The sequence below is a fragment of the Streptomyces sp. NPDC030840 genome (genome assembly GCF_055572015.1).
This window is the reverse complement of sequence record NZ_JBVIEE010000035.1, coordinates 1-57,671: the sequence shown is the minus strand read 5'-3', so window position 1 is coordinate 57,671 and position 57,671 is coordinate 1. Positions and strand designations below refer to the sequence as shown.

General features: G+C 70.9%; 45 protein-coding genes and 1 pseudogene (1 of these 46 running past the window's edge). 19 read left to right on the top strand and 27 right to left on the bottom strand.

Features of this window, described 5'->3' with window-relative positions; translation table 11 throughout:
• The 6 genes from ACZ49J_RS42630 to ACZ49J_RS42605 all read right to left on the bottom strand — a co-directional run.
• Window positions 1–712 carry the 5' portion of an SCO2278 family lipoprotein gene (locus ACZ49J_RS42630; protein ID WP_467456577.1) on the bottom strand. It extends 371 nt beyond the left edge of the window, so the window shows 712 of its 1,083 coding nt (coding positions 1–712); it begins with the start codon at window positions 710–712; the stop codon falls past the left edge of the window.
• Window positions 669–1,544 (bottom strand): iron uptake transporter permease EfeU, encoded by an 876-nt coding sequence (gene efeU, locus ACZ49J_RS42625; RefSeq protein WP_467456576.1) that lies wholly within the window; start codon window positions 1,542–1,544, stop codon window positions 669–671. The genes ACZ49J_RS42630 and efeU overlap by 44 nt, the downstream gene beginning before the upstream one ends.
• Window positions 1,545–1,548: 4 nt before the next feature.
• Window positions 1,549–2,856: an iron uptake transporter deferrochelatase/peroxidase subunit gene (efeB, locus tag ACZ49J_RS42620; RefSeq protein ID WP_467456574.1), complete on the bottom strand. Its 1,308-nt coding sequence runs from the start codon at window positions 2,854–2,856 to the stop codon at window positions 1,549–1,551.
• 22 nt (window positions 2,857–2,878) lie between these two features.
• Complete coding sequence (efeO, locus tag ACZ49J_RS42615) at window positions 2,879–4,033, bottom strand: iron uptake system protein EfeO (protein WP_467456572.1); 1,155 nt, start codon at window positions 4,031–4,033, stop codon at window positions 2,879–2,881.
• A 194-nt stretch (window positions 4,034–4,227) separates the two neighbouring features.
• On the bottom strand, window positions 4,228–5,079 hold the full coding sequence (locus ACZ49J_RS42610; protein WP_467456571.1) for a heme ABC transporter ATP-binding protein: 852 nt from the start codon (window positions 5,077–5,079) through the stop codon (window positions 4,228–4,230).
• Window positions 5,076–6,248 carry a FecCD family ABC transporter permease gene (locus ACZ49J_RS42605; protein ID WP_467456615.1) on the bottom strand — a complete coding sequence of 391 codons (1,173 nt, stop codon included), beginning with the start codon at window positions 6,246–6,248 and terminating at the stop codon, window positions 5,076–5,078. Before ACZ49J_RS42605 ends, ACZ49J_RS42610 begins: the two co-directional genes overlap by 4 nt.
• A 105-nt stretch (window positions 6,249–6,353) precedes the next feature.
• Here ACZ49J_RS42605 and ACZ49J_RS42600 point away from each other — a divergent pair, with 105 nt between their 5' ends.
• Entirely contained in the window at window positions 6,354–6,998 is a 645-nt protein-coding gene (locus tag ACZ49J_RS42600; RefSeq protein ID WP_467456569.1) for a PhzF family phenazine biosynthesis protein, read from the top strand.
• A gap of 26 nt (window positions 6,999–7,024) precedes the next feature.
• Here ACZ49J_RS42600 and ACZ49J_RS42595 read toward each other — a convergent pair whose 3' ends face one another.
• Both ACZ49J_RS42595 and map read right to left on the bottom strand, forming a co-directional pair.
• A complete protein-coding gene (locus ACZ49J_RS42595) occupies window positions 7,025–7,672 on the bottom strand; it encodes a biliverdin-producing heme oxygenase (protein ID WP_467456567.1) in 648 nt (215 codons plus the stop codon).
• A 180-nt stretch (window positions 7,673–7,852) separates the two neighbouring features.
• A complete protein-coding gene (gene map / locus ACZ49J_RS42590) occupies window positions 7,853–8,710 on the bottom strand; it encodes a type I methionyl aminopeptidase (protein ID WP_467456565.1) in 858 nt (285 codons plus the stop codon).
• Between the two features lie 61 nt (window positions 8,711–8,771).
• On the opposite strand from map, the gene ACZ49J_RS42585 reads away from it, so the two are divergent.
• Window positions 8,772–9,002 (top strand): hypothetical protein, encoded by a 231-nt coding sequence (locus ACZ49J_RS42585; RefSeq protein WP_467456563.1) that lies wholly within the window; start codon window positions 8,772–8,774, stop codon window positions 9,000–9,002.
• Between the two features lie 213 nt (window positions 9,003–9,215).
• Here ACZ49J_RS42585 and ACZ49J_RS42580 read toward each other — a convergent pair whose 3' ends face one another.
• Window positions 9,216–9,824 carry a hypothetical protein gene (locus tag ACZ49J_RS42580; RefSeq protein ID WP_467456562.1) on the bottom strand — a complete coding sequence of 203 codons (609 nt, stop codon included), beginning with the start codon at window positions 9,822–9,824 and terminating at the stop codon, window positions 9,216–9,218.
• A 107-nt stretch (window positions 9,825–9,931) separates the two neighbouring features.
• On the opposite strand from ACZ49J_RS42580, the gene ACZ49J_RS42575 reads away from it, so the two are divergent.
• The 4 genes from ACZ49J_RS42575 to ACZ49J_RS42560 all read left to right on the top strand — a co-directional run bounded on the left by ACZ49J_RS42575 (window position 9,932) and on the right by ACZ49J_RS42560 (window position 12,722).
• Window positions 9,932–11,005, top strand: a complete 1,074-nt coding sequence (locus ACZ49J_RS42575; RefSeq protein WP_467456561.1) for a sialidase family protein — start codon at window positions 9,932–9,934, stop codon at window positions 11,003–11,005.
• Window positions 11,006–11,048: 43 nt separating this feature from the next.
• Entirely contained in the window at window positions 11,049–11,774 is a 726-nt protein-coding gene (gene npdG / locus ACZ49J_RS42570) for an NADPH-dependent F420 reductase (protein ID WP_467456558.1), read from the top strand.
• Window positions 11,775–11,787: 13 nt separating this feature from the next.
• Window positions 11,788–12,075, top strand: a complete 288-nt coding sequence (locus ACZ49J_RS42565; RefSeq protein ID WP_467456557.1) for a hypothetical protein — start codon at window positions 11,788–11,790, stop codon at window positions 12,073–12,075.
• 98 nt (window positions 12,076–12,173) lie between these two features.
• Window positions 12,174–12,722: a YciI family protein gene (locus tag ACZ49J_RS42560; RefSeq protein WP_467456555.1), complete on the top strand. Its 549-nt coding sequence runs from the start codon at window positions 12,174–12,176 to the stop codon at window positions 12,720–12,722.
• 30 nt (window positions 12,723–12,752) lie between these two features.
• On the opposite strand, the gene ACZ49J_RS42555 is transcribed toward ACZ49J_RS42560, so the two are convergent.
• Window positions 12,753–13,550: a site-2 protease family protein gene (locus ACZ49J_RS42555; protein ID WP_467456553.1), complete on the bottom strand. Its 798-nt coding sequence runs from the start codon at window positions 13,548–13,550 to the stop codon at window positions 12,753–12,755.
• A gap of 253 nt (window positions 13,551–13,803) precedes the next feature.
• Between ACZ49J_RS42555 and ACZ49J_RS42550 the strand changes: the two genes are divergently transcribed.
• Window positions 13,804–17,154 (top strand): AfsR/SARP family transcriptional regulator, encoded by a 3,351-nt coding sequence (locus tag ACZ49J_RS42550; protein WP_467456551.1) that lies wholly within the window; start codon window positions 13,804–13,806, stop codon window positions 17,152–17,154.
• A 51-nt stretch (window positions 17,155–17,205) separates the two neighbouring features.
• On the opposite strand, the gene ACZ49J_RS42545 is transcribed toward ACZ49J_RS42550, so the two are convergent.
• From ACZ49J_RS42545 to ACZ49J_RS42530, 4 genes are all read right to left on the bottom strand, one after another.
• A complete protein-coding gene (locus ACZ49J_RS42545; protein WP_467456550.1) occupies window positions 17,206–18,081 on the bottom strand; it encodes an ABC transporter permease in 876 nt (291 codons plus the stop codon).
• Window positions 18,078–19,103: an ATP-binding cassette domain-containing protein gene (locus tag ACZ49J_RS42540; RefSeq protein WP_467456548.1), complete on the bottom strand. Its 1,026-nt coding sequence runs from the start codon at window positions 19,101–19,103 to the stop codon at window positions 18,078–18,080. Before ACZ49J_RS42540 ends, ACZ49J_RS42545 begins: the two co-directional genes overlap by 4 nt.
• A gap of 163 nt (window positions 19,104–19,266) precedes the next feature.
• Complete coding sequence (locus tag ACZ49J_RS42535) at window positions 19,267–19,854, bottom strand: response regulator (protein ID WP_467456547.1); 588 nt, start codon at window positions 19,852–19,854, stop codon at window positions 19,267–19,269.
• On the bottom strand, window positions 19,851–24,197 hold the full coding sequence (locus tag ACZ49J_RS42530; RefSeq protein WP_467456545.1) for a HAMP domain-containing protein: 4,347 nt from the start codon (window positions 24,195–24,197) through the stop codon (window positions 19,851–19,853). The genes ACZ49J_RS42535 and ACZ49J_RS42530 overlap by 4 nt, the downstream gene beginning before the upstream one ends.
• Before the next feature lie 75 nt (window positions 24,198–24,272).
• Here ACZ49J_RS42530 and ACZ49J_RS42525 point away from each other — a divergent pair, with 75 nt between their 5' ends.
• A complete protein-coding gene (locus ACZ49J_RS42525) occupies window positions 24,273–26,189 on the top strand; it encodes a SpoIIE family protein phosphatase (protein ID WP_467456544.1) in 1,917 nt (638 codons plus the stop codon).
• Window positions 26,190–26,488: 299 nt separating this feature from the next.
• Here the strand turns inward: ACZ49J_RS42525 and ACZ49J_RS42520 are convergent, their stop codons facing one another.
• From ACZ49J_RS42520 to ACZ49J_RS42505, 4 genes and pseudogenes are all read right to left on the bottom strand, one after another.
• The gene (locus ACZ49J_RS42520) at window positions 26,489–27,721 is read right to left on the bottom strand and encodes an MFS transporter (protein WP_467456543.1); all 1,233 of its coding nucleotides are present in this window, start codon (window positions 27,719–27,721) and stop codon (window positions 26,489–26,491) included.
• A 110-nt stretch (window positions 27,722–27,831) separates the two neighbouring features.
• Window positions 27,832–28,792, bottom strand: a pseudogene (locus tag ACZ49J_RS42515) (endonuclease/exonuclease/phosphatase family protein).
• Between the two features lie 429 nt (window positions 28,793–29,221).
• Complete coding sequence (locus ACZ49J_RS42510; protein ID WP_467456541.1) at window positions 29,222–29,872, bottom strand: TetR/AcrR family transcriptional regulator; 651 nt, start codon at window positions 29,870–29,872, stop codon at window positions 29,222–29,224.
• A 119-nt stretch (window positions 29,873–29,991) separates the two neighbouring features.
• Window positions 29,992–31,575 (bottom strand): MFS transporter, encoded by a 1,584-nt coding sequence (locus ACZ49J_RS42505; RefSeq protein ID WP_467456540.1) that lies wholly within the window; start codon window positions 31,573–31,575, stop codon window positions 29,992–29,994.
• 722 nt (window positions 31,576–32,297) lie between these two features.
• Between ACZ49J_RS42505 and panB the strand changes: the two genes are divergently transcribed.
• Window positions 32,298–33,194, top strand: coding sequence for a 3-methyl-2-oxobutanoate hydroxymethyltransferase (panB, locus tag ACZ49J_RS42500; RefSeq protein ID WP_467456538.1), 897 nt, complete (start codon window positions 32,298–32,300; stop codon window positions 33,192–33,194).
• 459 nt (window positions 33,195–33,653) lie between these two features.
• Here panB and ACZ49J_RS42495 read toward each other — a convergent pair whose 3' ends face one another.
• From ACZ49J_RS42495 to ACZ49J_RS42485, 3 genes are all read right to left on the bottom strand, one after another.
• A complete protein-coding gene (locus ACZ49J_RS42495; protein ID WP_467456536.1) occupies window positions 33,654–35,588 on the bottom strand; it encodes a S53 family peptidase in 1,935 nt (644 codons plus the stop codon).
• A gap of 218 nt (window positions 35,589–35,806) precedes the next feature.
• Window positions 35,807–36,436: a DUF305 domain-containing protein gene (locus tag ACZ49J_RS42490; RefSeq protein WP_467456534.1), complete on the bottom strand. Its 630-nt coding sequence runs from the start codon at window positions 36,434–36,436 to the stop codon at window positions 35,807–35,809.
• A gap of 15 nt (window positions 36,437–36,451) precedes the next feature.
• Complete coding sequence (locus ACZ49J_RS42485) at window positions 36,452–37,111, bottom strand: DUF3105 domain-containing protein (protein WP_467456532.1); 660 nt, start codon at window positions 37,109–37,111, stop codon at window positions 36,452–36,454.
• A 166-nt stretch (window positions 37,112–37,277) separates the two neighbouring features.
• Between ACZ49J_RS42485 and ACZ49J_RS42480 the strand changes: the two genes are divergently transcribed.
• A complete protein-coding gene (locus ACZ49J_RS42480) occupies window positions 37,278–37,712 on the top strand; it encodes an RrF2 family transcriptional regulator (protein ID WP_467456530.1) in 435 nt (144 codons plus the stop codon).
• A gap of 7 nt (window positions 37,713–37,719) precedes the next feature.
• On the opposite strand, the gene ACZ49J_RS42475 is transcribed toward ACZ49J_RS42480, so the two are convergent.
• On the bottom strand, window positions 37,720–38,916 hold the full coding sequence (locus ACZ49J_RS42475; protein ID WP_467456529.1) for a globin domain-containing protein: 1,197 nt from the start codon (window positions 38,914–38,916) through the stop codon (window positions 37,720–37,722).
• A gap of 427 nt (window positions 38,917–39,343) precedes the next feature.
• On the opposite strand from ACZ49J_RS42475, the gene ACZ49J_RS42470 reads away from it, so the two are divergent.
• Both ACZ49J_RS42470 and ACZ49J_RS42465 read left to right on the top strand, forming a co-directional pair.
• Window positions 39,344–40,705 (top strand): glutamine synthetase family protein, encoded by a 1,362-nt coding sequence (locus ACZ49J_RS42470; protein ID WP_467456528.1) that lies wholly within the window; start codon window positions 39,344–39,346, stop codon window positions 40,703–40,705.
• 156 nt (window positions 40,706–40,861) lie between these two features.
• A complete protein-coding gene (locus ACZ49J_RS42465; RefSeq protein ID WP_467456526.1) occupies window positions 40,862–41,317 on the top strand; it encodes a hypothetical protein in 456 nt (151 codons plus the stop codon).
• Between the two features lie 19 nt (window positions 41,318–41,336).
• On the opposite strand, the gene ACZ49J_RS42460 is transcribed toward ACZ49J_RS42465, so the two are convergent.
• Complete coding sequence (locus ACZ49J_RS42460) at window positions 41,337–41,783, bottom strand: VOC family protein (protein ID WP_467456525.1); 447 nt, start codon at window positions 41,781–41,783, stop codon at window positions 41,337–41,339.
• Window positions 41,784–42,117: 334 nt separating this feature from the next.
• Here ACZ49J_RS42460 and ACZ49J_RS42455 point away from each other — a divergent pair, with 334 nt between their 5' ends.
• Complete coding sequence (locus ACZ49J_RS42455) at window positions 42,118–45,123, top strand: bifunctional [glutamine synthetase] adenylyltransferase/[glutamine synthetase]-adenylyl-L-tyrosine phosphorylase (protein ID WP_467456524.1); 3,006 nt, start codon at window positions 42,118–42,120, stop codon at window positions 45,121–45,123.
• Between the two features lie 161 nt (window positions 45,124–45,284).
• Here the strand turns inward: ACZ49J_RS42455 and ACZ49J_RS42450 are convergent, their stop codons facing one another.
• Both ACZ49J_RS42450 and ACZ49J_RS42445 read right to left on the bottom strand, forming a co-directional pair.
• Entirely contained in the window at window positions 45,285–46,394 is a 1,110-nt protein-coding gene (locus ACZ49J_RS42450; protein WP_467456522.1) for a phosphatase PAP2 family protein, read from the bottom strand.
• A 133-nt stretch (window positions 46,395–46,527) separates the two neighbouring features.
• Window positions 46,528–47,562, bottom strand: coding sequence for a LacI family DNA-binding transcriptional regulator (locus ACZ49J_RS42445; RefSeq protein WP_467456520.1), 1,035 nt, complete (start codon window positions 47,560–47,562; stop codon window positions 46,528–46,530).
• Window positions 47,563–47,966: 404 nt separating this feature from the next.
• Here ACZ49J_RS42445 and ACZ49J_RS42440 point away from each other — a divergent pair, with 404 nt between their 5' ends.
• The 4 genes from ACZ49J_RS42440 (at window position 47,967) to ACZ49J_RS42425 (ending at window position 53,114) form a co-directional block, all read left to right on the top strand.
• Window positions 47,967–49,238: an extracellular solute-binding protein gene (locus ACZ49J_RS42440; RefSeq protein WP_467456519.1), complete on the top strand. Its 1,272-nt coding sequence runs from the start codon at window positions 47,967–47,969 to the stop codon at window positions 49,236–49,238.
• Window positions 49,239–49,340: 102 nt separating this feature from the next.
• Window positions 49,341–50,345, top strand: a complete 1,005-nt coding sequence (locus ACZ49J_RS42435) for a carbohydrate ABC transporter permease (protein ID WP_467456517.1) — start codon at window positions 49,341–49,343, stop codon at window positions 50,343–50,345.
• Between the two features lie 13 nt (window positions 50,346–50,358).
• Entirely contained in the window at window positions 50,359–51,267 is a 909-nt protein-coding gene (locus ACZ49J_RS42430) for a sugar ABC transporter permease (RefSeq protein WP_467456516.1), read from the top strand.
• A 143-nt stretch (window positions 51,268–51,410) separates the two neighbouring features.
• Window positions 51,411–53,114 (top strand): glycoside hydrolase family 13 protein, encoded by a 1,704-nt coding sequence (locus ACZ49J_RS42425; protein ID WP_467456514.1) that lies wholly within the window; start codon window positions 51,411–51,413, stop codon window positions 53,112–53,114.
• Window positions 53,115–53,200: 86 nt separating this feature from the next.
• On the opposite strand, the gene ACZ49J_RS42420 is transcribed toward ACZ49J_RS42425, so the two are convergent.
• Both ACZ49J_RS42420 and ACZ49J_RS42415 read right to left on the bottom strand, forming a co-directional pair.
• Window positions 53,201–53,419 (bottom strand): hypothetical protein, encoded by a 219-nt coding sequence (locus ACZ49J_RS42420; RefSeq protein ID WP_467456512.1) that lies wholly within the window; start codon window positions 53,417–53,419, stop codon window positions 53,201–53,203.
• Window positions 53,420–53,650: 231 nt separating this feature from the next.
• Entirely contained in the window at window positions 53,651–54,709 is a 1,059-nt protein-coding gene (locus tag ACZ49J_RS42415; protein ID WP_467456510.1) for a M4 family metallopeptidase, read from the bottom strand.
• 291 nt (window positions 54,710–55,000) lie between these two features.
• Between ACZ49J_RS42415 and ACZ49J_RS42410 the strand changes: the two genes are divergently transcribed.
• Together ACZ49J_RS42410 and ACZ49J_RS42405 are read left to right on the top strand one after the other, a co-directional pair.
• Window positions 55,001–56,380: an alpha-amylase gene (locus ACZ49J_RS42410; protein WP_467456509.1), complete on the top strand. Its 1,380-nt coding sequence runs from the start codon at window positions 55,001–55,003 to the stop codon at window positions 56,378–56,380.
• A gap of 204 nt (window positions 56,381–56,584) precedes the next feature.
• Complete coding sequence (locus tag ACZ49J_RS42405; RefSeq protein WP_467456508.1) at window positions 56,585–57,331, top strand: SAM-dependent methyltransferase; 747 nt, start codon at window positions 56,585–56,587, stop codon at window positions 57,329–57,331.
• Window positions 57,332–57,671 lie beyond the last annotated feature (340 nt).

Sequence of the window (57,671 nt, the reverse complement as noted above, 5' to 3'; positions counted from 1 at the left end):
CGAAGGCCTCGCCGCCGGCGGCGGTGGAACTCCTCGCCTTCAGGTACGTCGCGTACTCCTCGCCCAGCTTGTCCGGGGCTATCGCCAGGCCCGCGTCATCGGCCGGGACGGGCTGCGCGTAGCCGTCCTTGTCCTTCTTGAACTCCGGTACGTCGTCGGCGGCGAGGATCGTCAGGTACGACACCGCCCACACGTCATTGGCGTCGGAGCGGGTGAACACCAGGAGCCAACGGGCGTTCCTCTGGCCTTTGTTGGAGGCCGTGTCGGCGACGAACCAGCGCGGCCAGCCCGCCTTCTCGGGGATCGTGAACTTCGGGTCGGTCAGCTTCAGCGGTGAGTACGACGGATTGCCGTCCGGGTTGGACTTGCGGCCCGCCGTCAGCTTGGCGCCGTCGATGTCGGCCAGCGCGCCCGTCACCCGATCCGCGTCCGCGGCCCGGTCGTACGTCCTGTCGGCCTTGTTGTACGCGGCGGTGAAGTCCTTGAGCGCGCGGGCGGCGTCGGCCCGTGTCGTCGCCGGAACGATCTCCCGCTCGCCGTGGACGACCACGCAGCCGCTCGCCGTCACCGACAGCACGGCCACCGACGCGGTCGCCAGTGCGAACCGGCCGCGCCCGCCCGGACGTCGAGGACGGTCGTACGTGCCGAGCTGCCGGCGGCCCGTGAACTCACTGAGCCCTCGACGGCTCCGAACCCCGCGATCCCTGCTCATCAGGTCCCTTCACCTTCCCCTTCCCGGAGGCGAACCCTACCGGGGCCAGGAACAGCGCGAGCGTCGGGACCAGGTACAGGAGCCATACCGTGACCTGGAGAACGGTCGGATCGGGCTGGAAGTTGAAGATTCCCTTCAGCAGCGTCCCGTACCAGCTGGACGGGTCCACGGTGTCGCTGATGTCGAAGGCCTTGTCCGTCAGACCAGGCAGGAAGTCCGCCTCCTGCAGATCGTGGAAGCCGTACGCGAGCACGCCCGCCGCCACCACGACCAGCATCCCGCCGGTCCACGTGAAGAACCTGGAGAGATTGATGCGCAGGGCTCCACGGTAGAAGAGCCAGCCGAGCACGACGGCCGTCGCGATGCCCAACAGCACGCCGACGAGCGGCCCTTGGGTGCCGTCGCTGGAGGCGCGCACGGACGCCCACACGAACAGCGCCGTCTCCAGACCCTCCCGGCCCACCGCCAGGAACGCGGTCGCCACCAGCGCGCCCGTGCCCATCCGCAGGGCCGCGTCCAGCTTGCCGTGCAGCTCGGACCTCAGGTGCCGGGCCGTACGGCGCATCCAGAAGACCATCCACGTCACCAGGCCCACCGCGATGATCGACAGCGAACCGCCGAGCGCCTCCTGCGCCTCGAACGTCAGCTCCTGCGAGCCGAATTCGAGGACGCAGCCGAAGCCGAGGGCGAGCCCGACGGCGACGCCGATGCCGATCCAGATGGGCCTCAGCGCGTCCCGGCGGTCGGTCTTGACCAGGTAGGCGATGAGGATGCAGACGACGAGGCTGGCCTCCAGGCCCTCGCGCAGACCGATCAGGTAGTTCGCGAACACGGCGTCAGCCCTCCGTCGCAGAGGTCGAAGAAGCGGAGAACAGTGCCCGGCCCCACCAGTCGCCGGAGTCCCGGACGCCCGGTGGCACCGCGAAGACCGCCGAACCCACGTGCTGGATGTACTCGTTGAGCGCGTCCGTGGCGAGGTTGCGCTGGATCGGGATGAAGCCCTCCCGCACGTCCCGCTGGTACGCGAGGAAGAACAGGCCCGCGTCGAGGCGGCCGAGGCCGTCCGTGCCGTCGGTGAAGGAGTAGCCGCGGCGCAGGATCCTCGCCCCGTCGTTGGAGTCCGGGTGCGCGAGCCGTACGTGCGCGTCCGGCTTCATCGCCTTGAGGAACGGCTCGTCGCGCTCCTTGGCCTTGCCGACGGGCGCGCCCTCGCCCTTGTCGCGGCCGAAGATGTCCTCCTGCTCCTGCAGCGAGGTGCGGTCCCAGGGCTCGATGTGCATGCGGATGCGCCGCGCCACCAGGTACGAGCCGCCGACCATCCACTCCGGGCCGTCGGACTTCGCCACCCACACGTGCTTGTCCAGCGCGGCCGTGTCCGTGCCCGCGATGTTGCGGGTGCCGTCCTTGAAGCCCATGAGGTTGCGCGGGGTCTGGGCCTCCGGAGTCGTCGAGGACGTCTTGCCGAAGCCGAGCTGGGACCAGCGGACGGAGACCTTGCCGAAGCCGATGCGGGCGAGGTTGCGGATCGCGTGCACCGCGACCTGCGGGTCGTCCGCGCACGCCTGGACGCACAGGTCGCCGCCGCTGCGGGCCCTGTCCAGGTTGTCGCCCGCGAACTGCGGCAGGTCCACCAGCGCCTCGGGACGCGCGTCCCGCAGGTCGAACTTCTCGAAGAGCGACGGCCCGAAGCCGATCGTGAGGGTCAGCCGCGACGGCTTCAGGCCCAGCGCCTCACCCGTGTCGTCCGGCGGCGCCTCCGCGAGCCCGCCGTAGGCGCCCTCGCCGACCGCCTTCCCGGCCGTCATCCGCCGCGCGGCCGCCGTCCAGTCCTTGAGCATCCGCACGAACGCGGCCCGGTCGTCCGTCTTCACGTCGAACGCGGCGAAGTGCAGCCGGTCCTGGACCGCGGTGGCGATACCGGCCTGGTGGACGCCGTGGAAGGCGACCGGGGCCCCGCTGTCGATACCGGCCGGTGCGGTGTCGTCGCCCGTCGTGGCCGCGGCCACCGCGCCGCCGGCCGCGGCGGCGCCGAGCGCGAGCCCGGCCCCGCCCCAGCCGATCAGTGAACGCCTCGACGGGGCACGGGAGTTGTCGTCCGCGGTGGTGCCGCCGGTGGTCTCGGTCGTCTTCCTGGTGTCCGTCATCTGTGCCGGCCCTCGTTCCCTGCTACTTGACGACGGCGGCGGCGAGCCGGGAGAGCGGCTCGGCGAGCGCGTTCACGGCGTCCGAGAGCTCCTTGCGCTGGTCGTCGCCGACCTTGTCGTACGAGACGAAGTCGTAGCCGTTCTTGTCCTCGCGGTACTTGTCCAGGAGCGTGTTCAACGCCGTGAACTGCTGGTCGAGTTCCTTCGTCAGCGCCGCGTCGTTCTCGGCGGCGACCGGCTTCAGCAGCTCGTACGACTCCTCGGCGCCCTCGACGTTGGCCTTGAAGTCGACGAGGTCGGTGTGCGAGTAGCGCTCCTCCTCGCCGGTGACCTTGCCGGTGGCGACCTCGTCGAGGAGCTCCTTGGCGCCGTTGGCCATCGAGGTCGGGGTGATCTCCGCCGTGCCGACCCGCTTCTGCCAGTCCTGAAGGTCCTTCACCAGCAGGTCGGCGAGTTCGGAGTCGCGGTCGGTGAGCTTGCCGTCCTTCCACAGCGAGCGCTCCAGACGGTGCCAGCCGGTCCAGTCCTTCTCCGGGTCCTGACCGTCCTCCAGGCCGTCCTCGCGCACGTCGACCTTCGGGTCGATGTCACCGAAGGACTCGGCGACGGGCTCGGTGCGCTCCCAGCCGATGCGGGAGGGCGCGTACGCCTTCTTCGCGGCCTCCACGTCGCCGGACTTGACGGCCTCGGCGAACACCTTGACCAGCGGGATGGTCGCGTCGGCCTGCTCCTGGGCGTACTTGCGGTAGGCGGCGACCGCCTTGTCCAGGCGCGGGTCGCGCTGGGCGGCCTTGCCGCCACCGGTGGCCGTGACCTTCTGCCGGATGCCGTCGCCCTTCATGCCCGGCTTGCAGGCGATCTGGTAGTCGCCGGCCTTCACTTCGGCGGTGACCTTCTGCTTGGTGCCGGGGCCTATGTTCTCCCGCTCGGTGACCACGCGGTCGTCGGGGAAGAGGATGTAGACCTCGGTGACCTTGGAACCCTTGTTCTCGATGGCGAGTTCGACGTGCCCGGCCGGGAACTCCTTCTTCGAGACCTCGCACGTGCTGTCGGTGGCGGTCACCTCGATGGCGCCGTCGCCGCCCTTGGCGCTGCTCTTCTCGGTGCAGCCGGTGACGGCGGTCAGGGCCGCCACGGTGGCGGCGGCGGTGACGACGGACAGTCTGAGGGGGCGCATTTCGGCTCCAGGGAAGACACAGGGGACGCACAGGTAAGGTGAGGCTGCCCCAAGTTATCTGAGGCTTACCTCACCACGACCTGCGCCTCCAGTGAATCTCCTCTCATCGCGGGCACACGAGCACGGCCTGGTCACGGTGGCCCAAAACAGCCCTGATGATCCGGTCAAGCGAGGGTCAAGAGCGTGAGTGTGGATCAAGAGTCCCGTTTCGGAGTGATCAGGACACCGCCGGTCCGGGGGTGCGGGAACACCTCCACCGGCTGCCGGTAGACGTCCGACAACAACGCGCCGGTGAAGATCTCCTCCGGGGCGCCCTCGGTCGCGATCCGCCCGGCACGCAGCACCGCGACCCGGTGCGCGTACGCCGCCGCGAGCCCCAGGTCGTGCAGCACCACGACCACCGCGTCACCGGCCCGCGCCCGCTCCCGGCACACCCGCAGCACCAGTTCCTGGTGGCGCAGGTCCAGCGCAGCGGTCGGCTCGTCGAGCAGCAGCAGCGGCGCCCGTTGCGCGAGCACCCGCGCCAGCGCCACCCGGGCGCGCTCGCCGCCGCTGAGCGCGGAGAAGGGACGCGCCGCGAACGCGCCGACCTCGGTCGCCGCCATGGCCTCGGCCACGGCTGTGTCGTCGTCACTCTCGCTGTCCGGCTGCCGTGCCCAGGGCGCCCGGCCCATCCGTACGACCTCCTCGACCGTGAACGGGAACGACAGCGCCGCCGACTGGGGCAGCACGGCACGCCGCAGGGCGAGGTCGGGTGCGGACCAGTCCCCGGCGGGGCGCCCGTGCACGCGTACGACGCCCGCTGTGGGCCTCAGATCGGCCGCCAGAGCCGCCAACAGGGTCGACTTCCCCGCCCCGTTGGGTCCGACGAGCGCGAGCACCTCGCCCGCGCGGGCGGCGACGCCGACATCGGTGAGGACCTCGCGAGAGCCGAGCCGCACATGAAGCCCCTCCGCCTCGGCGAGTACGTCACCGGGGGCGGCCGGAGGCGGGGGAGCGGGGCGTCCGCGCAGCCGCCCGGCGGAGAGTGCGCGCAAGGACCTCATGCCCAACCCCTCTGCCTGCGGCGGGTCCTGCGCAGCAGCCAGAAGAAGAACGGGCTGCCGATCAGGGCGGTCAGGACACCGAGGGGCAGCTCGGCGGGCTCGGCGACCGTACGGGCGGCGAGGTCGGCCGTGAGCAGGACGACCGCCCCTGCGAGCGCGCTGCCCGGCACCAGGAACCGGTGTCCGGGGCCTGCGGCCATGCGCAGCAGGTGCGGTACGACCAGTCCGACGAAGCCGATGACACCCGAGACGCTCACGGCGGCGGCGGTGAGCAGCGCGATGACGAGGATCAGGACGATCCGCAGCCGCTCCACGTCCACCCCGAGGTGTCGCGCCGGCCGTTCACCGAGGGACAGGAGGTCGAGCTTGCGCGCGTACAGCGGCGCCACGACCAGCCCGGCCGCCGCGCACGGCAGCACGGCCAGCACCTTCGGCCAGGTGGCCTGCGCCAGTGAGCCCAGCTGCCAGAAGGCGATCTGGTTCACTGCCGCGGTGTCCTCCGCCAGGAAGACGCACAGGCCGATCAGGGCGCCCGCGAAGGCGTTCACCGCGATGCCGGTGAGGAGGAGCGTCACCACCTCCGTACGGCCGCCGGAGCGGGACATCGCGTACACGACGAGGACGGTGCCGAGGCCGGCGACGAAGGCGAGGGCCGAGACCGTCCAGTTCCCGAGGAAGTCCAGCCCGAGCGAGATCGTCGCGACCGCGCCCACGGCCGCGCCCGACGAGACGCCGATGACGCCCGGCTCGGCCAGCGGGTTGCCGAACACGCCCTGCATCAGCGCCCCCGCGCACCCCAGCGAGGCCCCGATCAGCAGGGCGAGCACGATCCGCGGGAACCGCACGTTCCACAGCACCGACTCGGGCACCCGGTCGAGGGCCCCGCCGCCGACGCCCGCGCGGTGGGCCACGGAGGACAGGACGTCTCCGGTGGAGACGGGATACGCGCCGATCCCGGCGGCCACCGGGACGAGCGCGAGGAGGGCGGCGACGAGGCCGGCGGTGAGGAGGAGGGGGGTGGTGCGGCGCCCGGCTCGCCGCCCGGCGGCCCCGGGCCTCCCGCCCGGTGCCGCCTCTTCCGGTACGGCCTCTTCCGATGCCGCCTCCTTTGCTGTCGCCTCTTCCGGTGCCGCCTCTTCCGCTTCCGGGGGCCCGACCGGCTTGCCCAGTAAGGTCACGTGCTCTCTCCGTTCCGTGGCGGCCGTTCCCGGCCCCTCCCGGGCGGGGCCCCGCCCGGGACGACTCGGCCGCTCCTGTGATGTTTCAATGCCCTGGTGACTGACTACGACGTGCTGCGGGTCTTCTGTGGCCCCAGCGGGGGATACGGCAACGAACTGGGCGTCGTGCGCGACGGCTCGGTCATGCCGCAGCGGAGCGACCGGCAGGCCTTCGCGGCGAAACTCGGCTTCAGCGAGACCGTGTTCGTCGACGACCCCGAGCGCGGAGTCGTCGACATCTACACCCCCATGCTCCGCCTCCCCTTCGCCGGGCACCCCTGCGTGGGCACGGCCTGGCTCCTGGACGTGCCCGAACTGGTGACACCCGCGGGGGTCGTCGGCGCCCGTCTGGACGGGGAGTTCAGCTGGATCGAGGCCCGTCCGGAGTGGGCTCCGCCGCGCACCCTGCGGCAGTACGGTTCGGCCGCCGAGGTGGACGCCCTCCCCGTGCCGCCCGACGGCGAGTGGATCTACGCCTGGGCGTGGCAGGACGAGGCGGCGGGCCGGATCCGCGCCCGCGGCTTCCCCGGCCGCGGCGACGGCATCGACGAGGACGAGGCGACCGGGGCGGCCGCCCTGCTCCTCACGGACCGGCTGGGCCGCGCCCTGAACATCACGCAGGGCGCGGGTTCGCAGATCCTCACCGCACCGCAGCCAGGGGGCTGGGTGGAGGTCGGCGGGCGGGTGTTCCTGGAGCGCTAGAGGCCAGAACCGAGGCGCTCAGGAACTCAGGCGCTCAGGGGGAACTCCTCGCCCAGGGCGCCGAGCATCGCGATGTTCAGCGCGAACGCGCGCTTGCACTCCGCGATGATCCGCTGCTTCTCCAGGTCGTCCGCCCGCACCCGGTCGAGCAACTCGCGATACCCCCGCTTGAACGCGGCCGGGTTGGCGATGTCCTCGAACACGTAGAAGCGCACGCCGTCACCCTTCCTGGCGAAGCCCCACGTCTTCTCGGCCGTGTCGCGGACGACCTGGCCACCGGAGAGGTCGCCGAGGTAGCGGGTGTAGTGGTGGGCGACATACCCGCCCGGCCAGGTACGCGCGCACTCGGTGATCCGTCGTGTGTACTCCCGCGTCGACGGCAGGGCGGTGAGCGTCGACCGCCAGTCGGGGCCGCGCAGATGCGCCAGGTCCTTCTCCAGCGCGTCCAGGCGCATCAGCTCGGGCTGGATGAACGGTCCCGCCACCGGGTCGTCGGCCAGCTCCCGCGCGCAGCCCTCCAGCGCCTCGTACACGAACCACAGCTGCTCCGTGTACCGCGTGTACGCGTCGACGCCGAGCCGGCCGCCCAGCAGGTCGCTCATGAACGTCGCATGGTGCGCAGCCGTGTGCTGCTCGCGCGACGCGGTGCGGATGAGCGTCGAGAACGAGTCCATGAGGTCTCCGGTGTCGAGGGGACGAGGTTCGCCCAGGATCTTCTATGGTTAGGCTTACCTAAGTCAATAGGATGCCGACGGCCTGTCGGTAAACCTGTACCCAGGAACGTCACCACTCCCACACGAAAAGCCCGCCCTCCTGAGAGGGCGGGCTCACGGGCTGTGCGTGCGGGCGCGGCGCTAGGGCAGGGTGAGGATGTCGGCGCCCGAGTCCGTCACGACCAGCGTGTGCTCGAACTGGGCCGTCCGCTTCCGGTCCTTGGTCAGGACCGTCCAGCCGTCGTCCCACATGTCGTACTCGTGCGTCCCGAGCGTGAGCATCGGCTCGATCGTGAACGTCATCCCGGGCCGCATGACGGTCGTCGCGTGCGGGCTGTCGTAGTGCGGGATGATCAGCCCGGAGTGGAACGACGAGTTGATCCCGTGCCCGGTGAAGTCCCGCACGACGCCGTACCCGAACCTCTTGGCGTACGACTCGATGACCCGACCGATGATGTTGATCTGCCGTCCCGGCTTGACCGCCTTGATCGCCCGGTTGAGGGACTCGCGGGTGCGCTCCACGAGCAGCTTCGACTCCTCGTCGACGTCTCCGACGAGGTACGTGGCGTTGTTGTCGCCGTGGACGCCGCCGATGTACGCCGTCACGTCCAGGTTGACGATGTCACCGTCGCGCAGGACCGTCGAGTCGGGGATGCCGTGGCAGATGACCTCGTTGACAGAGGTGCACAGCGACTTGGGGAAGCCGCGGTAGCCGAGCGTGGAGGGGTAGGCGCCGTGGTCGCACATGTACTCGTGCGCGACGCGGTCCAGCTCGTCCGTCGTCACGCCGGGCGCGATGAGCTTCGCGGCCTCCTCCATCGCCCGCGCCGCGATCCGCCCGGCGACCCGCATCGCCTCGATCGTCTCGGGCGTCTGGATTTCCGGGCCGGTGTACGGGGTGGGGGCGGGCTTGCCCACGTACTCGGGCCGGCGGATGTGGCCCGGGACGGTACGGGTGGGGGAGAGCTTCCCCGGGGCGAGCAGCGACTGGGCAGACATGTCAGCGAGTTTAACCAGCGGGTGTGGGGGACCATGTCCTTGGCGAAAGGAGCCGTGAGCCATGGCCCTGTTCAAGAGGCGCAAGGCGGTCGGGAAGCCGGGCGAGTGGTACTACTGCCTGGAGCACAGGAAGGTCGAGGAGGGGCCCGAGTGTCCCGGCAAGGACCGTATGGGGCCGTACGCCTCACCGGACGAGGCGGCCCACGCGATGGAGACGGCCCGCGAGCGCAACGTCGAGTGGGAGGGCGACCCGCGCTGGCAGAACGGTCCATCGCGGGAGGCCGACGACTGAGGGTCCCCCCGGCCTGGTGAGCTTGCCCCTCCAGGGACCCGCACGTCCTTCACCTCGCCTGCCGGGTTGTCGTCGGCGGGCGGCTGCGGGTGCGTCCTTGAAAGCCTGGGCGCGCCCGAGTGCTTTCAGGGGCGCGGGGAACCGCGCGAGCGACCACGACGCACCCGCGGGGTACCCACCCCCCGCGGCCACCCACCCTCCCCGGCAGCGCGGCTACCACCGCACAGGCGGGGGAGCCGTCAGCTGGTCCGCCAGCCGGGCCAACCGGTCCCGCACCCGCCGTCGCCCCCGCCCCCGCGGCAGCGGCACCGCGTTCTCGCCGGCCGCCGCGCTCACCAGGTGCTGGACCGTGTCGAGATCGAGGTCGGTGTCCGGCGGCACGGACAGCGACTCGTGCGCCATCGCACCCAGCTCACGGTCCCCCGCGTCGAGCGCGAGCACCCGCGCCCCCGCACGCCGCGCGTCGTGCACCCGCTCCAGCAGCGCGTCGTCCGGCGCGGACGGGGACACCACGAGCAGCGTCTCGCCCCGCCGCGCCGCCGACACACGGCCCAGCCCCACCGCCAGATGCGCGGGGTCGCAGGGGCGCGCCCCGTGCCGTACGAGGGTGGGGGAGAGTTCCGGCGTGCCCGACCACGCCGCCTCGTCCACGAGGTGCGCGGCCAGATGCCACGGTTCGTACTCCGCCGTGCCCACCAGCAGCAGCCCGCCGCCGTACGACACGACCGACCCTCTGAGCGCCCCCGCGAACCGGCGCGTGGCGACCGGCCACTCGGTCCCGGCGAGCACTTCCCGCAACAACGCGACCCGTACGGCGTCCATGCGCACGCATCCTGCCGCAACCCCCCACTCGTGACGCGACGTTCACCACGAATTCGCCCGAGTGGGGCACAGGGTGGGTCCAGCCACCCCTCCCAAGGAGCCCGCCCATGGCCGAGAGCAGCATTCCCTTCCGCGCCGGCCAGGAGGGGTACGCCAGCTTCCGTATCCCGGCCGTCGTCGCCACCGCCGACGGGACCCTGCTGGCCTTCTGCGAGGGTCGGGTCGGCTCGCGGGACGACTTCGGGAACATCGACATCGTGCTGAAGCGGTCCACGGACGGCGGCCGCACCTGGGGCCCGCTGAAGGTGGCCGCGGAGAACGGCGACGACCTCGCGGGCAACCCGGCCCCCGTCGTCCTCGACACCGGCCGGATCCTGCTCGTCCACGTCCGCAACGCCGCCTCCGCCACCGAGGACGCCATCCGGCGCGGTGCGGTGAGCGCCGCGGACGGGCGGCGCGTCTGGGTGCGGCACAGCGACGACGACGGGGTCACCTGGTCCGCGGCGAAGGAGATCACCAGGGAGACCAAGAGAGCGACGTGGCGGTGGTACGCCACCACACCCGGGCACGCCCTCCAGCTGAGCACCGGTCGGGTCGTCGTCCCCGCCAACCACTCCCTGCCCCCGGCCGGCACGGACACCGGCACGGAGGGGAAGTACAACGGCGGCCACTGCCTGCTGAGCGACGACCGCGGTGCGACCTGGCGCATCGGATACGTCGACGACAACACCGACGCCTACATCAACGTCAACGAGACCACCGCCGCCGAACTCCCCGACGGCCGCGTCTACTTCAACACCCGCAACGACTCACCGGCCCCCGGCACCCGCGCCGACGCCCACTCCGCCGACGGCGGCGCCACCCTCGTCAAGCCCTTCCGCCCCCAGGCCGGCCTCGTCGCCCCCGTCTGCGAGGGCAGCGTCCTCCAGCTCCGCGACCCCGACCTGCTCCTCTACTCCGGCCCGGCCGACCCCGGCTTCCGCGCCCTGATGACCGTACGGGTCTCCGAGGACGGCGGGACGACGTGGCGGTCCGCCCACACCGTCGACGGGCTGCCCGCCGCGTACTCCGACCTCGTCCGCGTCGACGCGGACACCGTCGGGCTGCTGTACGAGACGGGCGACTTCAGCGCGTACGAGACGATCGCCTTCCACCGGATCCCCGTGACCGCGCTCACCTGAGCCGGGCCAGCGCCCGCGCGCACCCCGCACGTAAAGTCGGGCCATGACCTCTACTGACAGTGCACAGACGGCCCCCGCGGCCCCCGCCAAGGCCCCCGCGAAGGACCCGTGGGACCTGCCCGACGTGTCCGGGCTCGTGGTCGGCGTGCTCGGCGGCACCGGGCCGCAGGGCAAGGGCCTCGCGTACCGGCTCGCCAGGGCCGGGCAGAAGGTGATCATCGGCTCGCGGGCCGCCGACCGCGCGCAGGCCGCCGCCGACGAGCTCGGGCACGGAGTCGAGGGCGCCGACAACGCCGAGACCGCCCGCCGCAGCGACATCGTGATCGTCGCGGTGCCGTGGGACGGCCACGGCAAGACACTGGAGTCCCTGCGCGAGGAACTGGCCGGCAAGCTCGTCGTCGACTGCGTCAACCCGCTCGGCTTCGACAAGAAGGGCGCGTACGCCCTGAAGCCGGAGGAGGGCAGCGCCGCCGAGCAGGCCGCCGCCCTGCTGCCGGACTCGCGGGTCACCGCCGCCTTCCACCACCTCTCCGCCGTCCTCCTCCAGGACCCGGAGATCGAGGAGATCGACACCGACGTGATGGTGCTCGGCGAGGAGCGGGCCGACGTGGAGATCGTGCAGGCGCTCGCGAACCGCATCCCCGGCATGCGCGGCATCTTCTCGGGCCGCCTGCGCAACGCCCACCAGGTCGAGTCGCTGGTCGCCAACCTGATCTCCGTCAACCGGCGCTACAAGGCCCACGCGGGCCTCAGGCTGACCGACGTCTAGGGCGACCCCGGGCATGGGGGACACTGGACGCCGTACCACCGCCGGCGGCGCCACCGCCACCGGCGTCGCCACCATCGACGTCCGACCGTCCTGTCAGGAGCCGACCCCCATGCCCCGCCTCGCCCTGTACGCCCTCGCCGTCTGCCTGCTGTCCGTGGCCGCCGCCGTGGTCTCCTTCGTCCAGGGCAGCCTGCTGGGGATCGTATGGGTGCTGCTGGCCGGGCTCTCGTCCAACATGACCTGGTACTACGCGCGGCGCGCGAGGCCGGCGAGGACGGACCGCGGCTCCGTCACGGAGTGAGGCACGCGCCGGCAGGCGTCGGCGCCCCTCCTGCCGGAAGCGGCAGCGTGGCGAAAGTCTGTTGAGATGCCGCCGTATGTCCGGAAGGGTCGCGGGACATGGAGTACTTCTGCTACCACCGCGACCGGCCCGGCTCCCTCGCGCTGCGCGAGGAGCTGCTGGAAGAGCACTGGTCCTACATGGACCGGTACGCGAAGGAGCTGATCGCTCGCGGCCCGACCTTCGCGGCCGACGGCGAGACGCCGACCGGCAGCGTGCACATCGTCGACCTGCCGGATCCCGTCGCCGCTCGCGCGTTCGCCTTCGACGAGCCCAACTACCAGGCCGGCGCCTACCGGGACGTGCTGCTGCGCCGGTGGCGCAACGTGCTGGGGCGCACCATGTGGGATTTTCCCGGTGGCGCGAGCGGGGGCAACCGGTACCTGGTGCTCGGCCTGGGCTCGGGGCCGGCCGCCGACGTCGACGTGCCGCCCGACCGGGACGACCTGATCGCGTACGGGCCGCTGCTGTCCGACGACGGCGCCACCTGGCTGGGTACGGCGGTGCTGCTCAGGGCCCCGGATCCGGACACGGCACGCGCCGTCCTCACCGCGGGCCGGTATGCCGGCATCGACGTCCATGACTGGGAGTTCGGCGGGCGGCGATGACCCAAGGACGCGCCACGCAGGCCCCGTCCGTCAGGAGGCGGCGCACACGCCGCTGCCCTCCTGCCAGAAGCGGTACAGGTCCTGGCCGCAGTACGTCTCCAGCTCGCCGATGCCCAGACCACGCAGGACCGCGTCGACCGCGTCGAAGAACGCGCCGTTCACTTCCGGGATCCACAGCACGGCGAACACCAGCAGCAGTCCGAACGGCGCCAGCGGTTCCATCTGGCGGCGGGCCTTGTGCGAGAGCCAGGGCTCGATCACCCCGTAGCCGTCCAGGCCCGGCACCGGCAGGAAGTTCAGGATCGCGGCCGTGACCTGGAGCAGCGCCAGGAACGCGAGCGCGTACTGGAACGTCGCCGGGACGCCGTCCAGCGCGTCCAGCCAGAACGGCGCGGTGCAGACGACGGCGAACGCCACGTTGGTCAGCGGGCCCGCCGCCGAGATCAGGCTGTGCCGCCAGCGGCCCTTGATACGCCCGCGCTCGATGAACACCGCACCGCCCGGGAGACCGATCCCGCCCATGATCACGAAGATGACGGGCAGCACGATGCTGAGCAGCGCGTGGGTGTACTTGAGCGGGTTGAGGGTCAGGTAGCCCTTCGCGCCGATCGAGATGTCCCCGCTGTGCAGCGCGGTGCGCGCGTGCGCGTACTCGTGCAGACACAGGGAGACGATCCAGGCCGACGTCACGAAGAGGAAGACGGCGATCCCGGGCTGCTCGGCGAACCCGGTCCACGTGGCCCAGCCCGTGACCGCCATCACGGCCACGATGCCCAGGAAGACGGGGCTGATCCTCCGGTCGCTCCGGCGGGACGCGGCGATGGTCATGGGGCGGGCTCCTGGGTGGGCTGATGGTGTGATGTGTGGTGACGGTCGACCGTACCGGGTACGAGGGGAACGGGTACGGCGGGGATCGGGCACGGGCAGGGGACCGGTGCTGAGGGGGCAACGTCCTGGGGGCGGTCCCGGGTTCCTGGCCGTCGTCACGTCACCGAACGGCACCCGGCTCTCTCGGTTCATCCCGGTTCATGAGGGTCTAAAACCCGGAAGTGGTGCCGGGCCGACCGGAGACAATGGACCCGTGCGCTATCGCATCCTCGGCACCACCCAGGCGTTCCTCCCCGACGGCACCTCCGCTCCGGTCGGCGGAGCGCGGCTGCGCGCCCTGCTGGCCGTGCTCGCGCTGCGGCCCGGGCGCACGGTGCCCGTGCCCGCGCTGGTCGACGAGGTGTGGGACGGTGACCCGCCCGCGGACGCGTCCGGCGCGGTGCAGGCGCTGGTCGGGCGGCTGCGCAGGGCGCTCGGACCCGACGCGGTCGCCTCGGTGGACGGCGGCTACCGGCTGGTCGCGGGCGCCGACGACGTCGACCTCCACCGCTTCGAGCGGCTCGTCGGCGAGGGGACGCGCCTGCTGGCCGACGGGGACACGGCGAAGGCGGCCGTCGTGCTCGACGACGCCCTGGCCCTCTGGCGGGGGCCGGTCCTCGCCGACCTCCCCGACCGTACGGCTGTGACGGCCCGCCTGGAGGCGCGGCGGCTCGACGCCCGGCGGGCCAGGCTCACGGCGGCCCTCGCCCTGGGCCAGGCCGAGCAGTACCTTCCCGAGCTCACGGCGCTGTGCGACGCCCATCCGCTGGACGAGCCCCTGCAGGCGCTGCGGCTGCGGGCCCTGCGGGACGCCGGGCGTACGGCGGAGGCGCTGGCCGCGTACGAGGACGTGCGGCGGCTGCTGGCGGGCCGGCTGGGGGTTGATCCGGGGGCCGAGCTGAGGGCGTTGCACGGGGAGTTGCTGGGAGGCATCTCCTCGCCCCCGCCGGCTGGGGAATCAGCCCGTCCGGCGTTTGAGGGCGTGGCCGTCAGGCCGATACGGGGGTCCGGGGGCGGAGCCCCCGGGGACGGGACGGGCAGGGGCGGCGGGGGCGGAAACCCCAGGCCCGGCAACCTCCGCGCCCGTCTCACCTCCTTCGTCGGCCGGGAGGCCGACATCGACACCATCCGGGCCGATCTGACGGCGGCCCGGCTCGTGACGCTGCTGGGCGCCGGAGGCGCCGGCAAGACCCGCCTGTCGCAGGAGGCCGGCGAGGCCGTGGCCGAGGCCGTTCCCGACGGCGTCTGGCTGGCCGAGCTCGCCCGGGTCGACGACCCCGAGAACGTCCCCGAGGCCGTACTCACCGCCGTGGGCGCCCGCGAGACCGTGCTCCGGGGCGCCGGAGCCGAAGAGATGCGGGCGGTGGCCGACCGCCACGACGACGCGGTCAGCCGCCTCGTCGAACACTGCGGCAGGCGCCGCATGCTGCTCATCCTCGACAACTGCGAGCACCTGGTCGACGCGGCGGCACGCCTGACGGAGCGGCTGCTGGAGCGCTGCCCCGGACTGACCGTCCTGGCCACCAGCCGCGAACCCCTCGGCGTACCGGGGGAGTTGCTGCGTCCGGTGGAACCGCTGGCGCAGCCGGACGCGCTGCGGCTGCTCGCCGACCGCGGTGCCGCCGCCCGCCCCGGCTTCGACCCGGCGGACGAGCCGGAGGCGGCCGCCGAGATCTGCCGTCGTCTCGACGGCCTGCCGCTCGCCATCGAGCTGGCGGCGGCGAGGCTCCGGATGCTGACACTGAGTCAGATAGCGGTGCGGCTCGACGACCGGTTCCGGTTGCTCACGAGCGGCAGCCGGACCGTCCAGCCACGCCAGCAGACCCTGCGTGCCGTCGTCGACTGGTCCTGGGACCTGCTCGACGACGAGGAACGGGACGTCCTGCGGCGGCTGTCGGTGTTCGCGGGCGGCTGCGACCTCGCCGCCGCCGAGGCCGTCTGCGGTCCGGCCGCGCTGGAGGTACTCGGCTCGCTCGTCGACAAGTCCCTCGTGGTGGCGAGCCCCACCGACGACGGCGCGATGCGCTACCGGCTCCTGGAGACCGTCGCCGAGTACGCGCGCGAGCGGCTCGACGAGGCGGGTGCGCGGGCCGAGGCCGAGCGCGCCCACCTCACGTACTACCGCGAACTGGCCCGCACCACCGATCCGTTGCTGCGCGGCCCCGGCCAGCGCGCGGCGATCGCGCTGCTGGAGCTGGAGTACGACAACATTCGCAGCGCGCTGAAGCACGCCGTCGCCGAGCGCGACGAGCAGGAGGCCATCAGCCTGGTGCTGTCACTGTGCTGGTACTGGCAGATGCGCGATGTGCGCAGCGAGGCCCGCACCTGGTCCACCGAGGTCAAGGCACTCGGCCCCGACCCCTTCACCGCGCCCCCGCGCCCCGCCCCGGACCTGTTCGAGCGCCCCCTGGACTCTCCGCCGCCGATGCGCCCCGAGGTCCTCGACGAAGCCCGCCGCGGGGTGCACCTCGTCCACCTCGCCTGCATGGACCTGGACCTGGCCGCCTGGGAAACCCCCCAGGCCAAGGAGAAACTGCGCGTCATCAGCGAGAGCTACCGGCCGGGCCAGCCGCAGACCTGCCGTTTCCCCGGCGTCTTGTGGTTCTACGCAGTCCTGCTCAGCGCCGACCTGGAACGCACCCGCGCCATCGTCGACGAGACGGTGAACACCTGCCGCGAGCTCGGCTACTCCTGGGAGCTCGCCCAGGCCCTGCAGATGCGCGCCAACATCCTCGCCAACCGCGGCGACTGGGCGGGCGACGCCACCCGCGACGCCGAAGAGGCGCTGGAGCTGTTCACCCGGATCGGCGACGCCTGGGGCGCGGCGGAGGCACTCGCCGCGCGTGGAGAGGCCCAGGAGCGCAAGGGGGACTACCAGGGCGCCGCCGAGGACTTCCAACGGGCCCTGGAGTATGCCGAACGGCTCGGCGCGCGCGCCCAGTCGGGTGTCCTCAAAGCCCGCCTCGGCGGTGTGCTCGTCGAGGGCGGGGAGGCCGAGCGGGGCGAGAAGATGCTGTTCGAGGTGCTGGAGAACGCGCACGGAAGCACCAATGAGGCCCTGCCGGCCGCCCGGCTCTTCCTCGCCGTCTGGCTCGGCCGCTGCGGGCGCCTGGAGGAGGCGTGGGAGCAGGTCCAGCTCCTGAGGGAGGACTTCGACGCCGTCAACTTCGCGCTCTTCTCCAGTTTCGTCACCGGAGTGGAGGGCTGGCTGGACGCGTTGGCGGGCCGCTACGAGGCTTCCCTGGCCAGGATGCGTGAGGCGCTGCAGAGGGCCGGTGACCCGCTCATCCGCAACATCGCGCCGCACTTCGTCTCCGTGCAGCTCACCGGTGCGGCCATCGCGGTCGCCGCTGTGGACGGCGGCAGCCGGGCCCTGGACGCGGCCAGGCTGCTGGGCGCCGCCGACGCGCTGCTGCCGCCGGGCCACTTCCACAGCCCCATGGAGGTCGAGAACCGCAGCCGCGCCGAGTCCGCGACCAGGGCCGCGGTGGGGGACGCGGCGTACGAGACGGCGTACGCCGAGGGCGGTGCGCTCTCCGTGGAGGAGGCCACCGCCCTCGTGTGATCGCCGTGAACCGGCCCGTCCGGTTCGCGCCCGTGTGCGCGGGGGCCCACGTCAGCTCTTCGTACGGAACTTGTGGATCGCGACCGGTGCCATCACCGCCGTGATGGCCACCGCCCAGCCCAGCGTCACCCACAGGTCGTGCGCGACGGGGCCGCCCACCATCAGTCCGCGCGCCGCGTCCGCGAGCGTGGACAGCGGGTTGTAGTCGGTGAAGGCCCGCAGCCAGCCCGGCATCGAGTTCGTCGGTGCGAAGATCGACGAGCCGAACTGCAGGGGGAACAGCACCAGGAAGCCCATCGCCTGCACGGACTGCGCGTTCTTCAGGACCACGCCCAGGGTGAGGAACACCCACATGATCGACGTGGCGAACGCCGCGGACAGGCCCACGGTCGCGAACAGGCCGGGCCAGCTGGTGATGTCGAAACCGACCGCGACGGCGACGATCATCAGCACGGTCGTCGCGAACAGCATCCGCCCCAGCTCGACCGTGATCTTCGCGAACAGCACCGAACCGCGCCCGATCGGCAGGGACCGGAAGCGGTCCATGACCCCGCTGTTGAAGTCCTGGCTGAAGCCCGTGCCGACGCCCTGGGACAGCGTCATGCTCATCATCGCGATCATGCCGGGGATCACGTACTGCACATAGCCGTCCTGCCCGCCGCCGAGCGCCTGGCCGATCGAGCCGCCGAAGACGTACACGAACAGCAGCGTGAAGACGACCGGCATCAGCAGCGCGTCGAACATCGACTCGGGGTCCTGCCGGATCCACAGCAGGTTGCGCCGGATGAGGGCGCCGGTGTGCCGCAGGTGCCCGCGCAGCCCGATGCGGGCGTCGGCGGTCGTGGTGGGGGCGTTGGTGAGGGTATCCGAAGGGGTGGCGCGAGGCGCCTCGTTCAGGGTGGTGGCGGGCGACGGGTGGGCGGTCATGCGGCGACCTCCTCGCGGGTCTCGGTGGGCGTGGCGTCCTGCGGGGCACTGGCGCGGTGGCCGGTGAGGGACAGGAACACCTCGTCCAGACTGGGCAGTTCGGTGGAGATGGAGGCGAGCGTGATGCCGCGCGCGGTGACGGCGCCGACGATCGCGGTGAGCTGCTCGTCGCTGAGGACCGGGACGAGGAGGGTGCGGGACTCGGTGTCCACTGTGGTGGTCGCGAGTCCGGTGATGCCGAGGTCGTCGAGGTACTCGGCGAGGGGCCGCAGCTGCGACGGGTCGACCGGGCGCACCCGCAGCGTCCGCCCGCCGACCCTGGCCTTGAGCTCCTCGATCCCGCCCTCCGCGATGACCTTGCCCCGGTCGACGACGGTCAGTTCGGAGGCGAGTTGTTCGGCCTCCTCCATGTACTGGGTGGTCAGCAGCACGGTGACACCGTCGCCGACCATGGCCTTGACCTCGTCCCACACCTCGTTGCGGGTGCGCGGGTCAAGACCGGTGGTCGGCTCGTCGAGGAACAGGACGGCGGGCCGCCCGATCATGGAGGCGGCGAGGTCGAGCCGCCGCCGCATGCCGCCGGAGTAGGTGCTGGCGGGCCGCTTGGCGGCTTCGGTGAGCGAGAACCGCTCCAGCAGCTCGTCGGCACGCGCGCGTGCCTCCTTGCGGGGCAGGTCGAGCAGTCGCCCGATCATGTAGAGGTTCTCCCAGCCGGGGAGCTTCTCGTCCACCGACGCGTACTGCCCGGTGAGCCCGATCACCTTCCGCAACTGCCGGGGTTGCCGTACGGCGTCGTAGCCGGCGACGACGGCCTGTCCCGCGTCGGGCGCCAGCAGGGTGGACAGGATCCGTACGAGGGTGGTCTTGCCGGCGCCGTTCGGGCCGAGCACGCCGCGGACGGTGCCTTCCCGTACGTCCAGGTCGACGCCGTCGAGCGCCTTGGTCTCGCCGTAGTGCTTGACCAGTCCCCGGACGGTGACGGCGCTCTTCGGGCCGCCTGCGTTCTTGTCGGTTCGTGTCATGGGGACGACAGTGTCAGGCCCCACCGACAAACCACCGACAACCGGCCGACACCCACCGGCAGAGCACCGACAGATCACCGACAGACCACCGACAGGGGGTTCCCTGGACTCCTTCGGTTCCTTCGGTTCCGTGGGTTCCTTGGGTGTTCGTTCGCTTCCTTCGCTATTCGGTCCGGGCCCGACCTGGCAGCAGGGTCCCCACGGCGCGCTCCACCTCGGCGATGCGGTCGGCCAGCCCGGCCGTGTCGGCTTCCGGCCTGTCGCGCAGCAGCAGCTCGATCCGGGCGAGCCGTTCGGTGACCTCCGTGAGCCGGTCCGCGTCCCCCGTCACCGCGCGTATCGCCAACTGGCGGTTCTTGCGGTGCAGATCGAGAAAGATGTTGACCTTGGTGCGCAGCACCCAGGGGTCGATGGGCTTGGCGATGAAGTCGGCGGCTCCGATCGCGTATCCCCGGTAGGCGTGGTCCGCACTGCCCTCGGTCCCGGTCACCAGAATGATCGGCACGTCCTTGGTCTGGTCGAGACGCTTGATGTTGGCGGCGGTCTCGAAGCCGTCCATGCCGGGCATCCGGACGTCCAGGAGGACGACCGCGAACTCCTGGCGCAGCATCGCCTTCAGCGCCTGCTCCCCCGAGCGCGCGAGGACCAGGTGCTGGTGCAGCGGACTGAGCACGGCCTCGAACGCGATGAGGTTCTCCTCCATGTCGTCGACGATGAGGATGCTGCACGGGTCGGCCAGGTTGGTGGTCATGGCGGGTCCTCGGGTGGATCGTCGGCACTGGCGTCCGTGTCCGGCGGTTCTCCGGCGACGCCGGGGGCAGGCGCCGGGGAGTCGCTCTCCTGGTCGAGCAGGTCGCAGATGACCGACAGCAGGTGGTCGACGTTCACCGGCTTGGGCACGTAGCCGTTGGCGCCGCTGTCGATCGCCTTGTCGCGGTCGCCGGGCATCGCCTTGGCGGTGAGCGCGACGATCGGCAGGTGAGCGAGGCGAGGGGTGCCCCGGATGGTGCGTATGGTCTCGTAGCCGTCCATCTCGGGCATCATGATGTCCATCAGGACCAGGGACACGTCCGGATACCGCTCCAGGACCTCCAGGCCCTCCCGGCCGTTCTCCGCGTACCGCACGGTGATGCCGACCCGGCCGAGCGCGTGCGTGAGCGCGAAGACGTTGCGGATGTCGTCATCGACGATGAGGAGGCGGCGGCCGGCCAGGACACGGCCGGGGCGCCCGCTGAGCCATTCCTTGAGCCGCGTCGTCTCCGGCCAGGTGTCCTCGCGGCCGTTGACGGTCTCCTTGGCCTCCCTGCCCGTCGTGCTGCCTGTCGGACTACCCGTCGGGTCGTCCGTGCGGCGGTCCGCAGCCAGGACGCCGGCACTGAGCCCCCTCGCGGGAGCGAGCACGTCCTCGGGTGAGGTGTCCTCGGCGACGGCCGCCGCCGGCGCCGGGGTCTGCACGGGAAGCACGGGCGCGGCACCCGCGGCGCGCGGGTCCTCCGTGCCCTGCGCGGCGGTGACGCCGGGGTGGTGCGAGGGAATGTAGAGGGTGAACCGCGATCCCACGCCCGGCTCGCTCTCGGCGACGATCTTGCCGCCGAGCATCCCGGCGATCTCCCGGCTGATGGACAGGCCGAGGCCGGTGCCGCCGTACTTGCGGTTGGTGGTGCCCTCGGACTGCTGGAAGGCCTCGAAGATCATCGGCAGTTTGTCGGGGGCGATACCGATCCCCGTGTCCTTCACGGAGAACGCGATGACGGCTTCCGCGTCGCTGAGCGTCTCCTCGGCGAACCGGCTCCCCGGCACCCGGTCGACGCGCAGCTCCACGCTGCCGTGGTGGGTGAACTTCACCGCGTTGGACAGCAGGTTGCGCAGCACCTGCTGGAGGCGCTGCTCGTCGGAGTACAGCTCCGCCGGTACGTCCTTGTCGACCGCGATCTCGAAGCCCAGCCCCCGGTCGATGGTGAGCGGCCGGAACGTCGCGTGGACGTAGTCGAGCAGCTTGATCAGCGGGAGCGTCCTCGGGCGTACGTCCATCCGCCCGGCCTCGATCTTCGACAGGTCGAGGATGTCGCTGATCAGCTGGAGCAGGTCCGAACCCGAGCGGTGGATGGTGGTCGCGAACTGCACCTCCTGTTCGGCCAGGTGCCCGTCGGGGTTGTCGGCGAGCAACCGGGCCAGGATCAGCAGGGAGTTGAGCGGCGTGCGCAGCTCGTGCGACATGTTCGCGAGGAACTCCGACTTGTACTGCGAGGCGGTCGCGAGCAGGGCCGCCTTCTCCTCCAGCTCGGCGTTGGAGCGCTGGAGTTCGTCCGACCGTTCGCGCAACTCGGAGGTGAGCCGCTGTGACTCCGACAGCAGCGACTCCGTACGCGAGTTGGCGATGATCGTGTTGATCGACACGCCGATCGTGTTGGCGAACTGGTCGATGAACGCCAGGTGCACATCGCTGAACTTGCTCAGCGAGGCCAGCTCGATCACTCCGAGCACCTGGTCCTCGAAGCGGATGGGCAGGATGACGATGCTGGCCGGGCGGGCCGTGCCGAGCCCCGAGTTGATGGTGATGTAGTCGGGCGGGGCGTCCATGATGAGGATGCGCTGCTTCTCCTGCGCGGCCTGCGCGATCAGCCCGCGGCCCGGTGTGCCGGTGCCGGGCAGGGGGCTGCCCCCGCCGGCCTGGTCGGTGCCGTACCCGGCGATGAACTGGAGGCGCTCCCCGGGAGGCGCCCCTGCCTCCGCCAGGAAGAACGCGCCGAACTGCGCGTTCACCAGCGGGGTCAGCTCGCGCAGGATCAGGTCGGCGACCTCCACCAGGTCGCGGTGTCCCTGCATGAGCGCCGCCATGCGGGTGAGGTTGGACTCCAGCCAGTCCTTGGCCCGGGTGGTCTCGCGGAGGTTGGAGACCATGAGGTTGATGTTGTTCTTCAGCTCGGCGACCTCACCCTGTGCCTCGACCGTGATGGCGCGGGACATGTCGCCCTGGGTGACGGCGCTCGCCACCTCCGCGATCGCCCGGACCTGGGTGGTGAGGTTCAGGGCCAGCTCGTTGACGTTGGTGGTCAGCCGCTTCCACGTTCCGTAGACGCCCTCGACACGGGCCTGACCGCCCAGCTGCCCCTCACTGCCGACCTCCCGGGCGACGCGGGTGACCTCGGACGAGAACGACGAGAGCGTGTCGACCATCGTGTTGATGGTGGTCTTCAGCTCCAGGATCTCGCCGCGCGCGTCCACATCGATCTTCTTCGACAGGTCACCCTGCGCGACGGCCGTGGCGACCTGGGCGATGTTGCGGACCTGGGAGGTGAGGTTGTACGCCATGAAGTTCACGTTGTCCGTGAGGTCCTTCCACACCCCGGACGCCCCGTCGACCTGGGCCCGGCCGCCCAGCCGCCCCTCCGTGCCGACCTCGCGGGCGACCCGGGTGACCTCGTCGGCGAACGCGCGCAGCTGCTCGACCATGGTGTTCACGGTCTCCTTCAGCTGCAGGATCTCGCCGCGCGCGTCGACCGTGATCTTCTTCGACAGGTCGCCGTTGGCGACCGACGTGGTCACCTGCGCGATGTTGCGCACCTGCGAGGTCAGGTTGGACGCCATGAAGTTGACGTTGTCCGTCAGCTCCTTCCACACGCCCGACACCCCGCGGACCTGCGCCTGCCCGCCCAGGTTGCCCTCCGTGCCGACCTCGCGCGCGACCCGGGTGACCTCGTCGGCGAACGCGGAGAGCTGGTCGACCATCGTGTTGATCGTCGACTTCAGCTCCAGGATCTCGCCCTTCGCCTCCACCGTGATCGTCTTGCCGAGGTCCCCCTGGGCGACGGCCGTGGCGACCTGGGCGATGTTGCGGACCTGGGAGGTGAGGTTGTCCGCCATGAAGTTGACGTTGTCGGTGAGGTCCTTCCACACCCCCGAGACACCGCGGACCTGCGCCCGGCCGCCGAGCCGCCCCTCGGTGCCCACTTCTCGGGCCACGCGGGTGACCTCGCCCGCGAACGCCGACAGCTGGTCGACCATCGTGTTCACGGTGCTCTTGAGCTGCAGGATCTCACCGCGGGCGTCCACCGTGATCTTCTGGCTCAGATCCCCGTCGGCGACCGCCGTGGTCACCTGGGCGATGTTGCGGACCTGGGAGGTGAGGTTGGACGCCATGAAGTTGACGTTGTCGGTGAGGTCCTTCCACACCCCGGAGACCCCCGGCACCTGGGCCCGGCCGCCCAGCTGCCCCTCCGTGCCGACCTCGCGGGAGACCCGGGTGACCTCGTCGGCGAACGCGCGGAGCTGGTCGACCATCGTGTTCACGGTGAGCTTCAGCTCCAGCAGCTCGCCGGTCGCCTCCACCGTGACCTGCCGGGTCAGATCACCGCGGGCCACCGCCGTGGTCACCACCGCGATGTCGCGCACCTGCGCGGTCAGCCGGGAGGCCATCGTGTTGACGGCCTCGGTCACATAGCGCCAGTCGCCGGTCAGCCCCTGCACCGTGGCCCGCCCGCCGAGACGGCCCTCGGTGCCGACCTCCCGGGCGACGCGCGTCAGTTCGCCGGTGAACAGCGACAGCTGCTCCACCATGCGGTTCACCCCGCTGCCCAGGCGCCGCAGATCGCCGCGGAGCGGTCGTCTGCCGTCGTGCAACTCGGCGCGCTGCGTCAGATCACCGTCCGCGACGGCGTCCAGCACGCGGGTGGCGTTCATGATCGGGACGGCCAGCGCTTCCAGCAGCGTGTTGGCCGCGTCCACGCTCGTCGTCCACCCTCCCGGCCCGGGACTCGCCGTGAGCCGCTCGTCCAGCCGCCCCGGCCGTACCACCTCCCGCCGCACCCGCTCGAGCTCCGAGGCCAGATGCGCGTTCCGCGTGATGATCCGGTTGAAGACCCCCGCGATCTCGGCGAGGACCCCGTCGGGCGGATTTCCCATGCGGACGGTGAAATCGCCGTCACAAAGAGAATTCATGGCCGCGAGCAACGGGCGCAATTCGGCCACGCGCACCCACTCGCCGTCCTGTGCGGGGGCGGGGCCGCCTGCGGCCTCAGGCCTGGTATCCGTGGGCTCCGCCTCCTGGGATTCGGGCTCAGGAGAGGCGAGTTGAGGCTGGGTGGCAGGTTTCATGGCAATACATTTCTTGGGACAGACATACCATTACTTCCCATTTAGGCTACATTCGTCCTGTATTTGCCGTCAGTGATGTTTGCCAAGGTGTTGCCAGTGGGGTCGTCCTTTGAGCCACGTGCGGCCGAGGTGCGGATACGCCTCCCCGCCAATGAGCTCGCGGCCTCGGCGGCGCGCAGGTTCCTGCGTGCCGTGCTGACCGAGCGCGCCGCGCCGCGCCTCCCCGGCGCCCCGGCGTTCAGTGACCGGTCGGTCGATGACGCCGTGCTCCTGGTGAGCGAGCTGGTCACCAGCGCCGTCACGCATGCCGGCTTCGAGGTCGAGGTGGCCTGCCGGATCGAGACCGGCCCCGGCTTCCCGGCGGGTTACGCGCCCGCGCGGGCCGAGGCCGGGCGTGCGGGCGTCGTGGTCGAGGTGCTGGAGCGCGGCCCCTCCGGTGCCTTCGGTGCCTCTGGTGGAGGAAGCAGCGCACGGAGCCGCGTGCGCGGCCATGGGCGGCAGCTGATGCACACGCTGGCCGAGTCCTGGGGCGTGACCTACCGGCACACCGGGAAGGCCAGATGGTTCCGTCTGGAGTGCGCGATGCCGCCCCCGCTCGCCGTCCCGGAGCAGGCCGGCGCCGGCTCACTCGGCGAGGCCGTTCGCCGCGGGCGGCCCGCCCCCTCGCCCGGCACGCCGCGCGACCGCCCGGGCCGCGGGGCTGAGTGGGCCGAGCGCGAAGGACAGGCGTTCCTCGCCGAAGCCGGAGAGCTCCTCGCCGGGCAGCTGGACGAGGACATGGTCGCGGCGCTCGCCGGGCAGCTCCTGGTTCCCCGGCTCGCCGACTGGTGCGGCGTGTGGCTGACGACGGACAACGCGGAGATGAGGCTCTCCCACGTCTGGCACGTGGACGAGCGGCGGATCCGCACCCTCCGCCTGGCGCTGGCGAAGGACCGTCCGTCCGCAGGTCTGAGCACGACCGGTGTCCCCTGGCCCTGGCCCGAGTCCTCGGACGCCGGGATCACAGGCGGCTCGGCGCTGGCGTTCCCGCTCGTCGTGGGCGGCCGGTGCCACGGCACACTCCTGATCGGCCAGGCGGGACAGCCCCGGCTGACCGACGCCGTCGTACGGCTCGCGGAGGACGTGGCCCGGCGCATGGCCCAGGCCGTGGTCACCGCCCGCCACTACACGCGGCAGGCGAGGATCAGCCGGACGCTCCAGCGCAGGCAGCTCCCCACGTCACTCGCCGCCATTCCGGGCATCGACACGGCGCTCGTCTACGAGCCCTGGGGCGAGGGCCAGACCGTCGGCGGGGACTTCTACGACCTGTTCCCGATAGGGGACCGCCGGTGGTGCTTCCTGCTCGGGGACGTCGCCGGCCACGACGTGGAGGCGATGTCCGTCACCGGTCTGGCGCGGCACCTCGTACGGCTGCTGGCACGGGAGGGCCACGGCGTCGAGTCCCTGCTCAACCGGCTGAACCTCGCCATGGCGGAGGAGGCCGCCGAGGCCATGACGCTGCGCGGCGAGCGGGAGGGCTCCCGCTTCCTGAGCCTGTTGTACGGCGAGCTGGAGCCCGACCCGGTCGCCGGCGGAGCACGGTGCACGATAGCCAGCGCCGGGCACCCGCCGCCCTTGCGGCTGGCGGCGGACGGCTCGGTGACGCCGGCCGCGGAGCCGCAGATGCTGCTCGGCATCGAGGAGCACGCGGAGTTCCACGCCCACTCCTTCACCCTGGCGCCGGGGGAGACACTGCTGTGCGTGACCGACGGCGTGACCGAGCGCCGCAGAAACACCCGGCAGCTGGACGACGACGACGGGCTGGCGAAGGTACTCCGAGGATGCGTGGGACTCGGCGCGAAGGCCGTGGCGGAACGGGTCAGGCGAGCCGCCCACGACTTCAGCCCCGAGCCGATCGACGACGACCTCGCCGTGCTGGTACTGGAGGCGGTCCCGGTACTCAGAAGCGCGGCAACGGTGGTGACGGCTCTCCGGGAGAACCGGACCGGTTGAGCCGGCCACGCCCGCCCGAACAGCCCCTCCGGTGTTTCCTGACCTGACAGCCCCTCCGGCGTTTGAGGAGCGGGGGTCCGGGGGCCGGCCCCCGAACGGGGTCCGGGGGCCGGGGCGGAGCCCCGAAACGGACGGGGGTCGGGGGGCGGCCCAGAAGCGGGGTCCGGGGCGGAGCCCCGAGAAGGACGGGGGTCCAGGGGGCGCAGCCCCCTTGGCCGGGGTCGAAGGGGCGGAGCCCCTGGGGGATGGGACGGGTAGGGGCGGCGGGGGCGAGAAAACCCCCGGCCGCCGCCACGCCCTCAGCGGGACACCGACTCCGACTCCCGCGGCACGTACGACGCCACCAGCCGCCCCGGCCCACTGGGCCGTACAACGGCCCCCCGCCGGACATCGACGACGTACGCCACCACCGCGACACCGAGCCCCAGCACAGCCAGCCCGGCCCCCGCGACCGCGGGAGACGTCACCCCGAGACCGGCCGCGAGCGTCACCCCGCCGATCCACGCACCCCCGGCGTTGGCCAGGTTGAAGGCCGCCTGGTTGGCGGAGGAGGCGAGGGACGGAGCCGTGGACGCCTTCTCCATGACCATGAGCTGGAGGGGCGAGCCGGTGGCGAAGGCCGCCGTGCCGAGCAGCGTCACCGCGAGCGCGGCCGTCCACGCGGACTCCATCAGCAGTGGGAACAGCCCGAGCACCACCATCAGCGACACCAGACCGCCGAACAGCGTCCCCCGCAGCGAGTGGTCCGCCAGCCGGCCCCCCACGAGGTTGCCCACCGTCGCCCCGACACCGAACAGCGCCAGCAGCAGCGTCACGCTCGCCTCCGCGTACCCGGCGGCCTCGGTCAGCATGGGCGCGATGTAGCTGTACGCGGCGAAGAGGGCACCGAAGCCCGCGACCGTCGTCCCCAGGGCCAGCCAGACGGGCAGTGAGCGCAGAGCGGCCAGTTCACCCCGCAGGCCACCACCGGACGCCCCACCGTGGGCGTGGTCACGCGGCAGCAGCAGCGCCAGGGAGCCGATCGCCGCCAGTCCGATCAGGCTCACACCGAGGAACGCGGCACGCCAGCCGAGGTGTTGCCCGACCAGCGTCGCCACCGGTACCCCGGCGACGTTCGCGACGGTGAGGCCGAGGAACATCAGCGAGACCGAGCGGGCCTTGCGCTCGGGCGCCACCAGGTTCGTGGCGACGACGGCACCCACTCCGAAGAAGGCACCGTGCGGCAGTCCGCTCAGGAAACGGGCGGCCAGCAGCCAGTGCTCGTCGGGCGCGAAGGCCGACAGGGCGTTGCCGAACACGAACAGCGCCATCAGCGCGATCAGAACCGTACGGCGGGACATGCGGGCCGTCACCGCGGCGAGCAGGGGAGCACCGATCACCACGCCCAGCGCGTACGCCGAGACGAGATGTCCGGCGGTGGGGATGGAGACGCGCAGGTCGACCGCGACATCGGGCAGCAGGCCCATCATCACGAACTCGGTCGTACCGATCCCGAACGCGCCCACGGCGAGGGCGAGCAGGGCGAGGGGCATGGAGCAACCTTTCACAGAGGAGGGATTCGTTCCATCGTATGTTCATCTCCGGAACAAACTCTCCCCGGCCCACTATTCCAGTGGGTGAGGCCCGAGTTGCGGGCGGGTGCTCAGGACCCCGATGTGCCGAGCTCCACACGCGCCGCGATCGGCAGATGGTCGCTCCCCGTCGACGGCAGCGTCCACGACGCCTCCGGCTCGGCGTCCCGCACCATGATCTGGTCGATACGGGCCATCGGGAACGACGCCGGCCAGCTGAAGCCGAAGCCGCTGCCGGCCGCGCCCTGCGTCGAACGCATCTGCGCGGTGACCGCGTTGAGCGCGCGGTCGTTCATCGTGCCGTTGAGGTCACCGAGCAGGACGACCTGCTTGATGGGCTCGCGCGAGATGGCCTCGCCCAGGGCGTCGGCGCTCTTGTCGCGCTGGCGCGCGGTGAACCCCGCCTCCAGCTTCACCCGCACCGAGGGCAGATGGGCGACGTAGACGGCCACCTCTCCCGCGGGCGTCGTCACGGTCGAGCGCATCGCGCGCTCCCAGCCCAGCTTGATGTCGACGGCCCTGGTGTCCTTCATCGGGTACTTGCTCCACAGCCCGACGGTGCCGACCACCTTGTGGTACTTGTACGTCGGGTCCAGCGCCTTCTCGTAGACCGGCGCGGCCTCCTCGGTCAGCTCCTCCAGCGCCACCACGTCCGCTCCCGACGCGGCCACGTCGAGGGCGGTGCCGGACGGGTCCGGGTTGTCCGCGTTGACGTTGTGCGTGGCGACGGTCAGGTCACCGCCGGTGCCGGCCTTGTCGGTGACCAGCCCGCCGAAGAGGTTCAGCCAGACGATCGTGGGCAGCAGAACGGCGATGAGCGCGGTCGCCGAGCGGCGGATGAGCGCGACGGCCAGGAGCAGTGGGACGAACGCGCCGAGCCAGGGCAGAAACGTGTCAGTGAGGCTGCCGAGGTTGCCGATCGTGTTGGGGATGTGCGTGTGCAGCGCCATCACCAGCGCGAGGACCACGGCGACGGCGGCGGTCACGATGCCCCGGCGCCAGATCCCCCGGTCGCGCCGCCAGCCGTCCCACAGGCGTCGGAACCGGGCCCCCTCGCGGCCCGGCCCCGTGCCGCCGCTGCCCGTCTCCGTCATGTACGCCTGCGCCATACCGTCGCCTCACAACCCGCCGTGCACGTCGTCCCCCGCGTCTACGACCCTAGGGGATGATCGCGTTCGTTCCTGCCGTCCCGTGACGGCCGTACGGGCACGATGACGAGATCCCGGCGTTCGGAGTTCCGAACCGGAGGCCACGGAAGGCGCTCTGTGACGAATCCCGCACAATGCCAGGAAGATTTCAACGGTGTTCTCGCTGACGGTGCCTCAATCACCCGTCCTCATTTCAAAATTCAAGAAGTATTTCGACGGGTCCCGGGCGAACAGCCCTGCGAGAAATGTCACGCACGTGCGAGCACGGGTGAAGGGGCCGCGGCGTGAACCGCGGTGTGGGCCGTCACAAGGACTACGCACTGTCCGGCGGCCGCAGCCCCTCCAGGACCGTGTCGACGATGTGCTCGGCCAGACCCTCGTCGAGCGAGGCGTCCGGCCGCATGACGGTGCGTACGAGCATGGGGCCGACGAACAGGTCGCTGATCAGCTCGATGTCGAGGTCGGCGCGGAGTTCGCCGTTCTCCCGGCCCCGGCGCAGTACCTCGGAGGTGGTGCGGCGCCGGGGTTCGATCACGACGGCGTGGTACGCGGCCCAGATCTTCGGGCTGCTCTTCATCTGCGCGTGGACGTTGTGCAGGATCGCCGAGGAACGGCTCATCAGGCCGCGTTGGCGCAGCGACTCCAGGAGGGCGACCAGGTCGTCACGCATGGAGGTGCCGGGGAGCACGGCGTCCGGGGGTTCGGCCGCGCGCAGAACGTCGACGAAGAGCTCCTCCTTGCCGCTCCACCGGCGGTAGATGGTGGCCTTGCCGACGCCGGCCGTGCGCGCCACCCGCTCGATGGACAGCTCCGCGAGCGGCACGCCGTCCTCGAGGAGCTTCATCACCCCTTCGATGATGGAGCGTTCCACGGCCTCGCTGCGCGGCCGTCCCCGGACAGGGCTCACGGGGTTCTGCCGGTTCCCGTGGCTCCCTTCCCCGGCCCGGCTGTCGGCGAGGCTCACGATCGGCTCCGTCCCTGTGTCGTCGGCATCGGGCGATTCTCCCGTCTGAACGACCGTAAGAGGCACGCGGTGCCCGGACAGGCCCGCTTGATGTCCGCCAACCAGCATCACTGGCCGCCCTATTGATCCGTCGTCACCAGATCCGCCTCCCCGGGCTCCTGCTGCGGCCGGGGTGGCTTCCCCGGCAGGAACAGCGCCACCACGACCGCGCCGAACACGGCTACTCCCGCCCCGCACAGCGCGGTCACGTGCATGGCGTGCAGGAAGGCGTCGTGGGCCGGGGCGATCAGCGCCTCGCCCCTGGCGCCGAGCTTCCCGGCGAAGCCGAGGGTGGCCTCGATGGACTCGCCCGCCTCGTGCCGGGCGGCGGCCGGCAGATGGTCCTCGATGTCCGAGCGGTACACCGTCGACAGCACGGACCCGAGGACCGCGATACCGAGGGCGCCGCCGACCTGGCGGAAGGTGTTGCTGAGCGCGGACGCCGAGCCGGCCTTCTCGCGCGGCAGCGCCTGCATGATGACGACGCTCACCGGGGTCATGATGTGCGCCATGCCGGTCCCCATGCAGAAGAAGATCACTTCGAGGATCCAGATCGGCGTGTCCGCCTCCAGCGCGGCGAAGGCGGCCAGCATCGCCGCGATGAGCAGCAACCCGGCCGTGCACACCGCCTTGTTGCCGAACCGGTCCACGGCCAGCCGGGCGCGCGGCGCGAACACCATCTGCGCGACGGCCAGCGGCAGCATCAGCAGACCGGTCTGCAAAGGCGTGTAGCCGCGCACGCTCTGGGTGTAGAAGACCGAGAAGAAGGTCACACCCATGAGCGCGAAGAACACGAGCGCGATGGCGCATATGGCCGCCGAGAAGACCTTGTTCCTGAAGTACGTGACGTCGATGGACGGATGGTCGCTGCGCTTCTCGAACACGACGAAGGCGGCGAGCACCGCGAGTCCGGCCCCGATGGTCGCGAGCACGGTGACGTCCGTGAAGTCGGCGAGCTGACCGCCCTTGATGATGCCGTACACGAGCAGGACGAGGCCGACGACGGAGAGCACGACACCGACCGGGTCGACGCGCCCCGGTCGCGGATCCCGAGAGTCGGGCACCAGCCACAGCATCAGCGCCAGCGCGACGAGGACGATGGGCACGTTGATGAGGAAGACGGACCCCCACCAGAAGTGGTCGAGGAGGATCCCGCCGGTGATGGGCCCGATGGCGATGGCCAGTCCGACGCCCCCCGCCCAGATACCGATGGCCTTGGGCTGCTCGTCCCGCTCGAAGACGTTCATCAGGACGGCGAGGGTCGCGGGCATCACGAACGCGGCCCCGAGGCCCATCACGGCGCGGAACGCGATGAGCTCGCCGGGCGAACCCGACTGGGCGGCCAGCGCCGACCCGATGCCGAACACCACCAGCCCGGCGAGCAGGACCTTCTTCCGCCCGAGCCGGTCTCCCAGGAGCCCCGCGCTGAACAGCAGCCCGGCGAAGACGAGCGTGTAGGCGTTGATCGCCCACTCCAGCTCGCTCTGGGTGGCGCCGAGACCGGTCGGCGCGGGCGTGGAGATCGTCTTGATGGCGACGTTCAGGATCGAGTTGTCGAGCACGACGATCAACAGGCTCAGCATCAGCACGCCCAGGATCGCCCAGCGGCGCCTGTGCACGGCTTCCGGGACCCGCCGTTGGGCAGGGGCAGCAGGAGAGGTCATGTGTTCGACCCTAAGGGCCTTTCGATACGGAACCGTCTCGTATCGAAAGTCTTTACGGAGCCGTTAACCACGGGGTCGTTGACCGCGGGGCTGTTGACCGCGGGGTCGTTGTCTACGGGGCTGTTGACCACGGAGCCCTTGACCAGGGAGCCCTTGACCACACGGCCTTGACCAAGGAGCCCTTGACCAGGGCCTGACCCCGGGCACCGGGCCCTCACCCGGGACCGGGACCGGGCGTCCGCGCCCGCACCGGGACTGGGACCGGGACGGCGCCCGCACCGGCACCAGCGCCCGCGCCCGCACCGGGACTGGGACCGGGACGGCGCGCGCACCGGGATCGGCACCCGTACCGGCACCAGCACCAGCACCAGCGCCCGCGCCCGCACGGGACCGGCACGGCGCCCGCACCGGGACTGCGACCGGCACGGCGCGCGCACCGGGATCGGCACCCGTACCGGCACCAGCACCAGCACCAGAACCAGCGCCCGCACCCGCACCCGCACGGGACCGGCACGGCGCCCGTACCGGCACCAGCACCAGCACCAGCGCCCGCACCGGGACGGGCGGTCCGCGCCCGGCACTGGCCTGAATTGATCGCGGCACAGTCCCGCGTGGCACAGATCCTTCGCCCCGGTCTGGCAGCGCGTGGCACGAGGTGCCACCATGGAGACGGTCCGGGGACGCCGTGAGGGCGCCTCGAGATGACAGAAGGAGCCGTTGCGATGACGCAGCTTCCGGCTGCCCCGAAGCAGCCCGCGCAGTCCGCGCAGGGTGGGCTGGGGCCCTCCGACAGCAGCAAGGCGCTGTACGGGGGCAAGAGCACCCGGCGCATCACCGTGCGCGACATTGCCGCCGCCAAGGAACGCGGCGAGAAGTGGCCCATGCTCACCGCCTACGACGCGATGACCGCGTCCGTCTTCGACGAGGCCGGCATCCCGGTGATGCTCGTCGGCGACTCGGCGGGCAACTGCCACCTCGGGTACGAGACGACCGTGCCCGTCACCCTCGACGAGATGACGATGCTGTCCGCGGCGGTCGTCCGCGGCACCAGCCGAGCCCTGATCGTGGGCGATCTGCCCTTCGGGTCGTACCAGGAAGGTCCCGTCCAGGCCCTGCGCTCGGCGACACGCCTGATCAAGGAGGCGGGCGTCGGGGCGGTCAAACTGGAGGGCGGCGAACGCTCCCACCGGCAGATCGAGCTCCTCGTCGAGTCCGGCATCCCCGTCATGGCGCACATCGGCCTGACGCCGCAGTCGGTGAACGCGATGGGGTACCGCGTGCAGGGGCGCGGTGAGGAGGCGGCCGCGCAGCTGCTGCGCGACGCGAAGGCCGTGCAGGACGCCGGTGCCTTCGCCGTCGTCCTCGAACTGGTTCCGGCGGAGCTGGCGGCCGAGGTCACGCGGGTGCTCCACATCCCGACGGTCGGTATCGGGGCCGGGCCCGACACGGACGCGCAGGTCCTGGTGTGGACGGACATGCTGGGGCTGACGGGGGGCCGGGTACCGAAGTTCGTGAAGCAGTACGCCGATCTTCGCGGGGTCATGGCCGGGGCGGCCAAGGCCTTCGCCGAGGATGTCGTCGGAGGAACGTTCCCCCGGGAGGAGCACTCCGTCCACTGATCCACCGCGGCACCACCAGCAGCCCGCCGATCTTCCCCCGTCGGCGGGCTGCGCCGTTGTGTGAACAGGGGTTTGTTTCGCCCCCGCCGCCCCTACCCGTCCCGTCCCTGGGGGCTGCGCCCCCGGACCCCCGCGTATCGGCCTTGCGGCCTCGTCCTCAAACGCCGGAGGGGCTGAAACTTCAGCGCCTCCGGCGTTTTTCCCTGGGGGCTGCGCCCCCAGACCCCGCATCGGCCTGTCGGCCCCGCTCCTCAAACGCCGGACGGGCTGATATTTCAGCCCCTCCGGCGCTTGAGGAGCGGGGGCCCGGGGGCTGGCCCCCGAAACGGGGTCCGGGGCGGAGCCCCGCCGGGGTCGAAGGGGCGGAGCCCCTGGGGACGGGACGGGTAGGGGCGGCGGGGGCGAGAAAACACGTGGGGCGCCCCACGCCGGAGGCGCCCCACCCGTGCCCGAGAACCGTCAGCGACGCCACGACTCCACGTAACCCCCGGCGGGCGAGCCCACCCCGGTCACGTCGTCGTAACCGCGCACGGCCCGCAGCGAGCTGTCCTTGCCGAGGGTACGGACCGACGTGGTCAGCCCGTCCGTCGCGTCGTAGCCGTTGACGAAGTCGACGCGGGCCACGGCGAGACCACTGGCCGTGGGGTTGTCGGTCACGTCGTGGTACAGCTTCGACCCGTAGCGGGCGTAGATCGCCGGGTTGGCGAACCCGATCGCCTTGCCGCCCCGTGCCTCCTGGGCCAGCGCCTGCACGGCCGCGACGACCGGCGCGGCCAGCGAGGTGCCGCCGATGCGGTACTCGCTGTAAGCCTGCCCGCCCTCCGGGAGGCTCTGGGTCTGGCCCACCAGGAACCCGGTGTTGGGGTCGGCTATCGCCGCGATGTCAGGCACCGTACGCATGGCGGTGGCGCCGTTCGCCTTGGCGAGCGCGTCCGGGACCACGCCCTTCTGGTACGAGGGCTGCGACACGGTCGCGCTCGTGCCGCCGCCGGCGCCCGAGGTGAACGCGCCGGGGAAGCCCGTCCAGCTCCTGCCGTCGGCCGACAGCGTGGCCTTGAGCGTGCCCCAGCCGGTCTCCCACTGGTACGTGTCGCCCTTGCCGACCGCCAGCGACGTACCGCCGACGCCCGTCACCCACGCCGAGTTGGCCGGGGTGTCGACCTGCTTCGTGCCGGTGTTCGCGACCTCGTCGCCGTTGTCACCGGAGGAGAAGTAGAAGCCGATGCCCTCCACCGCGCCGAACTGGAACACCTGGTCGTAGGCGGCCGCCACGTCGGGCGTCTCGGCCGACTCGATGCTGCCCCAGGAGTTGGACACGATGTCGGCGAGGTGCCCGTCGACGATCTTGCCGAGCGAGTCGAGCAGGTCGTCGTCGTAGCAGGAGGCGGCCCCCACGTACGTGATGTCGGCGGCGGGCGCGACCGCGTGCACGGCCTCGACGTCGAGGGTCTCCTCGCCGTACCAGCCGGAGGCCGAGCACTCCTTGGTGTGGGCGTACTTGTGCGGCAGCACCTGGCGCAGCTGGTCACTGCGGTAGGCCGCGTCGCCGTGCTTCTTCGCGTAGGTGGCCGCGTCGTAGGCGATCGTCGGCGAGGCGTACGCGTCGGTGATGGCGACCCGCACCCCCTTGCCCGTGCGGGTGCCCGCGCCGTACGCGGCCCGCAACTGCTTGCCCGTGTAGCCCTTGACCGCGTACGGGATCTTCGTGCCGTACGCCTCCGGGAGCGTGCTCGCGATGTTCGAGCCGTAGTACGAGGAGAACGGCCCGGCGTTGCGGAACACGGTGTCCGGAGGCGGCAGTTGGTCGTCGTGGGTGGCCTTGTGGGGCGCGTTGTCCAGGCCGGTGACGGTCAAAACGGCACCGTTCAGACCGGCCGGGACCGAGGCCGTCGTCACGGGCGCGCGGTAGGTCCTGGCGCCCTTGGTGTAGTTGTGCAGCTGCGTGCCGAACGCCTTCTCCGCGGCGGCCACGTCACCGGTGACGGAGACGTAGTGCTTCGTGACGCCGGTGACCTTCAGACCGGCCGACGTCAGCCAGGACTTCACGGCCTTCACCTGCGCCGCGGTGGCGCCGAAGCGTGCCTGCGCCTGCCCCGCCGTGAGGTACTTGCCGTACGAGGCCGAGTCCGGGTCGGACACGGCCCTGGCGTACGCGGTCAGTCCGGCGGCGTCGCGGCCCGCGAGGTAGACCCGGGCGGAGACCCCGGACCCGTTCGAGGTGGCGCCCTGGTCGGCCCTGGTCGTGGCCCACGCGGGCTTCGTGCCCTTGAGCACGTCGCGGGCCGGGCCGTCCGCGGCGTGCGCGGTGGTGCCGAGCGCCAGCGCGCCGGCGAGCAGGGGCAGTGTCGCCGCCAAGCTCGCTCCGGCGCGCATCCTGGCGCGTTTCGATCTCATGGAACCCCCTGAGTGCGGTTCGTCGCGAGTGATCACTCGACGCTGGCCACTCTCGCGAGGAACCGTTCATCCCAGGGGAATGCCCGGGCATGGGCTGGGCCAAGAAGCCCTCAAGCAACCGTATGGGAGCCCAAAGAACCGTATGTTCAAGGGTTTTCCCCCTGCCCGGCACAGGGGGAACCACCGAGGGGTCGCCCTCCGGGGGTGCTCGGCACCCCCTAACGCGCCGCCGCGCCCCGCTCCTTGAGCATGCCGGCCATGAGCTGGATCTCCGACTCCTGGCCCTCGACCATCCCCTGCGCGAGCCTCTTCTCCACGCCCACCGAGCACTTGGAGACGCAGCCCTCCGCCATGTGGATGCCGCCCTTGTGGTGGTCGGTCATCAGCTGGAGGTAGAAGACCTCCGCCTGCTTGTCGTTCAGCTTGCCCAGCTTCTCCATCTCGGCGTTGGTCGCCATGCCGGGCATCAGCGAGCCGTCCTCGCCGGAGGCCATGTCGCCCATGCCCATCCACGACATGGGCGCCTGGGACGACACCTTCGGCAGTCCCCACAGGTCGAGCCAGCCGATCATCATCCCCCGCTGGTTGGCCTGCGTCTGCGCGATGTCGTACGCGAGCCGCCGCACCTCCACGTCGTCGGTGCGGTCGCGGACGATGTACGACATCTCGACGGCCTGCTGGTGGTGCACCGCCATGTCCCGGGCGAAGCCCGCGTCCGCGGAGTCCGCGGCGGGCACCTGGGTACCGGACTCGTCCCCGTCGGCGACCGCGTACGTGATCGCCCCGGCCGCGACGAGCACCGCCGCGGCCCCGGAGGCGATCCAGCCGATGTGCTTCCTCTTCCCCACGGTGTCAGACCGCCGCTACGAGACGCCGTTGGTGCAGGCCGCGCCCGGCTCGGGGGTCTGCTTGCCCTGCACGTACGTCTCGAAGAACTTGTCGACGTTGGGGTCGCTCGCGCTCGTCACCGTGCGCTGGAAGCCCCACGCGCTCAGCATGATCGGGTCCTTCTGGTCCTCGACCGGACTCATCAGCGTGTACGGGGTCTTCTTGACCTTCTCCGCCAGCGCCTTGACGTCGGCGTCGGAGGCCTTGCTGTTGTACGTCACCCAGACCGCGCCGTGCTCCAGCGAGTGCACGGCGTTCTCGTTCTTTATCGCCTTGTCGTAGACGTCGCCGTTGCAGTTCTGCCACACCGGGTTGTGGTCGCCGCCGACAGGGGGCTCCATCGGGTACTTCACGGACTTGGTCACGTGGTTCTGGGTCAGCTTCGTCGACCACTTCCTCACGCCGTCCTTCTCGGTGACGAACTTGCCCGAGGTGGCCTTCGCGTCGCTCGACGCGCTGCTGTCGTCGGACTGGGAACGTATGAGGACCGTGCCGCCGACGACGAGACCGGCGACTATGACCACGCTCGCGCCGATGGTGAGGATGCGGTTGCGGCGCTCGCGGGCGCGCTCGGCGCGCCGCATCTCCTCGATGCGCGCCTTGCGCGCCGCGGAGCTGCTCTTCTTGGCGGACATGTGGATGAGTCCTTATGGGGGATGGGACGGTCGGGTCCGCTGATCGTAATGTCAACAGAGGTGGGATTTGCAGGGTGGTCCCAGGAATGGCCGGGGGAGTGCCGGTGCCCGGCCTTCCCCCGACCAATAATTTGAACCCCCGATGCGCATTATCTACCCTTCCGGCATGCGGCTCCTGCGCTCCACCGACCTGGCCCTGCGCGTCCTGATGCGGCTCGCCGTGGAGGGTGAGCACACTCCGACGACCCGCCAGGTCGCCGCGGACATGGATGTGCCGTACACGCACGCCGCGAAGGTCGTCGCCGAGCTCCAGCACATGGGGCTGGTGTCCGCGCGGCGCGGCCGGGGCGGAGGCCTCGCGCTCACCGACAAGGGCCGCACCGCGTCGGTCGGCGCCGTCGTCCGCGCCTTCGAGGGGGACGATGACGTCGTCGACTGCGAGGGCGCCTCGCCGTGCCCGCTCCACTCCGCGTGCCGCCTGCGTGCCGCCCTGCGGCGGGCCCAGGAGGCCTTCTACGCCTCGCTGGACCCGGTGACGGTCGCGGACGTGGTGGCGTCGCCGACGGGGCCGCTGCTGCTGGGGATCTCGCGCGGGCCCTAGACCGGCCTCACGAGGACTGCGCGAGCCAGAGGTCCGGCCCGAACACCTCGTAGTGGATGTCGGCGGGCGCCACACCCTTGCCGATCAGCTGGGCCCGTACGGCACGCATGAAGGGCAGCGGCCCGCACAGGTACGCGCGCGTGCCGGAGGGGATGCCGAGCGAGGACAGGTCCGCCAGTCCCGTGCGGTCGGCCGGGTGGCCGGGCTCCGGCTGCTCGTACCAGAGGTGCAGGGAGGCGTCAGCGAGCTTCGCCGTGAACGCCTCGTGGTCGGCGCGCAGGGCGTGGTCGGCGGGGGAGCGGTCGGCGTGCACGACGGTGACCGGGGCCGCGTGCCCGCAGAGCGCGAGCTGCTCCAGCATGGCGACCATCGGGGTCACCCCGATGCCGGCCGAGGCGAGCAGCAGGGGCGCGTCCGTGTCCTGGTCGAGGACGAGATCGCCGTACGGGGCCGACACCCGCAGCCGGTCGCCGACCTCCACGCGCGCGTGGAGGTGGTTCGAGACCTCACCGTCCGGCGTGCCGCCGCCGTGGACCCGCTTCACGCCGATCCGGAGCGTGCCCGATCCGCAGGCGCCCACCACGCTGTACTGCCGTATCTGCCGGGCCCCGTCCGGGAGCGTGACCCGCACGGACACGTACTGCCCCGCACGGTGGGCGGGCACGGGCGAGCCGTCGGCCGGCCGGAGCTCGAACACGGCCACGTCCTCGGTCTCCCGCACGCGCCCGACGACCTCCCACTCGCGCCAGCCGCCCCCGGCGCCGCCCTCCTCGTACAGCCGCCGCTCGATCGCGATCAGCGCGTTGGCCATCAGCCAGTAGACCTCGTCCCAGGCGTCCGCGACCTCCTCCGTGACGGCCTCGCCCAGCACCTCGGCGATGGCGGCGAAGAGGTGCTCGTGCACGACGTCGTACTGCTCCGGGGCCACGCCCAGGGAGGCGTGCTTGTGGGCGATGCGCCGCAGCATCACGTCGGGCCGGTCGTCGGGGTGGGCCACGAGATGGGTGGCGAAGGCGGCGATGGAGCCCGCGAGGGCCTGGCGCTGGGTGCCCGCCGCCTGGTTGCCGCGGTTGAAGAGGTCGCGCAGCAGCTCGGGGTGGGCCGTGAACAGCCGGTCGTAGAAGCGCGCGCTGATCTCGCCGATGGCCGCGCCGACGGCGGGGAGGGTGGCACGCACGGTGGCGGCGGACTGTGCGGACAGCATCGGGACTCCTGGTGCTCGGCTGCTCCGTGAGCGCACGGAACGGCGTTAAAACTTGCATCTAAGATACAAATTAAGGAATCGGGGGGAGACGGTGGGGGAGGGAACGAAGGAGGGCCGGGCCGATCCCCAACGTGCCTGTCCCCTCTGTGCCTGTCTTCGCCGTGCCTGTCCCCGGAGGCGCCGACCCTCCGCCGTGCCGAACACCAGGGACGCAGGACCCGGGCATTACACATGGGCGGCCCAGCAGGCACTATGGGCTCAGAGCCGTACACCTGCCGTGCCCGAGGCGTTCACGCCGGGGACGGCCGGCCGATCAAGGTCCGCAACGCGCATGAAATGGTGTTGTGGTGGGATGCTCAGGAGCCGGACCGTTTCCCGTGGGTTGGGAGTAGGCGGCCTGACCAGCAAGGATGGGTGGAAGCTAGACATGGACAAGCAGCAGGAGTTCGTGCTCCGCACGTTGGAGGAGCGCGACATCCGGTTCGTACGCCTGTGGTTCACGGACGTGCTGGGCTTCCTCAAGTCCGTGGCCGTGGCCCCCGCCGAGCTGGAACAGGCCTTCGACGAGGGAATCGGCTTCGACGGCTCGGCCATCGAGGGCTTCGCCCGCGTCTACGAGTCCGACATGATCGCCAAGCCCGACCCCTCCACGTTCCAGATCCTGCCCTGGCGCGCGGAGGCCCCCGGCACGGCCCGCATGTTCTGCGACATCCTCATGCCGGACGGCTCCCCGTCCTTCGCGGACCCGCGCTACGTCCTCAAGCGCGCCCTGGCCCGCACCTCCGACCTGGGCTTCACCTTCTACACGCACCCGGAGATCGAGTTCTTCCTCCTGAAGGACCGCCCGCTCGACGGCACGCGCCCGACCCCGGCCGACAACTCCGGCTACTTCGACCACACCCCGCAGAACATCGGCATGGACTTCCGCCGCCAGGCGATCACCATGCTGGAGTCCATGGGCATCTCGGTCGAGTTCTCCCACCACGAGGGCGCCCCCGGCCAGCAGGAGATCGACCTGCGCTACGCCGACGCCCTCTCCACGGCCGACAACATCATGACGTTCCGCCTGGTCATGAAGCAGGTGGCGCTGGAGCAGGGCGTCCAGGCGACGTTCATGCCGAAGCCGTTCTCCGAGCACCCGGGCAGCGGCATGCACACGCACCTCTCGCTCTTCGAGGGCGACCGGAACGCGTTCTACGAGTCGGGCGCGGAGTACCAGCTCTCCAAGGTCGGCCGCTCCTTCATCGCCGGCCTGCTCCGGCACGCGGCGGAGACCTCGGCCGTCACGAACCAGTGGGTCAACTCCTACAAGCGCATCTGGGGCGGCGCCGAGCGCACCGCGGGCGCGGGCGGTGAGGCCCCCTCGTACATCTGCTGGGGCCACAACAACCGCTCCGCCCTGGTCCGCGTCCCCATGTACAAGCCCGGCAAGACCGGCTCGGCGAGGGTCGAGGTCCGCTCCCTGGACTCGGGCGCGAACCCGTACCTGGCCTACGCCGTCCTCCTCGCCGCCGGCCTCAAGGGCATCGAGGAGGGCTACGAGCTCCCGCCGGGCGCCGAGGACGACGTCTGGGCCCTGTCCAACTCCGAGCGCCGCGCGATGGGCATCGAGCCGCTGCCGCAGAACCTCGGTGAGGCCCTGTCCCTGATGGAGCACAGCGACCTCGTCGCCGAGACCCTCGGCGAGCACGTCTTCGACTTCTTCCTGCGCAACAAGCGGCAGGAGTGGGAGGAGTACCGCTCCGAGGTGACGGCGTTCGAGCTGCGGAAGAACCTGCCTGTGCTCTGACGCTCCGCTGAATGCCGGTTCGGGCGGTGGGGTCGTTGCCGCCGGTGTTCAGCCGCGGGTTCGTTGTGGTGGCTCGCGCAGTGCCCCGCGCCTCTCCAGGGCGCGGGGCCGTACGCGCTGGTCATGCGGCGTACATACGACATGAGGGGGGAACCGATGGGGTTCCAGGAGCGGTGGCAGAACCGTCAGGAGGAGCTCACGGCGCGGGACGAGGCCCGGGCGTCGGAGGGCGCGCGGCGGTGGAACGAGTACGTGGAGGAACTCCAGGCACCCATACTCGAACAGGCGCGCACCGCCTTCGAGCGCGGTGACGGCTGGTTCGAGACCGAGATCGAGCAGCGCGGCGTGGGCGGCCTGAACCCGTACGGAGGGACGGGACTGGACCTGGCCGGGACGGCCCTCGTCAGATCCAGGATCGACGAGCCCTCCGCGCCCGCCGCCCCGCGCAGCGATCTGCTGTCCCGGATCGAGGACGTGGGCTGGACGCTGCACACCGCCCAGTACGTCTACGTCCAGCTCGGTGAGGGGTCCCGGGACAAGTGGATGTCGTCGGGGCAGCGGGTGGCGATCAAGGGGAAGATCGTCGGCATCTACCTGTTCCGCAGGACCTGAGCGGGGCGGCGCCGACGTACTACTCCCGCGCCTCCGCCAGGTCCGCCAGCAGCTTGTGCAGGGGCTTCTCCACCCGCTCGCGGAACTCCTGGATGGCCCAGCCGTTGCCGTCCGGGTCCTGGAAGTACATGAACGTGGCGCCGTCGGCGGGGGCGTACTGGACCGGGTCGGACACCTGCAGGCCGCGCTCGACGAGTTCGGCGTGGGCGGCCTTGATGTCGGGGACGCACAGCTGGAGGCCCTGGTACGAGCCGGGCGCGGGGCGCGGGCCCTGCATCGTGTCCCAGATGGTGTCGCCCAGAGCGATCGAACAGCCCGAGCCCGGGGGCGTCAGCTGGACGATGCGCATCCCCGGCATGACCTCCTGGTCGATGTCGACGTGGAAGCCGACCCTGTCCCGGTAGAAGTCCCGGGCCCGGTCGATGTCGCTGACGGGCAGAGGGATCACTTCGAGTGTGTATTGCATCGTCGTCCTCCGGGTCGTGTCGGTCGAACCGCCAGTGGTCTGGCTGCAATGGCTCTCCCTTACCGAAGCCGAAAACCCGGCGGGGCGCCACCGAGATAACGACCACCCTTCCTCGGGCGGGAAGGACGCCCCTCCGGGAGGGGCGCCGGGCTGTGTCCGTGTGCGGCTCCGCCGCGATGGGGGTCCCCCCCGCTCGAGCGAAGCCGAGAGTGGGGGAGCGACCAGCCACCCACAGCCCACAGCCACCCGCAGCCACCCACAACCGCCACCCCGCCCGACCCGGCGGAGCGAGTTAGGCTCAGGGCCGTACGAGCTGATCCGAGGGGAGGCCTGGATGACGGTGCCGGGGCGCAGGAGCAGTACTTTCTCGCGGCTGCTGCGGCACGGCTTCACCGATCCGTCGGCCGCCGAGCGGCTCCTGGAGAGCATCGAGCTGACGGCCGTCAGGAACGACCCGGTCCTGCTCGACGCGCTCGGCGCCACCGCCGACCCCGATCTGGCGCTCCTCGGGTTCGTCCGGCTGCTGGAGGCGCAGCCCGACCACACCGCGCGGCGGGAACTGCTGGACACGGTGATCGCGGCGAAGCCGCTCAGGGACCGGCTCCTCGGAGTGCTCGGCGCGTCGGCCGCGCTCGGTGACCACCTCGCCCGGCACCCGCACGACTGGCAGGCCCTCGTCATGTACGAGCCGGAGGACCTGCACCCCGGGGTGGCGGAGTTCGAACGGGGGCTCGCCGAAGCCACCGACCCCGTGTCCCTGCGCGTCGCCTACCGCCGCTGCCTGCTGTCCATCGCCGCCCGCGACGTGTGCGGCACCACCGACGTCGCCCAGACCGCCGCCGAGCTCGCCGACCTCGCCACCGCCACCCTCCGCGCCGCCCTCGCCCTCGCCCGCGCGGCCGCGCCCGAGGACGCCGCCCTGTGCCGGCTCGCGGTCATCGCGATGGGCAAGTGTGGCGGCCACGAGCTGAACTACGTGTCCGACGTCGACGTCATCTTCGTAGGCGAGGCCACGGACGGCGCCGACGAGCAGAAGGCGCTGCGGGCCGCCACCCGGCTCGCCTCCCACCTGATGCGGATCTGCTCCGAGTCGACCGTCGAGGGGGCCATCTGGCCCGTCGACGCCAACCTGAGGCCCGAGGGGCGCAACGGGCCGCTCGTCCGCACCCTCAGCAGTCACCTCGCCTACTACCAGCGCTGGGCCAAGACCTGGGAGTTCCAGGCACTGCTGAAGGCCCGTCCCGTCGCGGGCGACATCGAGCTCGGTGAGGAGTACATCGCCGCGCTCGAACCCCTCGTCTGGCAGGCCGCCGAGCGTGAGAACTTCGTTCCCGACGTGCAGAAGATGCGGCGCAGGGTCGTAGAGAACATTCCCGCCGCCGAGATCGAGCGCGAGCTGAAGCTCGGCCCCGGCGGCCTGCGCGACGTCGAGTTCGCCGTGCAGCTCCTGCAGCTCGTGCACGGGCGCGGGGACACGTCCCTGCGCAGCGGCACCACCCTCGACGCGCTGCGGGCGCTCGCCGCGGGCGGGTACGTGGGGCGGGCCGACGCCGTGCAGCTCGACGAGGCGTACCGCTTCCTGCGCTCCATGGAGCACCGCATCCAGCTCTTCCGGCTGCGCCGCACCCACCTGGTCCCCGAGGCCGAGGAGGACCAGCGCCGCATCGGCCGGTCCCTGGGGCTGCGCACGGACCCGGTCGCCGAGCTGAACCGCGAGTGGAAACGGCACGCGGCCGTCGTACGGCGCCTGCACGAGAAGCTCTTCTACCGGCCGCTGCTGGACGCCGTCGCCCAGCTCGCCCCCGGCGAGAGCCGGCTGCGCCCCGACGCCGCCCGCGAACGGCTCGTGGCCCTCGGGTACGCGGACCCGGCGTCGGCGCTCAGGCACCTGGAGGCCCTCGCGTCCGGCGTCACCCGCAAGGCCGCGATCCAGCGCACCCTGCTGCCCGTGCTGCTGGGCTGGTTCGCGGACTCCGCCGACCCGGACGCGGGATTGCTGAACTTCCGCAAGGTGTCGGACGCGCTCGGCAAGACCCCCTGGTACCTGCGGCTCCTGCGGGACGAGGGAGCCGCCGCCGAGAACCTCGCCCGTGTGCTGTCGGCCGGCCGTCTCGCCCCCGACCTGCTGCTGCGCGCCCCCGAGGCCGTCGCCCTGCTCGGCGACGGCGACGGCGGCACCGGTGGCCTCGAACCGCGCGAACGCGAGCACCTGGAACAGGAGATCCTCGCCGCCGTCGGACGCTCCGAGGGCCCCGAACAGGCGGTCACCTTCGCCCGCGGGGTGCGCCGCCGCGAGCTGTTCCGCACGGCCGCCGCCGACATCGTCGCCTCCTACGGCACCGAGGAGGCGCCGTCGGGCGACGTCGACCAGGGCGCCCTGGTGGAGCTGGTGGGCGGCGCGGTCTCGGACCTCACCGCGGCCACCCTCGCCGGGACGCTGCGCGCGGTCGTGGGCGCCCGCTGGGGCGACACCCTGCCCACCCGGTTCGCCATCATCGGCATGGGCCGGTTCGGCGGGCACGAACTGGGCTACGGCTCCGACGCGGACGTCCTCTTCGTGCACGAGCCGCGCGACGGCGTCGAGGAGCAGGAGGCCGCGCGAGCCGCCACCACCGTCGTCGAGGAGATGCGGCGGCTGCTCCAGATCCCCAGCTCCGACCCGCCCCTCCTCATCGACGCCGACCTGCGGCCGGAGGGCAAGTCCGGGCCGCTCGTGCGGACCCTCACGTCGTACGAGGCGTACTACCGCCGCTGGTCGCTGGTGTGGGAGTCCCAGGCACTGCTGCGCGCGGAGCCCGTCGCGGGCGACGAGGACCTGGGCCGCCGCTTCATCGACCTCGTCGACCCGCTGCGGTACCCGGCCAAGGGGCTGGCCGACGACGCCGTACGGGAGATCCGGCGGCTCAAGGCCCGCATGGAGTCCGAGCGGCTCCCGCGTGGCGCCGACCCCACACTGCACACCAAGCTGGGGCGCGGCGGGCTGTCCGACGTCGAGTGGACCGTGCAACTCCTCCAGCTCCGCCACGGCTGGGCCGAGCCGGGCCTGCGCACCACGCGGACCCGACGCGCCCTGGCCGCCGCGTGCGCCGCCGGACTGATCTCCGAGGCGGACACGGCGACCCTGGACGAGGCGTGGGTGCTCGCGACGCGGGTACGGAACGCCGTGATGCTCGTCCGGGGGCGTGCCGGCGACACGTTCCCGTCGGGCGGCCGTGAACTCGCCGCGGTGGGGCGCTACCTGGGGTATGGCCCCGGTCATGTCGGCGACATGCTGGACGACTACCGGCGTACGACGCGGAGGGCGCGGGGTGTCGTGGAGCACCTCTTCTACGGGGCGTGAGCGCTCCGCTGGGCGGGCTGGGGCGCAGGAGGTGGGTGGGTGCGGCTTCGTCGTGGGCGTCCGCGGGTTCTTTGTGGCTGGTCGCGCAGTTCCCCGCGCCCCTTAGGGGCGCGAGGTCCCGCAGGTCCTCGGTTTCTGCGGCGCCGTCGTGGCTGGAGCGCCTACGCGTGGGAAGCGGGTCGGGGGCACGCCGGGGGGTCTCCGTCCTCGGTCCGGCGGTCCTCAGGGCCCGTGCGGGACCCGGCGGCGGACGCCGGCCGCTGCGGGCGGACACCCCCCGGCACGCCCCCTCGCGTACGTACGCGCCTGCGGGCCGGCGGGGGTGGCGGTGCCTTGTCCGCGTCGGGTGCGCCCGTGCTTTTCAGGGGCGCGGGGAACTGCGCGACCAGCCACGACGGGCCCGCAGCCGACGACCGACAGAACCCGGCAGACGAGACCTCGTTCGAAGCCGGAGGCACCCGCGGGAGCGAGTACGGCAACACCCCGTACCAGAGCCGGGCCACCGTGTAGCCGAACGCGAGGCAGACGAGCCCGCCCACCGCGTCGAGCCAGAAGTGGTTGGCCGTGGCCACGATGACGACGAGGGTGGCCGCCGGGTAGAGGAGCCCCAGGACGCGGGCCCAGGGAACCGAGGCGAGCGCGAAGATCGTCAGGCCGCACCACACGGACCAGCCGATGTGCATGGACGGCATCGCCGCGTACTGGTTCGACATGTGTTTCAGGTCCCCGGAGGCCATGGAACCCCAGGTCTGGTGGACCAGGACCGTGTCGACGAAGTCGCCGCCCGTCATCAGGCGGGGCGGGGCCAGCGGGTAGAAGTAGTAGCCCACCAGCGCCACGGCCGTCGTCGCGAAGAGCACCAGACGGGTCGCCGCGTAGCGGCCGGGGTGACGGCGGTAGAGCCAGACCAGGACGCCGAGGGTCACCACGAAGTGCAGGGTGGCGTAGTAGTAGTTCATGCCCACGACCAGCCACTTCACCGAGTTAACGGCGTGGTTCACCGAACCCTCGACCGCGATCCCGAGGTGCTGCTCCACCTTCCACAGCCAGTCGGCGTTGGCGAGGGCCTCGTGCTTCTGCTCCGGCACCGCGTTGCGGATCAGGGAGTACGTCCAGTAGCTGACCGCGATCAGCAGGATCTCGAACCAGAAGCGGGGGCGCCGAGGCGTGCGCAACCGGCGCAGGCGGGTGTGCCCCACCGCCTCGTCCGCGACGGGGAGTGGAGCGGCCGCATCACGGCCACCCGGCGTCGTCACGGTCGTGTCACCCATGGGCACAGAGTTTGCCAGAAAAGACTTCCCCTCCAGATCATCCCTCGGTCGGGTCCCTGACGCACCCTGTTCGTCGTAGACAGGGGTCGACGCATCATGCCCGCGTACCGGTGCGGACCGCCGGTTCTCCGACCTACGGACGAGACCGGTCCCCAGGGGCCGAAGCGGTCGAACCTCGCACCACCAGCTCCGGCATGAACACGAACTCACTGTGGGGTGCCGGTGTCCCGCCGATCTCCTCCAGGAGCGTACGGACGGCGGCCTGGCCCATGGCCGGGACCGGCTTGCGGATCGTGGTCAGGGGCGGGTCCGTGAAGGCGATCAGGGGGGAGTCGTCGAAGCCGACGACGGACACGTCCCGCGGCACGTCCAGGCCCTTCTGGCGGGCCGCCCTGATCGCGCCCAGCGCCATCATGTCGCTCGCGCACACCACCGCCGTGCAGTCCCGCTCGATGAGCGCCGTCGCCGCCGCCTGGCCGCCCTCCAGGGTGTACAGCGAGTGCTGGACGAGCTCCGTCTCGACGGCCTGGGCCGTCAGGCCCAGCTGGTCCTGCATCGTGCGCACGAAGCCCTCGATCTTGCGCTGCACCGGCACGAAACGCTTCGGGCCGAGGGCGAGGCCTACGCGGGTGTGACCGAGGGAGACGAGATGCGTCACCGCGAGGGTCATGGCCGCGCGGTCGTCCGGCGAGATGAAGGGGGCCTGGACCTTCGGTGAGAAACCGTCCACGAGGACGAAGGGCACGCCCTGGGCGCGCAGTTGCTCGTAGCGCTGCGTGTCGGCGGTGGTGTCCGCGTGCAGCCCCGAGACGTAGATGACGCCGGCGACCCCGCGGTCCACCAGCATCTCCGTCAGCTCGTCCTCGGTGGAGCCGCCGGGTGTCTGCGTGGCCAGCACCGGGGTGTAGCCCTGCCGGGTCAGCGCCTGGCCGATGACCTGGGCCAGGGCGGGGAATATCGGGTTCTCCAGCTCCGGGGTGATCAGGCCCACCAGACCGGCGCTGCGCTGCCTGAGGCGTACGGGCCGCTCGTAGCCCAGTACGTCGAGCGCGGCCAGTACGGACTGGCGGGTGGTCGCTGCGACGCCCGGCTTCCCGTTCAGGACGCGGCTGACAGTCGCCTCGCTGACCCCCGCCTGGGCCGCGATGTCGGCAAGCCGTGTGGTCACAGCACCGGACTGTACCGGCCGGGTCTCCGCTTGCCCACCGGCCTTGCGCCGGGTGCGGGCGGGGGTGCGGCCCGCTGCGGGCTGCTGCGTCATCGCGGTCCCTCGTGATTCTGGTCGGTGTCCGTCGGTGTCCGGTCCGCAACGGATGATCCCCGCCCATGAAACGTATGGCAAGTACTTGCAGAGCCTTGCATGAAGGTCATGAGGGGCCGCCGACCCCATGAAAGCCGATCTCACGGCGGCCGCGCGCAGGTCACGCACTGGTAACTCTCGCGATCCCTTGCACTTTTTTGCTGCAAGGTCTTTCGCAACGATTGCAACGCTGTTACGTTCACGTCGCCCGGCGGCCTCCCCCCAGTGCCGGCCTCGATCGAGCGGGGGGCCCTCACCCTCAAGGAGAACTCATGCGGCGTGGCATAGCGGCCACCGCGCTGGTGGCGTCCCTCGCCCTCGCGGCGACGGCCTGCGGCGGAAGCGACAGCGGCGACAGCGCCGGCGGTCCGGTCACCATCACCTGGTGGGACACCTCCAACGCCACCAACGAGGCGCCGACGTACCAGGCCCTGGTCAAGGACTTCGAGAAGGCCAACAAGGACATCAAGGTCAAGTACGTCAACGTCCCCTTCGACCAGGCGCAGAACAAGTTCGACACGGCCGCCGGTTCCAAGGGCGCCCCCGACGTGCTGCGCTCCGAGGTCGGCTGGACGCCCGCCTTCGCCAAGAAGAGCTACTTCCTGCCGCTGGACGGCACCGAGGCGCTCGCCGACCAGGACAAGTTCCAGGCGAGCCTCATCAAGCAGGCCCAGTACGAGGGCAAGACGTACGGCGTCCCGTTCACCACCGACACCCTCGCGCTCGTCTACAACAAGAAGCTCTTCGAGCAGGCCGGCATCAAGGAAGCCCCGAGGACCTGGGACGACCTGAAGAAGGCCGCCGCCACGATCAAGGACAAGACCGGCGTCGACGGCTACTGGGGCTCCACCCAGGCCTACTACGCCCAGACCTTCCTCTACGGCGAGGGCAGCGACACGGTCGACGCCGACGCCAAGAAGATCACGGTCACCTCGCCCGCCGCCAAGAAGGGCTACGAGACCTGGCTGGGCCTGTTCGACGGCAAGGGCCTGCACAAGGCCGACACCACCGCCGACGCCTACGCCCACATCCAGGAGGCGTTCGTCAGCGGCAAGGTCGCCGCGATCATCCAGGGCCCCTGGGAGATCACGAACTTCTACAAGGGTTCCGCCTTCAAGGACAAGGCCAACCTCGGCATCGCCACCGTCCCGGCCGGCTCCACCGGCAAGGCGGGCGCCCCGACCGGCGGCCACAACCTCTCCGTGTACGCGGGCTCGGACAAGGCCCACCAGGAGGCCGCGCTGAAGTTCGTGAAGTTCATGACCTCGGCGAAGTCCCAGGAGACCATCGCCTTGAAGAACTCCACGCTGCCGACGCGTGACGACGCCTACACCGCCGAAGTCAAGGCCGACCCGGGCATCGCCGGCTACCAGGGGGTGCTCTCCGCCGCCCAGCCGCGTCCGGCCCTGCCCGAGTACAGCTCCCTGTGGAGCCCGCTGGACACCGAGCTGAACCAGATCGCCGGCGGCAAGGAGTCCCTCGACAAGGGGCTGAGCAACGCCGAGACCGCGATCGCGAAGCTGGTCCCGGACTTCAGCAAGTGACTCCCAGTGGCCGCCGCATCAGCCTCACTTCGGGGGACGGATGCGGCGGTCACCGGCCTGTACACCGGCTCAGCCCCTTGACCTCCCAGAAGGTGTCGAACCATGACAGTCGCCATCGACCGCGCGACCGGCGAGCGCCGCGGTGAGCGGGCGCCGCGCCCCGGCCCGCTGACGCGTCTGAAGCACGCCTATCAGAAGTACTGGTACGCGTACGCCATGATCGCCCCCGTGGCCGTCGTGCTCGGCGTCCTCGTGCTCTACCCCCTGGTGTACGGCGTCTACCTGTCGCTCACCGACGCCGACAGCCTCAACTCGGCCCGCACCATCGGCGTCAACCACATCGAGGCCACCTACCAGTTCATCGGCCTCGACAACTACGCCGACATCCTGTGGGGCGACACCGCCTACGACCGCTTCTGGTCGCACTTCATCTGGACGTTTCTCTGGACGGCCGCCTGCGTGACGCTCCACTACTGCATCGGCCTCGGCCTCGCCCTGCTGCTCAACCAGAGGATCCGCGGGCGGACCCTCTACCGCCTGATCCTGGTCCTGCCGTGGGCCGTGCCCACCTTCGTCACCGTCTTCGGCTGGCGGTTCATGCTCGCCGACAGCGGCGTCATCAACTCGGCCCTCGACGCCCTGCACCTGCCCGCGCCGCAGTGGCTGGAGGAGACCTTCTGGCAGCGGTTCGCCGCGATCATGGTCAACACCTGGTGCGGTGTGCCGTTCATGATGGTCTCGCTGCTCGGCGGACTGCAGTCCATCGACGCGTCCCTCTACGAGGCCGCCGAGATGGACGGCGCGAGCGCCTGGCAGCGGTTCCGGTACGTCACCCTGCCGGGCCTGAGCTCGGTCAGCTCCACCGTCGTCCTGCTCGGCGTGATCTGGACCTTCAACCAGTTCACGATCATCTTCCTGCTGTTCGGCGGCACCGCACCCGACACCGACATCCTCGTCACCTGGGCGTACTACCTGGGCTTCGGGCAGCAGCCGCGTGACTTCGCGCAGTCGGCGGCCTACGGCATCCTGCTCCTCTCCATCCTGGTCGTCTTCACCGCCGGCTACCGCCGCTGGCTGAACCGCAACGATCCGCAGCTCGCGATCTGAGGCAGGAGTCCCCATGAGCACCCCAACCCTCACGACCTCCTCGGCGGCGGACCGGGCACCCTCCAGCGCCGCACCGCGCAAGGCACGCCGGCGCGGTGAGAAGAGCCCCGGCGCCCTGCTCGCCACGCACGCCGTCCTGGCCGTCGCGAGCCTCATCGCGCTCTTCCCGGTGGCCTGGCTGGTCTTCCTGTCCCTGGGCCCGGACAAGGACGACTACCTCCACCCCGGGCGCATCCTCGGGAAGATGACGTTCGACAACTACGTCTTCGTGCTGCGGGAGACGAGGTTCTTCGACTGGCTGTGGAGCACCCTCGTCGTCTCGCTCGGCACCACGGTCATCGGCGTCCTGGTCGCCGCGACGACCGGCTACGCGGTCTCCCGGATGCGCTTCCCTGGCTACAAGAAGTTCATGTGGGTGCTGCTGGTGACCCAGATGTTCCCGATAGCCGTACTGATCGTGCCGATGTACCAGATTCTGTCGGAACTCCAGCTCATCGACAGTTACCTTGGCCTCGTCCTCGTCTACTGCTCGACGGCCGTGCCGTACTGTGCCTGGCTCCTCAAGGGCTACTTCGACACGATCCCGTTCGAGATCGACGAGGCGGGACGCGTCGACGGGCTGACCCCCTTCGGCACGTTCGCGCGGCTGATCCTGCCGCTGGCCAAACCCGGCCTGGCGGTCGCCGCGTTCTACAGCTTCATCACCGCGTTCGGTGAGGTCGCCTTCGCCTCGACGTTCATGCTGTCCGACACGAAGTACACCTTCGCCGTCGGTCTGCAGAGCTTCGTCAGCGAGCACGACGCACAGCGCCAGTACATGGCCGCGACCGCCGTGCTGGTCGCCGTCCCCGTCTCGGTGTTCTTCTATCTCGTACAGAAGAACCTGGTGACCGGGCTGACGGCGGGCGGCACGAAGGGCTGACCCGACCCGGACTCCCGCGCGCCCCGCCGCGCGGGTGGCGGCCGTGGTGCCTCATCCGACCCCGTCGCACCACGGCCGCCCTCGTCACCCGACCCGAGACACCGATGACCCGAACCCGACCTTCCTTACGCACCAAGGACGCCATGAGCCAGCACTCCGCCGACCCGTCCCCGGCCCTGTCCCAGGCCCCCTCGTCGACGACGGCCCTCGCCACCGTTGCCGGACACCACGACTGGTGGCGCGACGCGGTGATCTACCAGGTGTACCCGCGCAGCTTCGCCGACAGCGACGGCGACGGCATGGGGGACCTTGAGGGCGTACGCTCGCGCCTGCCGTACCTGCGCGACCTGGGCGTGGACGCCGTCTGGCTGTCCCCCTTCTACTCCTCGCCGCAGGCCGACGCCGGCTACGACGTGGCCGACTACCGCGCCGTGGACCCCATGTTCGGCAACCTCCTCGACGCCGACGCCCTGATCCGCGACGCCCACGCGCTGGGGCTCCGCATCATCGTCGACCTCGTCCCCAACCACTCCTCCGACCAGCACGAGTGGTTCAAGCGGGCGGTGGCAGAGGGGCCCGGCTCCCCGCTCCGGGACCGCTACCACTTCCGCCCCGGCAAGGGCCCGACGGGCGACCTCCCGCCGAACGACTGGGAGTCCATCTTCGGCGGCCCGGCGTGGACGCGGGTCACCGAACCGGACGGCACGCCCGGCGAGTGGTACCTGCACCTCTTCGCGCCCGAGCAGCCCGACTTCGACTGGAACCACCCGGCGGTCGGCGACGAGTTCCGCTCGATCCTGCGCTTCTGGCTGGACATGGGCGTCGACGGCTTCCGCATCGACGTCGCCCACGGCCTGGTCAAGGCGGCCGGACTGCCCGACATCGGGTCCCACGACCAGGTGAAACTGCTGGGCAACGATGTCATGCCGTTCTTCGACCAGGACGGTGTGCACGAGATCTACCGCCAGTGGCGGCTGATCCTCGACGAGTACGCGGGCGACAGGATCTTCGTGGCGGAAGCCTGGACACCGACCATCGAGCGCACCGCGAACTACGTCCGCCCCGACGAACTGCACCAGGCGTTCAACTTCCAGTACCTGAGCACCCACTGGGACGCCGCCGAGCTCCGTACGGTCATCGACCGCACCCTCGACGCGATGCGCCCGGTCGGCGCCCCCGCCACGTGGGTGCTGTCGAACCACGACGTCACCCGCCACGCCACGCGCTTCGCCAACGAGGCGGGGCTCGGCACCCAGATCCGCTCGGCGGGCGACCGGGAGCTGGGCCTGCGCAGGGCGCGCGCGGCGACCCTGCTGATGCTGGCGCTGCCCGGCTCGGCGTACCTGTACCAGGGCGAGGAGCTCGGCCTGCCCGACGTGGTGGACCTGCCGGACGAGGTGCGCCAGGACCCCGCCTACTTCCGGGGCGCGGGCCAGGACGGCTTCCGTGACGGCTGCCGGGTGCCGATCCCGTGGACACGCGAGGGCTCGTCGTACGGCTTCGGAACGGGTGGTTCATGGCTCCCGCAGCCCGCGGACTGGGCGGAGCTGAGCGTGGAGGCGCAGACCGGCGTGCCCGGCTCCACCCTGGAGCTGTACCGCGCCGCGCTCGCCGTACGCCGTGCCCAGCCCGACCTGGGCGCGGGCGACGCGGTGGAGTGGCTGAAGGCCCCGGAGGGCGTCCTCGCCTTCCGGCGCGGCGAGTTCGTGTGTGTCGCGAACACGACGGGCGAGGCGGTGCGGATCCCGTCGTACGGCCGCGTGCTCGTCACCAGCGGTGAGGTGACGGTCGCGGACGACGAGGCGAAGCTGCCGGCGGACACGACCGTGTGGTGGACGACGAGCTGACGGTCCCGGGAGGGCAGGGTCTCCCAGCGGTCGGCGGCCGGCCTCCCCGGGCCGGCCGCACCCTGGGCGGGCCGCCCGCCCCCGCCTCAGATCCGGGCCGGGGAGCCGGGCCCTTCCCAGGTGACGTCGCAGGCGTCGCAGCTCCAGTGGAAGTGCTGATGAGTCCGGCTCCCGCGCGGCACGAGCTTTCTCACCGGGGTGCCGCACGACCAGCAGGCAGCCTGGATCCTGACGTGGTTGTTGTCGAGGGCGGCGGTCACGGGCCCGGAGACGGGCAGCGAATCCGGAGATGAGACGGGGGGCACGATCAGTTCCTCGGCGCGCGGGGGCTGTGAATCCTGCTATTGGACCACGTGCACCTGGCATTCCGGTCCGTGAATGCGCACCAAAGTTGAAAAGGTGACGGATCTCGCCCCTGAGCGCCGGCCGACTGCGGGAAAGGAGACAAAGAGCAGTCCGGCCCTTGCTGTGTGTGACGGAACCACGGGTGGGACGGGGCGCCCTTTCCCACCCGGATCCGTCGTCCGAACGGCCGGTCAGAGAATTCCGACGTCCCGGAAAGCCGAGCGCACCGTTTGCGCGGCATTCCTCGCCACCTTGCCCTCGCGGGCGAGAATGCGCGCCTGCGCGCTGAGCACCGTGGCCGCGTCGGCGAATTTCGCGGTCGCCCAGAGGTTCTGCAGCGCGGCGTACCAGATCATGCCGGCCTGAGTGGTTCCGATCTCCATCGCGACCAGGTAGAAGGCCCGGTTCGGAATGCCACTGTTGATGTGCACACCCTGGTTGTCCTCCGGCCCCGCGAAGTAGTCGTCCATGTGCGCGGGCTGCGGGTCCTTCCCCATGACGGGGTTGTCGAATGCCGTGCCGGGGTGGGCCATCGACCTGAGGGCCTCGCCGTACAGGTCCTCGGCCATGATCTCGTCGCCGATGAGCCAGTTGGCCGTCCCCGCGTCCTCCTTCCGCATGTGCTGCTCCATCAAGCTCCCGAACACGTCCGCGAAGTGCTCGTTGAGGGCTCCGGACTGACCCTGGTACTCGAGTTTGGCGGTGTACTGGACGACGCCGTGCGTCAGCTCGTGCCCCAGGACGTCGGGAGACTTGCTGAAGTCCGTGAAGATCATTCCGTCGCCGTTTCCGAGAACGATGTTCTTCTCGTCCCAGAAGGCGTTGTCGAAATCGACGCCGAAATTGACGTACACGTTGATGTCCATGCCCCGGTGGTCGATGCTGTCGCGGCCGAGGACTTCGGCGTAGTACGTGCGCACCGCTCCGACGTGGTCGTATGCCGTGTTCGCGTTCTTGGGGGAGCCGACCGCGGGGTCGCTCTCACCGCGGACCTTCTGGGCCGAGGCCAGGTCCCACTGGTGCTGGGCGTCATGAATGAGGCGGTCGGACTTTCCCGGCCGGGGAGTCGTCAACGTCGCCAGGTCGATCGTGCTGCGCGCCCTGCGGTCGCGGAACTGCTTGCTCGCGGTCGCCGACAGTGTGGCCGGATGCGGCTCCCTGGTGTCGACTCCCGTGACTTTCGCGATGTGGTCGAGGATGTGAGGAGGGACGAACTGGCACTTCGGGCCGCTGTGGCGGTGGCATCGCATGCGACGGGACCTTTCGGGCCGGGTGTGGGGGACATCCCAGGGCTACCCCGCCGACCGCCCATGCGGTGTCCGTCGCTGCGCCAATCACCCCTCTGGCCCTTGGGTGCCACCCGGGGGCGCGGAGTGACCTGCCTCGGGTCGCGGGCCACCCGAACGGCGCGGTGCCCGGAGGGTTGACCGTTGAACGAGGAAACTCGTACCGTCAGCCCTGCTGAAAAGTTTCAGTCTTCTTTCAGCAAGAACCTTCAACGCCGCCCTTCGTGGCGCCCTTCAACGACGAAGGACCCCCACATGGCCAGCAGAACCCTCTCCGGCGCCCTGGTCCTCACGGCAGCCGCAGCCAATATTGTCATGTCCCCGACTGTCGCACAGGCCTCCCCGCCCGGAAGCAAGGACGTCACCGCCGTCCTCTTCGAGTGGAAGTTCGACTCGGTCGCCAGGGAGTGCGCCAGCACCCTCGGCCCCGCCGGATACGGATACGTCCAGGTCTCGCCGCCCGGCGAGCACATCCAGGGCTCCCAGTGGTGGACCTCGTACCAGCCGGTGAGCTACAAGATCGCCGGTCGGCTCGGGGACGCGACCGCGTTCCGGAACATGGTGAACACCTGCCACGCGGCCGGTGTGAAGGTCGTCGTCGACACGGTCGTCAACCACATGTCGGCCGGAAGCGGCACCGGCACGGGCGGCTCCTCGTACAGCAAGTACACCTACCCCGGCCTGTACTCCTCGTACGACTTCGACGACTGCACCGCGCGGATCACCAACTACCAGGACCGCTGGAACGTCCAGCACTGCGAACTCGTAGGCCTCGCCGACCTGGACACCGGCGAGGACTACGTCCGCTCGGCGATCGCCGGTTACATGAACAGCCTGCTCGGCTACGGCGTCGACGGCTTCCGCATCGACGCGGCCAAGCACATCGACACGGCCGACCTCGCCGCCATCAAGTCACGGCTGACGAACCCGAACGCCTACTGGAAGCAGGAGGTCATATACGGCAGCGGCGAGGCCGTGCAGCCGACGGAGTACACCGGCAACGGCGACGTCCAGGAGTTCCGCTACGCCTACGACCTCAAGCGCGTCTTCAACAACGAGAACCTCGCCTACCTGAAGAACTACGGCGAGGGCTGGGGCTACATGAGCAACTCCGTCGCCGGCGTCTTCGTCGACAACCACGACACCGAGCGCAATGGCTCCACGCTCAGCTACAAGGACAACGCCAACTACACCCTGGCGAACGTCTTCATGCTCGCCTGGCCGTACGGCGCGCCCGACATCAACTCCGGGTACGAGTTCTCCGACACGGACGCCGGACCGCCGAACGGGGGCACCGTGAACGCCTGCTGGCAGGACGGCTGGAAGTGCCAGCACGCCTGGCCCGAGATCCGGCGCATGGTCGCCTTCCGCAACGCCACGCGCGGCGAGCCCGTCACCAACTGGTGGGACAACGGGGGCGACGCCATCGCCTTCGGCCGGGGGAACAAGGGCTTCGTGGCCATCAACCACGAGTCCGGCTCCCTGAGCAGGACGTACCAGACCTCGCTGCCGGCTGGCACGTACTGCGATGTGCAGAACAACCGGACGGTGAGCGTGAACTTCAGTGGGCAGTTCACCGCCACGCTGGGCTCGAACACGGCCCTGGCGATCCACTCGGGCAAGTCGAGCTGCTGAGCCGCCCGACGTGACTCCTGCCGCGTGCCGGGCGCGGGCCGAAAACCGGTGGACGCGCCGCCCCGCGCCGCCCTACCGTCACCGGCGTCCTGAGCCCTACTCCAGACGAGGTGCGTTTGATGACGGTCCGAGTCCCGGCGGCCGACTGCGGTCGTCCGTCCTTCGCGAACGCCATGACCTCATCGGACGTAAGGACTCCCACTCGTGGATCTTCCACGCATCCATACCGTTCAAGAAAGCACTCACCGCATCCTGAACCCCTTCACCGGTGACAAACTCGCCACCCTGGGGCAGGCGCTGCACCTGGCGCCCGGGACGCGCGCGCTCGACCTCGCCAGCGGAGCGGGCGAGTTGTTGTGCACCTGGGCGCGCGACCATCGCATCACCGGGACCGGGGTGGACATCAGCACGGTGTTCACCGCGCGGGCCCGCGCCCGTGCCGTCGAACTCGGCGTCGCCGACCGGGTGCGCTTCGTCCACGGGGACGCGTCCGGGTACGTCGCGGACGAGCCGGTCGACCTCGCCGCGTGCGTCGGCGCCACGGGGATCGGTGGCGGACTGTCCGGCACGGTCGAGTTGCTGGGCCGCAGCCTCCGGCCCGGAGGGCTGATGCTGATCGGCGAGCCGTACTGGCGCAGGCAACCGCCGGACCAGGAGACCGTCGAGGCCTGCCACGCCGAGCGCGAGGACGACTTCCGGTCGCTCGCCGGGCTGATCGAGCAGTTCGGTGACCTCGGCTACGACGTGGTCGAGATGGTGCTGGCCGATCAGGACAGCTGGGATCGGTACCGGGCGGCCCAGTGGTTCAACATGCGGCGCTGGCTCGATCGATACCCGGACGACGAACTGGCTGTCGAGCTGAGGGCCGAGTTGTCGGTGGGGCCTGTGCGTTATGCGCGGTACGAGCGTGAGTATCTCGGGTGGGGAGTGTTCGCGCTGATGGGGCGCTGACGGTGACGTGGGTTGTGAGGGCGCGGGGGTTGTGAGGGGGCGGGGGCTGTTGTGGTGGCTGGGAGCTGTTGTGGTGGGTGGGTGGGTTGGTCCGGTTTGGGTGTGGCTGGTCGCGCAGTTCCCCGCGCCCCTCGAGAACCGCGCAGTTCCCCGCCCCGCGCGCGCCTGAGGCCAGCGTCAGCCGCGCCATCCAGCCCCTCCGGCGTTTGAGGAGCGGGGTCCGGGGCGGAGCCCCGGGGACGGGACTTCGGTTCTAGTGGTCCTCGCAACACCCCAGTTAGGGGTGCGATGGACTTCGAGATCCGCAAGGTTCGCAAGGCTCAGGGGCCTGTGAAGCTCC

Coding starts and splice junctions, on each gene's coding strand:
- ACZ49J_RS42565 (WP_467456557.1), top strand. CDS start 11,788: ATGGGGGACACTGGACGCCGTACCACCGCCGGCGGCGCCACCGCCACC.
- map (WP_467456565.1), bottom strand. CDS start 8,710: ATGTCTGCCCAGTCGCTGCTCGCCCCGGGGAAGCTCTCCCCCACCCGT.
- ACZ49J_RS42455 (WP_467456524.1), top strand. CDS start 42,118: ATGACGGTGCCGGGGCGCAGGAGCAGTACTTTCTCGCGGCTGCTGCGG.
- ACZ49J_RS42520 (WP_467456543.1), bottom strand. CDS start 27,721: ATGCCCCTCGCCCTGCTCGCCCTCGCCGTGGGCGCGTTCGGGATCGGT.
- ACZ49J_RS42530 (WP_467456545.1), bottom strand. CDS start 24,197: ATGAAACCTGCCACCCAGCCTCAACTCGCCTCTCCTGAGCCCGAATCC.
- ACZ49J_RS42580 (WP_467456562.1), bottom strand. CDS start 9,824: ATGGACGCCGTACGGGTCGCGTTGTTGCGGGAAGTGCTCGCCGGGACC.
- ACZ49J_RS42410 (WP_467456509.1), top strand. CDS start 55,001: ATGGCCAGCAGAACCCTCTCCGGCGCCCTGGTCCTCACGGCAGCCGCA.
- ACZ49J_RS42575 (WP_467456561.1), top strand. CDS start 9,932: ATGGCCGAGAGCAGCATTCCCTTCCGCGCCGGCCAGGAGGGGTACGCC.
- ACZ49J_RS42415 (WP_467456510.1), bottom strand. CDS start 54,709: ATGCGATGCCACCGCCACAGCGGCCCGAAGTGCCAGTTCGTCCCTCCT.
- panB (WP_467456538.1), top strand. CDS start 32,298: ATGACGCAGCTTCCGGCTGCCCCGAAGCAGCCCGCGCAGTCCGCGCAG.
- ACZ49J_RS42470 (WP_467456528.1), top strand. CDS start 39,344: ATGGACAAGCAGCAGGAGTTCGTGCTCCGCACGTTGGAGGAGCGCGAC.
- ACZ49J_RS42465 (WP_467456526.1), top strand. CDS start 40,862: ATGGGGTTCCAGGAGCGGTGGCAGAACCGTCAGGAGGAGCTCACGGCG.
- ACZ49J_RS42545 (WP_467456550.1), bottom strand. CDS start 18,081: ATGACCGCCCACCCGTCGCCCGCCACCACCCTGAACGAGGCGCCTCGC.
- ACZ49J_RS42440 (WP_467456519.1), top strand. CDS start 47,967: ATGCGGCGTGGCATAGCGGCCACCGCGCTGGTGGCGTCCCTCGCCCTC.
- ACZ49J_RS42525 (WP_467456544.1), top strand. CDS start 24,273: ATGTTTGCCAAGGTGTTGCCAGTGGGGTCGTCCTTTGAGCCACGTGCG.
- ACZ49J_RS42460 (WP_467456525.1), bottom strand. CDS start 41,783: ATGCAATACACACTCGAAGTGATCCCTCTGCCCGTCAGCGACATCGAC.
- ACZ49J_RS42595 (WP_467456567.1), bottom strand. CDS start 7,672: ATGGACTCGTTCTCGACGCTCATCCGCACCGCGTCGCGCGAGCAGCAC.
- ACZ49J_RS42430 (WP_467456516.1), top strand. CDS start 50,359: ATGAGCACCCCAACCCTCACGACCTCCTCGGCGGCGGACCGGGCACCC.
- ACZ49J_RS42505 (WP_467456540.1), bottom strand. CDS start 31,575: ATGACCTCTCCTGCTGCCCCTGCCCAACGGCGGGTCCCGGAAGCCGTG.
- ACZ49J_RS42425 (WP_467456514.1), top strand. CDS start 51,411: ATGAGCCAGCACTCCGCCGACCCGTCCCCGGCCCTGTCCCAGGCCCCC.
- ACZ49J_RS42495 (WP_467456536.1), bottom strand. CDS start 35,588: ATGAGATCGAAACGCGCCAGGATGCGCGCCGGAGCGAGCTTGGCGGCG.
- efeB (WP_467456574.1), bottom strand. CDS start 2,856: ATGACGGACACCAGGAAGACGACCGAGACCACCGGCGGCACCACCGCG.
- ACZ49J_RS42585 (WP_467456563.1), top strand. CDS start 8,772: ATGGCCCTGTTCAAGAGGCGCAAGGCGGTCGGGAAGCCGGGCGAGTGG.
- ACZ49J_RS42540 (WP_467456548.1), bottom strand. CDS start 19,103: ATGACACGAACCGACAAGAACGCAGGCGGCCCGAAGAGCGCCGTCACC.
- ACZ49J_RS42480 (WP_467456530.1), top strand. CDS start 37,278: ATGCGGCTCCTGCGCTCCACCGACCTGGCCCTGCGCGTCCTGATGCGG.
- ACZ49J_RS42610 (WP_467456571.1), bottom strand. CDS start 5,079: ATGAGGTCCTTGCGCGCACTCTCCGCCGGGCGGCTGCGCGGACGCCCC.
- ACZ49J_RS42475 (WP_467456529.1), bottom strand. CDS start 38,916: ATGCTGTCCGCACAGTCCGCCGCCACCGTGCGTGCCACCCTCCCCGCC.
- ACZ49J_RS42560 (WP_467456555.1), top strand. CDS start 12,174: ATGGAGTACTTCTGCTACCACCGCGACCGGCCCGGCTCCCTCGCGCTG.
- ACZ49J_RS42485 (WP_467456532.1), bottom strand. CDS start 37,111: ATGTCCGCCAAGAAGAGCAGCTCCGCGGCGCGCAAGGCGCGCATCGAG.
- ACZ49J_RS42435 (WP_467456517.1), top strand. CDS start 49,341: ATGACAGTCGCCATCGACCGCGCGACCGGCGAGCGCCGCGGTGAGCGG.
- efeO (WP_467456572.1), bottom strand. CDS start 4,033: ATGCGCCCCCTCAGACTGTCCGTCGTCACCGCCGCCGCCACCGTGGCG.
- npdG (WP_467456558.1), top strand. CDS start 11,049: ATGACCTCTACTGACAGTGCACAGACGGCCCCCGCGGCCCCCGCCAAG.
- ACZ49J_RS42555 (WP_467456553.1), bottom strand. CDS start 13,550: ATGACCATCGCCGCGTCCCGCCGGAGCGACCGGAGGATCAGCCCCGTC.
- ACZ49J_RS42450 (WP_467456522.1), bottom strand. CDS start 46,394: ATGGGTGACACGACCGTGACGACGCCGGGTGGCCGTGATGCGGCCGCT.
- ACZ49J_RS42535 (WP_467456547.1), bottom strand. CDS start 19,854: ATGACCACCAACCTGGCCGACCCGTGCAGCATCCTCATCGTCGACGAC.